Genomic DNA, 57,671 nt, shown 5'->3' with positions numbered 1-57,671 from the left:
GCAGACTGGGCTCACTTTGGAAATCCGGACTATTTTAAGTATTGTAATTTACTGCGTTTCGAATTTGGCACTACTCGCAAAATGAAGTTTACTGATTTAGAATGGTCTTACGAAAATCAGAAATTCTTTCAAGATTCACATCAGTTTTATACGGATTATGCCAAGGAAAATTGGCAACCCATAAAAGAAAAAAACGCTGAACAACTTCAAAAAAACATCACTGTACTCGAACAAAAAAAGCAGGATAAAAAAAGCACTAAATCACTTTTAAACAAAAAGAAATTAGACAAAATTGACGTTCCAGAACGCGGAATTGATACGATGTTTCGTGTAACGTTAAACAATCATACGAAATTGAGTCAAATTGCAGACAGTAAAGCGAATATTCTTCTTTCAGTAAATGCGATTATTATTTCAATCGCACTTTCAACCTTGATTCCAAAATTAGATTCTGCGAGAAATGCACATCTTGTTATTCCTACATTTATCATGCTTTTCTTCAGCGTGATCAGCATCATATTTGCAATTCTTTCTACACGACCTAAAGTCAGCACGGGATCTTTTACTAGAAAAGATATTGACGAACGAAAGGTAAATCTATTGTTTTTTGGGAACTTCTACAAAATGCCTTTAGAAGAATATACTTGGGCGATGAAAGAATTAATGAAAGATAAAGACTATTTGTACGAATCGATGATCAAAGATTTGTATTATTTGGGACTGGTTTTAAACAGAAAGTATAAATTACTTCGAATAACTTATACCATATTCATGATTGGTATTTTAATTTCAGTAGCGGCGTTTGTGATCGCTTTCAAAAATCTTTAAATCCCATTTTTTTCAAATTTTTCAAATGCGTCGATTAATTCTTGATAATTAAAATTGGTTGTGTTTTTTTTGTAATTCACAGGAACTCGAAAACCTTTTAAACCCGCAACTCCTTGAAGATTTTCTACTTCAAAACTTTCAACGTTAGCATCTAAGTAGTTTTGCTTTTGTAAAAACCGAATGTACTTTGTGTATTCTGAAGCTTCGTGTTTTTGCGAATAAACGATTACGATTGTACCTTTTTTCGTAATTCGTTCTGATGTGTCTTTGATATTTGCTTTGTCGATCCGCTTTTTTACAACTTCATATCGTGCATTGTAGGAACCGTCTACATCAAATCTCTTTTCATCCATTCTAAATCGAATGGATATTGGACTATTGAAAACTAGAATTAAAGAAGTGACATCTAAGCTGTATTTTAAATTTCCCCTTAGCAAATTATATTCCGTCTCTAAATGGCACATTACGACAAGTTGCCAAAGTCGCAAGTACTTTAAATACTTTGTTTTGTAGGTAAATTTCGGATTTATCGAAGCGCCAATATATAAGTTATGTTCTACACCGTCCGTTTTAAATCGTTCATAATAATGAGGGAAAAGCGACTGTGCTTTTTCTTGCTCCAAGTCAATAACGGCCGCTAATTTTTTATTAATTACGGATAGTGTGTAGTCGTATTCCTTTCTGGCTTTGTAAATCATGTGCGTTTGCGGATCAATTTTAGAAAAATAATCGGCAACAAGGGCTTCAATTTCAGAATCCGAACTTCTTATCTTTTCGAGAACTGGATGACATTCATTTAAAATAAAATCGTGAATCATACTTTCAGAATCAGCTTGCAACATCTTTGAAAGCAACATTTTAAAACTTTGTAAATTATCCGTCAATGATTCAAAAACAGGAATTGGCTTCCTCTTATTTAGCATTTCAAATAGCGAACTAAGCAGATCAATTTGTGTATTTAAATCTTCTAAAATGATCTGATTTCTAAAGACGGAAGAGTTTTGAATATCGATCTGGCCATAAAGCGGCCATACATTTTCAAATTTAATTTGTTTATAAGGAAGTTCAGATCCCGTTTTGATACCCACATGCAGTGCCGCTTCTTGCCTGAATTTCCAGTACACACTTGGATGAATTGCCGTATATTCCCGCTGAATAATTGCCTCAATTTCCATCTCCACTTCCTCATAAAAGCGCTCCATCGTTTCCTGTAAATAAGGCATCACGATATCCATTTTATGAGCATTCATACTGTTTAATTGTCTTTTTTGGTAAGAAACAATTTCAACAACACCAAGTAATTTATTGTTTGAAATTAACGGAAGCAACAAAAAACTTTTTATTCCAGCTTCAAAGAAATTTTGAAGTAATTTATTATCCGGATTCTTTTTCAAAAACAGTTCTAAATCTGAAACACTCAAATACTTGTACTCTTTAACCACCGAATCAAACAGATGACTGCAAGGAAGTTCCTCCGATACAAAAGTATTAGTTTCAAGAATAAAACTTTTTAAATTTTCATTAAAAGGAGCTTTGATGAAACTTCCACCATCCACATTCACAGCGGTAAATCCGAGTTCTAAATCGGAAACTTTAAAAATGGACCTGAAAATAAGTTCGATTTTTCTTGCAATATCTTCGGCATAATCTATTTTGCCTAACAGATTTGTTTTTAAATTTGAAACTGCATTTTCGATTGTAGCATCGTACAAACTCATAATTCCAAATCCTTTTAAAACCCAACTTCCAGGAGGAAATTTTTCGCGCCATAAGGCATAATTATCGTAATTATCAATCAGCAAATCTATTTCTTCTGGTGTCAGAATTTTAGTATTCGGATTTGGAAATATTTCAACAAAATCGACATTATATAAAATTCTGTAATGCCACAAAACACCGTTCTTGTCGGGAATATCGTAGAAAAGTGGTTTTACGAATTCAATATTTCGCTTGTAATAATTTTTCAAAATTAAACAACAGCTCATCACATACACTTCCTCATCATCAAAATCCCGTACTTTCATATCAAAAACACTTCCTGCATTTTTTAAAATAGTACCAAATCGTGCCGAATAATTAAAAATAATATTATTGAATGGAATTGCCGCAGCTTTAATCTCATTATTCGTCAAAGCCGTTGGAAATAAGTCGGAAAGCAAATACTTTACTAAAACTTCATGCTTGGAAAGCTCTGAAAAGTCCGTTATTCCTTCGGTTAATTCGGGATATTTTCGTACTTCTTCTAAAAGACCTTTCGCATAATTTACTCGATAGTCCACATCTGAAGCAGCTATATTTTCCAAAGTTTCCACCACTTTATGAAAAGAAATTTGAACTTGAAACGGACTGTCGTTATTGCTGGAGTAAATCATTTGTTGGAAAAAGTATTTCTCACAAATATACTAATTACTTCTTCTTTTCTCCCGTTTGTACCGCAAAGTATAGTTGAATCCTCAATCCAATAACACCTTTAATTTATTATATTTACAATCATGAATTCAGAATTAAAAGAAAAATTAGAAAATGGCAAAGCGGCAAAAATTGCTTTAAACGAACTGAAATTGGCCGTTTTGAATGAATCGTTTTCTTTAGCAAAATTGACCAAACTTGCATTTGACCTAAATTATCAAAACCACCATAAAGCAGCACGAATTGTCGAGCTAATTGCCGAAGAAGATGTGTTTCATCTTGTTGATTATATACCGCAATTAATTGAAATTGCTCCAAAATACCAACATGTTTCCGCTGTACGAGGAATGTCTCGCATTTTGCTTTTTATTATTTTATCTCCAAAGATTTCGTTAAATGATTTGCAAGAAAAAGAAATCGTAGAAACAGCGTTAGATTGGTTTATTACCGACGAAAAAGTAGCTACTAAAGTAAACGCGTTAAAGATAATGACTCATTTTTGCGGGAAATTTCCTTGGTTGAAAAGCACTTTAACTGAATTAATAGAGAAAGAATATCCGCGTCAATTGCCTTCGTACCAAATTGCAAGTCGTGCAGCAATGGCGAAATTTAAACGTTAAGAATATGTGGCATCAATTGTCAGTTCATAATTGTCTAACTATCTTTGCGCAAACAACAACACAACAACATGAATTACTTTTCATCTGATTTCAAACTTGGGATTTTAGGCGGAGGCCAATTGGGCAAAATGCTTTTATCCGAAACTCGAAAATTTGACATTCAAACTTACGTTCTTGATCCAAGTCCTGAAGCACCAAGTAGAATGGCTTGCAATCAGTTTTTTCAAGGAAGTTTGATGGATTATGACACCGTTTATAATTTTGGAAAAAAAGTAGATGTGTTGACTTTTGAAATTGAATTGGTCAATTTAGAAGCTTTGGAACAACTCGAAATTGAAGGAATTAAAGTATATCCGTCGCCAAAAACACTTCGAGGAATTCAAAATAAAGGCCGTCAAAAAGCTTTTTACAAAGAAAACAATTTACCCACTTCTGACTTTTCAACTTACGCTTCTTTAAAAGAATTGATGGTTGCTTTTTTAGGTGGGAAATTGCCCATTCCTTTCGTGTGGAAAAGCACTGAATTTGGTTACGACGGAAATGGCGTGAAGATAATTCGCGATGCCTCAGATTTAGAAAATCTTCCAGATGTGGAATGTATTGCTGAAGATATGGTTCCGTTCAAAAATGAATTGGCCGTTATCGTAGTTCGAAATCCATCAGGCGAAATTAAAACCTATCCGGTTGTTGAAATGGAATTTCACCCAGAAGCAAATCAAGTGGAATATGTAATTTGCCCTGCAAGAATCGATGAAAAAGTGGCACTAAAAGCAAGAACTTTGGCTTTGCAAGTTTCGGAAGCCTTCAGTCACGTTGGACTTTTAGCAGTTGAAATGTTTCAAACCGAAAATGACGATATTTTAATTAATGAAGTTGCTCCACGTCCACATAATTCAGGACATTATTCTATTGAAGCAAGTTATACTTCGCAATTTGAAAATCATTTACGTGCCATTTTAGATTTACCTTTAGGAGCCACCGATAGTAAAATCAACGGAATTATGGTGAATCTAGTTGGCGAAGAAGGTTTTTCCGGAGATGTTGTTTATGAAAATATCGAGAAAATATTAGCAATTGACGGTGTTACTCCTCATATTTATGGCAAACGCGAAACAAGACCTTTTAGAAAAATGGGCCACGTTACAATTGTAAATTCAAATATGGAAGAAGCGAGAAAAGTAGCAGAAGAAGTGAAGAAAACGATTCGCGTGATTAGTCAAAAAAAATAACACAGATTGCACGAATTTTCACAGATTAAATTTGTGAAATTTGTTTCGAAAAAATATATTTAAATTATACGATGGATATTTTAGATGCTCTTATCAATTTCTTTAGAGTAACCGACTCATCAAGTCTTTTGAAGGTGAATTTTGAAACTTTACGGGATAAAGAAGAATATTTAGGAGAAAGAATTAAGGCGTTTTTTTCGATAGTACTATTAATCATCTGTTATATTTGTCTAATAGTTACAATGTATTATCTCATCAATTATTTCGTGACAAATTAAAAAATAAAATTATGAAAGTAGCCATAGTAATGGGTTCCATTTCCGACATGCCGGTTATGCAAGACGCCATCGATATATTAAAAGAATTTGGAATCGAAACAGAAGTAGATATTGTTTCGGCTCACAGAACGCCAGAAAAACTATTTGATTTTAGTAAAAATGCACATACTCGAGGAATTTCTGTAATTATTGCCGGAGCGGGTGGCGCTGCACATTTACCAGGAATGGTAGCATCCATGTCGCCTTTGCCAATCATCGGAGTTCCCGTAAAATCGAGTAATTCTATTGACGGTTGGGATTCTGTTTTGTCTATTTTACAAATGCCAGGCGGCGTTCCTGTTGCAACTGTAGCTTTAAATGGTGCGAAAAATGCGGGTATTTTAGCCGCTCAAATTATCGGAAGTTCAAATCCTGTAATTTTAGAAAAAATGATTGCTTATAAGGAAGGCTTGAAACAAGCAGTTTTGAAAGGGTCGGAAAGTTTAGGGAAATAGAATACTTTTCTTCAGGAGCTATTTCCAGCTATACATTTCAATCTTTTATTTTTTAAAGAAAAAAAATAGAAGGATTTACATTGCTATCTATGCTAAACCATCAATAATGGTTAGTCTTGAATCAATTTGAAAATCTTAATTTAAAAACTTTGCGAACTTTGCGTAACACCTTGCGAACTTCGCGGTTAAATTTTAAAACATACATGACACTACTCACAAAACAATTCACCACAAAATACGAAACCGCTCCATTTTCTCAAATTAAAATGGAAGATTTCAAACCTGCATTTGAAGAAAACATCAAAAATGCAAAAGCAGAAATTGACGCAATAATTCACAATACGGAAGCTCCAACAATTGAAAACACGTTAGAAGCATTAGATTTTGCTGGAAATCCTTTGGACAGATTATCATCGATTTTCTTCAACTTGAATTCTGCTGAAACTTCTGAAGAGATGCAGAAAATTGCACAAGAAGTTTCTCCATTATTGACGGAATTCAGCAACGACATTACATTGAATGAAGATTTATTCAAACGAATAAAAGCCATTCACGACCAGAAAGAAAGTTTAAATTTGACCGCTGAACAGCAAACATTACTCGACAAAAAATATAAAGGTTTTGTTCGAAATGGGGCTTTATTAAATGAAGAGCAGAAAGCGAAACTTCGCGAAATCGACACACAATTGGCTAAATTAAAATTGACTTTTGGCGAAAATGTTTTGGCAGAAACGAATAATTACCATTTACATGTTACCAATGAAGCTGACTTGAAAGGTTTGCCGGAAGGCGTAATTGAAGCAGCAAAATCGGAAGCAGAAAGCAAAAAATTAGAAGGTTGGATTTTTACTTTGGATATGCCGAGTTATTTACCTTTCATGACTTATGCTGATAACCGCGAATTGCGAAAAGAACTTGCCATTGCGGCAGGAAAAAAAGCCTTTCAAAACAACGAATTTGACAACCAAGAAAATGTAAAAAACATCGTTCGTTTGCGTCATGAACGTGCTCAATTATTGGGTTATAAAACGCATTCGCATTTTGTTTTGGAAGAACGAATGGCTGAAAATCCGGATAAAGTTATTTCTTTTTTAAATGAATTATTGGAAAAAGCAAAACCTGCAGCAGAAAGAGAATTTGCAGAATTAACTGCTTTCGCAAAAGATTTAGACGGAATTGATTGTTTGGAAAAATGGGACAGCGCTTATTATTCGGAAAAATTGAAACAGAAATTATTCAATTTGGATGATGAAAAACTAAAACCATATTTCAAATTAGAAAACGTTTTAAATGGCGCATTTACAATCGCCAACAAACTTTTTGGCTTGACATTTACGGAAGTTTTCGATGTAGAAAAATACCACAAAGACGTCATGACTTATGAAGTTACAGACGAAAATAGTGAATTGGTTGCGGTTTTTTATGCAGATTTTTTTCCAAGAAAAGGAAAGCGAAACGGCGCTTGGATGACTTCGTACAAATCACAATCGATTAGAAATGGCAAGAACGACCGACCACATATTTCAAATGTGTGCAACTTTACACCGCCAACTTCTAAAAAACCATCCCTCCTAACCTTTAATGAAGTGACCACTTTGTTTCACGAATTTGGACACGGACTACACGGCATGTTGGCAAATACGGTTTATCCAAGTTTATCTGGAACTTCAGTGTATTGGGATTTTGTAGAATTGCCAAGTCAGATTTTCGAGAATTGGTGTTACGAACCGGAAGCTTTAGCATTATTTGCAAAACACTATGAAACGGGCGAAATTATTCCGCAAGAATATGTAGAGAAAATAAAGGAAAGCGCGAGTTTCCAAGAAGGAATGGCAACGATGCGTCAAATTAGTTTTGGACTGTTAGACATGGCTTATCATGGGAAAGTGCAAACTATCGAAAATGTAAAAGCATTCGAAAAAGAAGCTTTTGCGGGAACAAATTTGTTTCCAGATGTTGCCGAAAATGCTATGAGTCCGGCTTTCTCGCACATTTTTCAAGGCGGATATTCTTCTGGATATTACAGTTATAAATGGGCAGAAGTTCTAGATGCAGACGCGTTTGCGTATTTCCAAGACAAGGGAATTTTTGATAAAGAAATAGCGACAAAATTCAAAGATAATATTCTTTCAAAAGGTGGAACGGAACATCCGATGGTTTTGTATAAACGATTTAGAGGTCAAGAACCGAAACCGGAAGCATTGTTGAAAAGGGCTGGATTGATTTAATTTACCAAACCCCGTCAGAGTTTTGAACTCTGACGGGGTTTTTTTAGAGTAAATTCGCTGTAAATCAATTGGTATTCAACAATATTAAACTTTAATCAAAAAATAATTAAACTTTCATTTTATATTGAAACTTTAAAAACTTTTATTTACATTTGTTGTATGGAATTCAAAGAAGCAAAAAATAAATTCATTCAAACTTGGGGCGCGTTAGGTTCACAATGGGGAATCAACAAAACGATGGCGCAAATTCATGCGTTGTTGATGGTTTCTGCTGAACCACTTTCTATGGAAGACGTTATGGATGAATTGTTGATTTCTCGTGGAAATGCTTCTATGAATTTACGCGCTTTAATGGATTGGGGAATTGTTTATAAAGAGTATAAATCTGGCGAAAGAAAAGAGTTTTTCACTGCTGAAAAGGATTTGGACGAACTTGCTGTGAAAATAGCGAAAGAACGAAGCAAGCGTGAAATCAAACCTGCATTGAAAGTTTTGAAAGATGTTTCGTCTATAAATCGGGCAACTTCATTGGAAACCAAACATTTCGTAGAGCAAACTTCAAAATTATACGACTTTGTTTTGAAAGCCGACAATATGATTGATAAAGTAACTGAAATAAAAGACAACTGGATTGGTCGTTTAGTGATGAAAATCATGCGCTAAACGATCCTTTTTTTTTAATAATAACTTTCAATATTTTCTGAAAGTTTAATATAGATAAAATTATGAAAGCATTAAAAATTTTGAACACAATCGCAATTGGAGTGCCTACCTTCTTATTGATTCTAGGTTTAGTCGTAAATGATTCTCAAGGAGATTATATTGCTTATGCTCTTTTTTTAACAATCTTTACAGGACTAATCCAAGTTATTTTAGGACTATACTTACTTTACCATGATAGTAGGAGTGCTAGACTTCAAATTTACATAATGACCGTTTTATTATTTTTTGCAATGTGGTTTTTAAATGTCAAAATTTTCAGCAGTGACATTCTAACCTATATATTATTTCCAATTCCATTATTTTTAGCAATTTACCTATCTCTCATAATATATTCGAATAAAACGGAAAAAAGAAGTTTTATGAATGCAGAATGGAACGATTTACTATTTATAAACTACGAAATCAATCCAAAAGTGCTGGAGAAGTATATTCCAAAAGGAACAGAAATCGATTTATGGAATGACAAATGTTACATAAGCTTGATTGGTTTCATGTTTGAAGATGTAAAAGTTTTAGGAATGAAAATCCCTTTTCATGTCAACTTTGAAGAAGTGAACTTACGGTTTTACGTTAAGCGATTTGAAGATGGAATTTGGAAAAGAGGCGTTGTCTTTGTAAAAGAGATTGTTCCGAAACACGCCATAACTTTTGTTGCAAACACATTATATAATGAGCAATACCAAACTTTGCCTATGCGTCACGAACGAACTTCTGTAAATGATTCTTTACTATTTAAATACGAATGGAAAAAAAATAATATGTGGAATTCGATGTCAGTGAAAACCGAAAACGAATTAATTCCCATTGAAGAACATTCAGAAGCAGAATTCATTTCTGAACATTATTACGGCTATTCTATTTCACCAAGAAAGAAAACAGTTGAATACGAAGTAAAACATCCAAGATGGAACCAACATAAAGTACTGGACTACACACTAAATGTTGATTTTAAAACTACTTACGGCGAAGAGTTTTCGTTTCTACAAACACTGAACCCTGCTTCTTGTTTCGTCGCGAAAGGTTCTAAAATAAGTATTGAACAAAAGAATGTTTTACCTTAAAAAAACACTTAATTCACAAGTTGTAATAATTTTATTTGTTGAGTTTTTACGTTATTTTACACCAACTAGTATAATTGAAAAAATTGGAAACCTCATACATTCGGTCAAAATACTGTAATTTAACACAGCATGACATTGTCTATTTTTGGTTAAACAATTATTAAAAATAGAAATTATGAATCTTAAAAGAATCTTTGGAGCAATTCTTACCGCGTTGGGAATTGGTGGGTTAATTTACACAGCCGTTTTATTTGCAAATACAGGTGGCGGAAATCAAGATATTAGATCTTTGATTATTTACGGAGTTTTAGGTTTTGTTTTCTTCTTCGCTGGAATAAGTTTAGTGAGAACAACTAAAGACGAAGCTTAGATTGTATTAAAACTAAAGTATAGTTTTAATAAATTAAAAATAAATTAATGACAACTATACATTTACGTACAGAAATAAGTGCTCCGATAACGTTGGTTTTTGATTTGGCACGAAGCATTGATACTCATAAAGAATCAACTGCAAGCTCTAACGAAACAGCCATAGATGGGGTAACTTCTGGTTTAATAAATAAAGGAGAAACAGTTACTTGGCGAGGCAAGCATTTCGGGGTTTACTTAACTCATACGAGTATTATTCCCGAAATGATGAGTCCCAATTATTTCGTAGATGAAATGATTAGAGGCCGATTTAAAAGTTTTAAACACACCCATACGTTTCATTCGCAGGATGGAAAAACGATAATGGAGGATAAAATTGAATACCAAACTCCCTTTGGACTGTTCGGAGAAATCTTTGATAAACTTATTCTCCGAAACCATCTTACCACCTTCATTACGGAACGAAACGAATTCATCAAGTCAAAAGCTGAAAACCAATAAGTAGTCCAAGCCAAAATATCGGAATGCTTTCTACCCAAAAAGTGGTATAATACCTGTTCCGATTTTCATTGGCAAAAAATAAAAAAGCGGACGTTACCGCAACAAGAATAACATTTGCAATCAATTGATTGTTGTCAATTTCTATTTTAAAAAATTCTAAAAAATAGAAAGGAATTAGAAGTAAAAATCCCAACCATTTTGTTTTGGCAATGCCAATTTTCTGCGGAACGGTGAACAAAGACGGATCGTCGTATTTTGAATCTATGATTTCAAAAATTAAAATTAAGACGATTACCAATAAAAAGCGTTGGCAAAACTTAATAAAAATGTCTTGGTATTGGTCTATTCCAAAATTCATCATTGGCAATAAAGTGGTCACTCCTGCCCAACAAAAGGCAACAATATAAATTTTAATTCCGGTCCAGTTTCGCATATTTTTCTTTGTTGAAAAAACGGGAACGGTATATAAAAAGGTCAGCCCAAAAAACACAACTGCTGTTATTTGTGTTTTAAATTTCAAATAAAAAAAGAAATACGCTGAAGCGACTAAAGCAAACAAACTCATCATTAAAATTGGCTGTAGCCCTTTTCGAATAGGTAATTTATTTCTAAAATAAACTTCATATTTCACAAAATTATAACCGAACAAAGTGCCAAAGAATGCAAAACCAGCCATGGGCAAATCGAACGATTTCTGAAACATGTGGTTCGTCATTAGTACCAACGCCAAAACCGACATCGAAACGTGAATACTGGCGTGAATATAAAAATCACAAAGTTTTTTAATCTGTTGCATCATCGCAAAAATAAACAAACCAACTACACAATACATAATCCTTTGTGAAAATAGAAAAATTCGTTGTTAAAATCACATTAAATTTTAAGATTAATAGTACTTTTGCACGACGAAAACAACACACTACATTTACATTATGAAAACAGATTCATTTGCTTTAAGACATTTAGGACCAAGAGAAAGCGATTTGCCTAAAATGTTAGAAACCATAGGAGTTGAGACATTAGACCAATTGATATACGAGACGATTCCGACTGACATTCGTTTGAAAAAATCGTTAGAATTGGAGCACATCATGACCGAATATGAATATGCTAATCACATTCGTCAATTAGGTCGCACGAATAAAGTTTTTAAATCATATATTGGATTGGGTTACCATCCAACGATTGTTCCACCGCCAATTCAAAGAAATATTTTTGAAAATCCAGGATGGTACACCGCTTACACGCCTTACCAAGCAGAAATCGCACAAGGTCGTCTAGAAGCGATTTTAAATTTCCAAACTACTGTTATTGAATTGACCGGAATGGAAATTGCAAATGCCTCTTTGTTAGACGAAAGCACAGCTGCTGCTGAAGCAATGGCTTTATTATTTGACGTTCGTACGAGAGATCAAAAGAAAAATAACGTATGTAAATTCTTCGTTTCTGAAGAAATTTTACCTCAAACACTATCCGTTTTGCAAACACGTTCTACGCCAATTGGTGTTGAATTAGTGGTTGGAAATCACCAAGAATTTGACTTTTCAGCAGAATATTTTGGAGCACTTTTACAGTATCCAGGAAAATACGGTCAAGTTTACGATTACGCTGATTTCATCAAAACAGCAAACGAAAAAGAGATTAAAACAGCTGTTGCTGCAGATATTTTATCATTGACAAAATTAACGCCTCCTGGTGATATGGGAGCTGCAGTTGTTGTTGGAACGACACAACGTTTCGGAATTCCGATGGGTTACGGTGGACCACACGCTGCTTATTTTGCAACGAAAGATGAATACAAACGTTCAATGCCGGGAAGAATCATCGGTGTTTCGCAAGACGCAAACGGAAATCGTGCGTTACGTATGGCTTTGCAAACGCGTGAACAACACATCAAACGTGAAAAAGCAACCTCTAACATCTGTACGGCACAAGTTTTATTGTCAGTTATGGCGGGAATGTTTGCCGTATATCACGGACCAAAAGGATTGACTTATATCGCAAATAAAGTACATGCGAAAGCTTCAACACTTGCTGATGCTTTAAATAAATTAGGCGTTTACCAAACAAATACTGCATTTTTCGACACAATCGTTGTAAAAGCAGATGCGCAAAAAGTAAAAGAAATTGCTGAAGCAAAAGAAATTAACTTTTTCTACATTGACAACGAAACGATTTCTATGTCAATGAACGAAACGACTTCTTTTGGCGATTTAAATGACATCATTTCTGTTTTCGCAGAAGCAACTGGAAAAGATGCTTTCGAAGTTACGGAAAATGTGAAAGAGCAAAATTACCCAGAAAGTTTAAACCGAACTTCTTCATTCTTGACGCATGATGTATTTAATAAATATCATTCTGAAACAAGCTTGATGCGTTACATTAAGAAATTAGAGCGTAAAGATTTATCGTTAAATCACTCGATGATTGCTTTAGGTTCTTGTACTATGAAACTGAATGCTGCAGCAGAAATGTTGCCTTTGAGTATGCCTTATTGGAACGGTATTCACCCATTTGCTCCATTAGACCAAGTGCAAGGTTACACAAAAATGTTAAAAAAATTAGAGCACCAACTGAATGTAATCACTGGTTTCGCAGGAACTACATTGCAACCAAATTCAGGAGCTCAAGGTGAATATGCAGGATTGATGACGATTCGGGCATACCACCAATCAAGAAATGATGATAAAAGAACAGTTTGTTTGATTCCAGCTTCAGCTCACGGAACAAATCCAGCTTCGGCAGCGATGGCAGGAATGCAAATTATCGTTACTAAAACTATGGAAAATGGAAACATTGACGTAGAAGATGTTCGTGAAAAAGCGTTAAAATACAAAGACACTCTTTCTTGTTTAATGGTAACTTATCCATCAACTCACGGAGTTTTTGAAAGTGCGATTAGAGAAATTACTCAAATCATCCATGACAACGGAGGTTTGGTATATATGGATGGTGCAAATATGAATGCTCAAGTTGGCTTGACGAATCCTGCTACAATTGGAGCAGACGTTTGTCACTTGAACTTACACAAAACATTCGCTATTCCTCACGGAGGTGGTGGGCCAGGTGTTGGACCAATTTGTGTAAACGAAAAATTGGTTCCGTTCTTGCCAAGTAATCCGCTCGTAAAAGTGGGTGGTGACCAAGCAATTACAGCTATTTCTGGAGCGCCTTATGGTTCTGCTTTAGTATGTTTGATTTCTTACGGTTACATTTGCATGTTAGGTTCTGAAGGAGTTACGAATGCTACTAAATATGCAATTTTGAATGCGAATTATATGAAAGCGCGTTTAGAGGAACATTACCCAATTTTGTATGTGGGCGAAAAAGGTCGTGCAGCACACGAAATGATTTTAGACTGCCGTTCATTCAAAGAAAAAGGAATTGAAGTAACCGATATCGCAAAACGATTGATGGATTACGGATTTCACGCACCAACGGTTTCTTTCCCAGTGGCTGGAACGTTGATGATTGAACCAACAGAATCTGAAGATGTGGCTGAATTGGACCGTTTTATTGATGCAATGATTTCAATTCGAAGAGAGATTGAAGCTTCTTCAAAAGACGATGAAAATAACATTTTGAAAAATGCTCCTCATACTTTAGCAATGTTAACTGCTGATACATGGACTTTTCCTTACTCAAGAGAAACGGCTGCTTATCCATTAGATTATATTGCTGACAATAAATTCTGGCCAAGTGTTCGTCGTGTTGATGAAACGTACGGTGACAGAAACTTAATTTGTTCTTGTGCGCCAATTGAGGCTTACATGTAATCAAAATTAAGATTTACGATTTAAGAATGATGATAGAAAAAGAGGTTTTAAGTTTCGATTTAAAGCCTCTTTTTTATTTAAAATAGTTTTGAAATGAATGATATAGAAAACAATGAAGATCTTTACAAGTTAGTTGACGAATTTTACATCAAGTTACTGAATGATCCTTCTATTGCTTATATTTTCACGGAAGTGATTAAAATTAAATTAGAAGAGCATTTACCTATTTTAGTAACATTTTGGTCGCAAGCACTTTTTAACAAGGGTGGTTATCATAAAAATGTGACGCAACTTCATCTTGACATTAACGAAAAAGAATATTTGTCGCCTGAATTGTTTAAAATTTGGTTACATCATTTTAACGAATCAGTTGATGAAAATTTCATAGGCTTAAATGCTGAAAAGATAAAAACGCAAGCGTTAAGTATTGCAACTGTGATGCAAATTAAAATCCATAACGAACGTAAAGACAAGAATTAAAACACTCTTAGAGTAATTTTTGTGAAATTGCCGATCTTATATGCATGCATAGTATTTTTTCATTGTCAATACAGTTAAAAATAGTACCTTTATATTTTATAAAATAGTCCAATGAATATAAAAATAACGGGGTCAGGAAGTTACATCCCAAGTCAAGTTGTATCGAATGCAGATTTTGCAAATCACGTCTTTTTAAACGAAGATGGGACACTTTTCCCTCATCCAAATGACGTCATTGCGAAGAAATTTTTCGAAATTACGGGAATTGAGCAAAGACGCTACGTAACTAATGATTTAACTACTTCGGACATTGCAACTATTGCAGCGGAACGAGCAATTGCTACGGCAGAAATTGACGCAGAAACATTAGACTATATCATTGTCGCACATAACTTTGGCGATGTAAAAAAAGGCTCAATTCAAGGAGACACGATACCTAGTTTAGCTTCAAGAGTAAAACATAATTTGCGTATTAAAAACCCAAAATGTGTCGCTTACGACATGCTTTTTGGTTGTCCAGGTTGGGTGGAATCATTGATTCAAGCACAGGCATTTATTAAAGCTGGAATGGCTAAAAAATGTTTAGTAATTGGTGCGGAAGCATTGTCAAGAGTTATGGATCCTCATGATCGCGATTCGATGATTTATTCAGACGGAGCTGGCGCGACCGTTATTGAAGCTACAGAAGATTCAGGTGGAATTTTGGCACATGAGTCAGCTTCTTACACTTACGACGAATCCAATTATTTATACTTTGGAAATTCTTTTAATAAAGAACACAACCCCGACGTGCGGTACTTAAAAATGCACGGTCGAAAAATATATGAATTTGCGCTACGGGAAGTTCCAAATGCTATGGCAACTTGCTTAAATAATAGCGGATTCAATATTGATCAAGTATCCAAGATATTAATTCATCAAGCAAATGAAAAGATGGACGAAGCGATTATTCAACGTTTTTATAAACTTTATAAAAAGCCAGTTCCTACTGATATTATGCCAATGAGTATTCACACGCTCGGAAATTCGAGTGTGGCTACGATTCCTACTTTATACGATTTATTGATTAAAGGCGAATTCGAAAATCATTCATTGAATAAAGGAGATATTGTTCTTTTTGCGTCTGTTGGCGCTGGAATGAATATTAATGCAATGGTGTATCAAATTTAAAAATAAGTACTGCTTTTATATTTAAATAGTAAATTTGCAAACTGTTTCAACTTGAAACTTAAAACTTGAAACATTTTAAAATGTACGAAAAAACTTTTCCGAACAAGCGCTTCACAATTACGTTAGACTTCTTAAAGAAACATATTAATACGTCTGAAAAAATTTTTGACTTAGGTGTTCCAAATCCTTTTTCGAAAATCATGACCGAAAACGGATATGCGGTTACAAATACAAAAGGAGAAGATTTAGACAACGACCAAACGGCTTTAAAAACGGAAGATTATGAAGTTTTCACCGGCTTTGAAATTTTTGAACATTTACTAAATCCTTACACGGTTTTACAAAATGTAAAATGTGATAAAGTTTTGATTTCTATTCCTATGCGACTTTGGTTTCAGTCGGCTTACAAGAGTAAAACGGATAAATGGGACCGACATTACCACGAATTTGAAGATTGGCAATTGGATTGGCTTTTAGAAAAAACGGGATTTAAAATTATCGATTCTGTAAAATTTACGCATCCTGTTAAGAAAATTGGCTTCCGCCCTATTTTGAGGTATTTTACTCCGAGGTATTATTTGGTTTACGCAGTAAGAACTACCAAATAACAAAACCCAAATCCCAAAACTGACCCACATAATTGAGGAAAATCATCGAATTTTGCCGTTGTTGGAATTTGGAATTTAAAAAATTGGAATTTAAAAATGAACTACTACATCATCATTCCTGCTTATAACGAAGAACAATTTATTGCATTAACACTTCAATCGTTGGTGGATCAAACTGTTTTGCCTAAAAAAGTGGTGGTTGTAAATGATAGTTCGACGGATTCTACTGCTGAAATTGTTTCGACTTTCGCCAAAGAATATCCGTTTATTTCACTGGTCAATAAAACTTCTGACGCGATTCATTTACCGGGAAGCAAAGTGATTCAAGCGTTTCAAAAAGGATTAGAATCTGTTGATGATTACTATGATTTTATTGTAAAAGCAGATGCAGATTTGATTTTTCCTTTGAATTATTTTGAAACTTTAATCTCGCATTTCAAATCCGATGAACGAATTGGAATGGTTGGCGGTTTTTGTTACATCCAAAAAAATGGCGACTGGATTTTAGAAAACTTAACGGATAAAGACCATATTCGGGGTGCTTTAAAAGCGTACCGAAAAGAAACTTTTAAAGAAATTGGTGGTTTAAAACCTGCTATGGGTTGGGATACGGTGGACGAATTGCTATGTAAATTCTACGACTGGAAAATTAAAACAGATGAATCGTTACACGTCAAACACCTGAAACCTACGGGAGCGAATTACAGCAAAACAGCTCGATACAAACAAGGTGAAGCTTTTTATTCGTTGGGTTATGGTTTTTGGATTACTTCGATCGCTTCAGCGAAATTAGCTTTTCGCAAAAAGAAACCGCTTCTATTTATAGATTATTTGAATGGTTTTTGGAAAGCGAAATCTTCAAAAAAACCACTTCTAGTTACTGAAGAGCAAGCAAACTTCATTCGGAATTACCGTTGGAAAAAGATAAAAGAGAAGTTGTTATAAAAAATATTTTCTTTTAAAAAATTATATAAACTGCGGCAGACGCTACTTTGCGTTAGGGATAGTAACGAGAAATCCTTTTGTGAAATGAAATGGAACAAAAGATTATCTCACTTTGCTTTTATTTTTTTGGTGTTCGATGAATTTCATTTGAAGTGAATAGCCCGACCCGCAGGGTAACGCCCAAAAAATAACTGAAATTTCATAAGGCATAAGTCGGAAGTTCTTTATAAATTAGCCTTTATTTAAAAATATGATGTTAGTTCGCTATTTATCGCAAATTGGGAGGTATTTCCTGATGTGGAAAGAAATTTTTAGAAAACCAACCAAGTGGAAGGTGATGAAAGGCTTGTTGATTAAAGAAATTGACGATTTAATTATCGGTTCTTTAGGAATTGTAGCCTTTATTTCGTTTTTCGTAGGAGGTGTGGTTGCGATTCAAACCGCACTAAACTTAAACAATCCTCTGATTCCCAAGACCTTAATAGGATTTGCCACACGTCAATCGGTACTTTTAGAATTTGCACCCACTTTTATTTCCATCGTAATGGCGGGAAAAATGGGTTCGTTTATTACGTCAAGTATCGGAACAATGCGTGTAACCGAACAAATTGACGCGTTAGAAGTGATGGGTGTAAATGCGGTAAATTACTTGGTTTTTCCAAAATTGATGGCACTTCTTCTCTATCCGTTTGTTATTGGAATTGCAATGTTTTTAGGAATGCTAGGCGGCTGGATGGCTGGGGTTTATGGTGGCTTTACAAGTAGCGATAATTTTATTGCTGGTTTACAGAGTGACTTTCAACCATTTCATATTGCGTATGCTTTTATCAAAACCTTTTTATTCGCTTTACTTTTAGCCACTATTCCTTCCTTTCACGGATTTTATATGAAAGGTGGCGCTTTAGAAGTTGGAAAAGCAAGTACAGTCGCATTTGTTTGGACGTCGGTTACCATCATTTTAGTGAATTATATCATCACTCAATTACTTTTAACCTAATGATAGAAATTAAAAATTTAGAGAAATCGTTCGGCGAAAATAAAGTTTTGAAAGGAATTTCATCTGTTTTTGAAACGGGAAAAACGAATTTGATTATTGGCCAAAGTGGTTCTGGAAAAACAGTTTTACTTAAAACCTTGCTGGGGATTCACGAGCCATCTGCTGGAACTATTGTGTTTGACGGACGTGATTATTCAAATCTAACGCGCGATGAAAGAAGAGCTTTACGAACAGAAATCGGAATGGTTTTTCAAGGAAGTGCCCTTTTTGATTCGATGACTGTGGCCGAGAATGTTGCTTTTCCATTGAAAATGTTTACAAAAAACAGCCGTTCTGAAATACACGATCGCGTTGATTTTGTTTTAAAAAGAGTGAATCTAATTGATGCTCATCATAAGTTGCCTTCTGAAATTTCAGGTGGAATGCAAAAGCGTGTTGCCATTGCAAGAGCCATTGTTAACCGACCGAAATACTTATTTTGTGACGAACCAAATTCAGGTTTAGATCCAAATACTTCTACATTAATCGATAATTTAATTAAAGAAATTACCGAAGAATACGACATTACAACTGTAATCAATACCCATGACATGAATTCGGTTATGGAGATTGGTGAAAATATTTTGTTTTTGAAAAATGGCGTTAAAGCGTGGCAAGGTAATAAAGATGAAATGTTCGTTACCGAAAACGAAGCCGTTGTTGACTTTGTTTATTCTTCAAATTTATTTAAGAAAGTACGTGAAGCGTATTTAAAAGATTTAAAATAAATCCTTAATTTACATTTTTCACTTTTTCAATCAGTGATTTAATTTCCTGTTCTTTTGATTTTGGATAAATTAAAAGCACGTCTTCATGGTCAACAATAATATAGTCATTCAAACCTTCCACCACAATTGTTTTTTTACCGTCACTTCTGATGATATTATTTGATGCGTTTTCTAAAATTACTTTTGAATTTACTATTGCGTTTTCCTTTGCATCTTTAGGTAATTTCTCATGAAGCGAACCCCATGTTCCTAAATCGTTCCAATCAAATCGCGCAGGCAATACAAATACATTATCAGCATCTTCCATAACTGCATAATCAATGGAAATATTTTCAGCTAAAGCATAATTTTTAGATATAAAATCATTTTCAGCCTCCGTGTTGTACGTTGGAATTCCTTCTGAAAACAATGCTAATAATTGTGGTTGAAAACGTTCAAAGGCCTTTAAAACCGATTGAATACTCCATATAAAAATTCCACCATTCCAAAGAAAGTTACCACTTTGCAGAAACTTTTTAGCTGTTTCATAATCGGGTTTTTCTCTAAATTGCTTTACTTTCTTTATTTGATTCGAATCTTCTTTATCAAATTCGATGTATCCAAAACCTGTATTTGGAAAAGTAGGCTGAATGCCTAAAGTCATCAATGCATTTTCCTTTTCACAAAAGTCAAAAGCAGTTTGTAAGTCTTCTCCAAAAGACTTTTCGTCTTCAATCCAATGGTCACTTGGCGCGACAACTACAACGGCGTTCGGATTTAATTTTTGGATTTTTAATGTAGCATATAGAATACAAGGAGCGGTATTTCGCATGGCAGGCTCTAACAATATTTGATCTGGCTGTACCATTGGCAACTGCTCCAAAACCAAGTCGTTGTAACTTTCATTCGTTAAAATTAAAATATTTTCTGCAGGAATAAGCTTAGCTAATCTCGAAAAAGTTTTTTGAATTAGTGTTTCGCCACAACCCAACATGTCGTGAAATTGTTTTGGAAATTCAGCCGTACTTACGGGCCAAAATCTTGATCCAACTCCACCAGCCATAACTATTGCGTAATAATTATTGTTCATTCTAAAGATTTAAAATTAAACTTCTTTGCAGTAAGAAGTAGTTCGCACCACCAACAAATATAAGGATTCTAAAATTTACTTTTGCTTAATTCAGGATGTTTTCAACAACTCTACTTCGGCATTTGGATTGAATAAAAAAACGCGTCCAGAATTGACCTCTGTGCATTCGTATCGTTTGACACGAACGTTTCCTTTTTTAAAAATCTTTCCGTTGTGAATTCTGAAAATACTTCCCACAGGAATATCAAAAACAAAATATTTGTCGTTTGGTTTGTCAAAATATTTCAAAGCCAATGCCAATCGAGCATCGGTGTCGCTACTTGCTGTTGGGTTTTTGAAATGTCGTGCCAAAAGCGGCAACAACTGATTTGGAAATATCTCCGGTCTGATAAAAGGAATCATTAACCGTTGAAAACTATACTTCCATTCATGACCATGTGGTTTTATATTACGACCGAATTTTTCAAAAGCAACCAAATGTGCGATTTCATGCACCAACGTAATTAGAAACTTGTACTGATTTAAGTTGGAATTAACCGTGATCTCATGTTTCCCCGAAAGTGCACGACGGTAATCGCCATGACGAGTTACGCGTTCATTTACAATTTTTAAATGTACTTGATTTGCAACAATCAATTCAAAAACTGGTTTAACGGCGTGTTCAGGAATGTATTTTGATAAAGTTTCATTCATTGTTAACTCTCGAAAATCTATTTTAATTTCAGCAGAATAGTAGCGTTCTCAATTGTCCAATATGATCTGACAATTAAAGTTTATTTCGGTTTTAAGGCGTTGAACTGGAAACCTGCAACACTTTTCCATTAAAAAATTTATTTCCTGTCAAAGAAAAATCTTTAATATAATCTGCCATTTCTGAAGCCGATAATGGTGCTTGATAACCTGGAAAAGCCTCAGCCAACATCTCGGTTTGAACAGAACCCAACGCTAAAACATTAAACGAAATCCCTTGTTCCTTATACTCTTCCGAAAGTAATTCAGCCAAAGTAATCACAGCTCCTTTACTTGAACTATAAGCAGAAAGTCCCGCGAATTTCATACTTCCTTGAATTCCACCCATTGAACTAATGGTCACGACATGGCTTCCTTTTTTCAAATAAGGCAATGCAATTTTCGTCAGTGAAACAATCCCAAAAACATTCACTTCATATATTTTTCTGAAATCTTCCACCGTTGTTTCTGCAAAAGGTTTATTGATAATCGCTCCTGCATTATTTATAATTACATCTACTTGCTTCCAATTTGAACTTAAAAAATTAGAAATGTTTTTCAATTCATCCTCTTTAGATAAATCAATGGATAAACAAGTTACGTTTTCATGTTTCGCTAAATCGGTCGAAATTTTGCGAGAAATCGCTAACACATTATGTCCTTCATTCGCAAATTTCAATGCCAATTCATTTCCAATTCCTCTACTCGTTCCCGTAATAATAATATTTTTCATATTTATATTTTTAAGAAGTGTATGTCTTCTATTTTAAAATAATTTCTTTCGTTTCGGCATTTGCCATCTTTTCCACAACAGGCAAAACATCTTGAATAAATCGTGTCATATGTGGAATATCCATAACTTCAAATTCATCTTTTACATGATGGTAATAATCAAAATTTTTGAAATCAAATGTACAAACGGTCTGACTTGGCACATTAAATTTTTCAAAAAACGGATAGTTATCGGAACGCTTGAATAATTGGTATTGAAACTCCATTGGCAAATATCCGACTAATTTCTTTCCCGAATATTCATTGATTTTCGCAGCCATATTTGACTTGCTGAAACCAGTAATGTAAGCCGTATAATCCGCTTCCATTGGAACGCCAATCATTTCAAAATTCAACATCGTATATAAGTTGAAATTTGATTTTTTTAATTTATCTGCCAGATGAAAAGAACCCAATAAGCCGGTTTCCTCAGCCGTGAAAAACGCAATTAGAATACTTCGTTTATTTGTTTTATGTGTACCAAAATACTTTGCCAATTCAGCAACAGCAGTAACTCCTGAAGCATCATCATTCGCACCATTATTGATAAAATCACCATCAACACCATCTTGAGAAATTCCAATATGATCGTAATGGGCTCCTAAAATGACGAATTCCTTTTTCAAAACGGGATCGCTTCCTTCAATTACACCAACAACATTAAAAGTAGTTCCTTTAAAGTTTGCCAACGTATCGCGATAGGTTTTAAAATAAGGCTTTACTTTATACTTCGTCAAGAGTTCAACTAAGTAATCAGCAGATTTATTGATTCCAGCACTACCAGCTTCGCGACCTTGCATATCATCTGCCGAAAGCGTTTTCAAAGTGGCACTCACACTCGACTCTTGTACCTTGTACGAAGATATTGCATTCGATTCTTTGGACACATCCAAAACAGAAGTGCTTTTACAACCTACTAAAATGAAAACCACTAAAAAATAAAAATACCTCATCTTGATAAAATTTGAATGCTAAAATAAACAAAAAATCCCGTCTCGTAGTATAAACGAGACGGGATTTATATAGTAAAAATCAGTTACATACTTATGCAAGCATCGTTACCGGATTTTCCATGTATTGTTTTAACGTCTGTAAGAACTGAGCTCCCGTAGCACCGTCAACCGTTCTGTGGTCACAAGCTAAAGTAAGCATCATTGTATTTCCTACAACTATTTGTCCGTTCTTCACAACCGGTTTTTCAACAATCGCTCCAACAGATAAAATCGCTGAATTCGGTTGATTGATAATTGATGTAAATTCAACGATTCCAAACATTCCTAAGTTAGAAACCGTAAACGTACTTCCTTCCATTTCGGCAGGTTGTAATTTTTTATTTTTAGCTCTTCCCGCTAAATCTTTTACGCTTCCTCCAATTTGAGTCAACGACATCAAATCAGTAAATTTAAGAACAGGAACTACCAATCCGTCTTCCACAGCTACTGCAACCCCAATGTTTACGTGGTGGTTGATGATCGTTGCTTCATCTTTCCATTGTGAGTTAACTTTTGGATGTTTTTTCAACGCCATTGCCGAAGCTTTAATCACTAAATCGTTAAACGACACTTTCGTATCCGGGATTGAGTTGATTATACTTCTAGATTCCATTGCAGCATCCATTGTTACTTCAATTTTCAAGTAATAATGAGGAGCCGTGAATTTAGATTCTGACAAACGTTTTGCGATGATTTTACGCATTTGCGAATTTTTCACTTCTTCTACCACAACTTCTCCTGCAGGAACAACCATTTTTGGCGCTAGTGCTTGAGATGGAGTTGGTGCCGAAGCTGAAGCTGATACAGATTCTGTCTTCGCTTCTTGTTTGGCAGGAGAAAATTGTTCCACATCGCTTTTCACGATACGTCCATTTTCACCAGAACCTTTTACATCGTTCAAATTAATTCCTTTTTCTTCAGCAATTTTCTTAGCTAAAGGCGAAGCAAAAATTCGTCCTGATGCGTTATTATTTTCAGAAACAGTTTCAGTTGATGCTGTTTTCTCTTCTTTTGTTTCAGTAGACTTCTCTTCTTTCGAATCCGCTTCTTTACTTTCAGTTGCTTTTGAATCTTTGTTGCCAAAGTTTCCAGAAATTCCAGAAACATCCGTTCCTTCAGGTCCAATAATTGCTAAAAGACTATCAACAGGAGCTGTTTCGCCTTCTTGAATACCAATGAACAATAAAGTTCCGGCATTGAAAGATTCGAATTCCATTGTTGCTTTATCCGTTTCAATTTCAGCTAAAATATCGCCTTCGCTAATTTTATCGCCTACTTTTTTCAACCACGTCGCTACTGTTCCATCGGTCATCGTGTCGCTCAAACGAGGCATTGTTACTACAACAACTCCTTTTGGCAATTCAGCTGATTTCGATTCTGTTGAATTCTTTTCTACTGCGTTATCTTCTGATTTTGGAGCTTCTTCTTTATCCGAAGATTCCTTTTTATCATCCGACTTCTCTTCTGCAGTTGAATTTCCTTTTAACAATTCAGAAATATCTTCTCCTTCTTTACCAATAATTGCTAATAATGAATCAATTGGTGCCGATTCTCCTTCTTGAATACCAATATGCAATAAAGTTCCAGAATTGAATGATTCAAATTCCATGGTTGCTTTATCAGTTTCGATTTCGGCTAAAATATCGCCTTCGCTTATTTTGTCGCCCACTTTTTTAAGCCAAGTAGCAACAGTTCCTTCTGTCATCGTATCGCTTAAGCGAGGCATTGTTATTACTATTGCCATATTGATTATAATTTATGAGGGATGAATGGGTAATCTTTTTGATCGTAAACCACATCATATAATTGTTGTGCGTCTGGAAAATCAGATTCTTCTGCAAAAGTGGCACATTCTTCCACTAACTCTTTCACACGTTCATCAATTGCTTCAATTTCTGGTTCAGTAGCATAATTATTTTCTTTGATTACGTCTAAAACTTGTGTAATAGGGTCAATTTTTTTGTACTCTTCCACCTCATCTTTAGTTCTGTATAGTTGAGCATCAGACATCGAGTGACCTCTGTAACGGTATGTTTTCATTTCTAAAAACGTTGGTCCGTCACCTCTTCTTGCTCGATCCATTGCTTCAGTCATAGCTTCAGCAACTTTAACTGGATTCATTCCGTCTACTGGTCCACAAGGCATTTCATATCCTAAACCAAGTTTCCAAATGTCCGTGTGGTTTGCAGTACGTTCAACCGAAGTTCCCATTGCATAACCGTTATTTTCTACGATAAAAACTACAGGTAATTTCCACAACATTGCCATATTAAAAGCTTCGTGCAAAGAACCTTGACGTGCTGCTCCATCACCAAAATAAGTCAATGTTACACCCCCAGTTTCAAAATATTTATCAGCAAAAGCGATTCCAGCACCTACAGGAATTTGAGCTCCTACGATTCCGTGACCACCATAAAATCCTTTTTCTTTAGAAAAAATGTGCATTGAACCACCCATTCCTTTAGAAGTTCCCGTCTTTTTTCCCATTAATTCAGCCATAACTGCTCTTGGGTCCACACCCATTCCAATCGGTTGAACGTGGTTACGGTATGCGGTAATCATCTTGTCTTTAGACAAATCCATTGCATGCAATGCACCTGCCAAAATTGCTTCTTGACCATTATACAAGTGAAGAAATCCTCTAACTTTTTGCTGGATGTAAAGTGCAGCTAATTTATCCTCAAACTTTCTCCAAAATAGCATGTCTTCATACCATTTTAAATAAACTTCTTTTGTAATTTCTTTCATTGAATTTTACTTTTGCTTATTAATGCTGTGATTATTTTGAACTACTTCGTTATAGTTTCCGCACACTTATTCAGTTCCGAAGTATTAGTTCGCAAAAATAAGACATTCCAAGTAAGAAGTAAAATTTAAAGTAGTCTTTTTAGCTTTTTTTACAAGAACTTCTTATCAAACATGAACGGCAATAAGTTTCTCAACGAATCCGATTGATAAACAGGTCCACTTTCACCCATAAAAAAGATTTCAATTGGTGTTTCTTGGCGGATTTCATATTCTGCGATAGATTGTCGGCATGCACCACACGGCGGAATAGGCTCAAGAACTGGTTTTTCATCTGCAGTGGCCGAAATTGCCATTTGAGAAATTTTGGCATCCGGATACAAACTTCCTGCTTGAAAAATCGCTACTCGTTCTGCACAAAGTCCTGAAGGATACGCTGCATTTTCTTGATTTGAACCTAAAACCACTTTGCCATTATCTAACAAAATGGCACAACCTACTCGAAATTTAGAATAAGGAGCATACGCATTTTTACGAATACTAATTGCTTGTTCCATCAAAGACTGCACTTCTTGCGACAAATCATTTTTACTTTCAAAAACTGAAAATGTCGTATTTATTATAATTTTTTTCATGACCATTTTTTAATTAAATCCTTGACTTTATTGGAAAAAAAATCCAAATTTCTGAAGTGAAATTTGGATTATAATACATCTATTTGCTTTTATTAATATTCATCATATTTATCTCCGAAAGCAAATGATAACGAAAATCGCAATGTGTTTTCTAGTGGACTTCTGACTTTAGAAGCAGAGAACAAATAAGAAACATCAATTTTTACGACATTATATTTGAAGCCAGCACCTAGTGAGAAAAACTTCCTTGCACCTTTTTCAGCATTTTCGTGAAAGTAACCCGCACGAAGTGCAAATGAGTCTTGGTAAATATATTCTGAACCAATTGAGTATGTAATTTCTTTCAACTCTTCACTAAATCCGTCTGGAGCATCGCCGAACGATTTGAAAATTCCAGGAACCCATCCAATTCTTCTGTAATCATCATTGGTTTGAGCGCGTTCCTCATTCGTAATGACTCCATCTCCGTCAATATCTGGATTCTGAGGTGTTGGAACTAATAATTTAGTAGCTTCTAAGTTGATAGAAACTTTATTGTATTCGTCTAGAATGAAATCAAATCCAGTACCGAGTCGTAAATTAGCAGGAATGAAATTACTACCTAATTCGTCATCGTTATAACTGATTTTTGGACCTACGTTTTGGATATTAAAACCCGCTCTCCATCGACCATTAAAACTGTCGTAAGCAATTTCTTCTGATTGGTAGAAACCTGCTAAATCAACTGCAAAAGTACTCGCTGGTTTTGCATCTCCAACATCACTTGCAATTCGCAAAGAAGAGCGAATGTAACGACCTCCAACAGACATTGAAAATCGTTCATTTAACTTCAATGCATAGGAACCATCAATGGCAAATTCATTTGGACTAACCACATTTGGCACTTCGTTAGGGTCATCTGTTTGACGCAATTCAATATCTCCTAAACCGAAAAATCGTAAACTTCCCGCGAATGCACTTCGCTCACTAATCCGGTTAAAATAAGTTGCCTGACCTAAGGAAATATCGTTTACTAAACCTGTTAGGTAAGGTGTATAACTAATAGAAAAACCTTGTTTATCTAAAGAGAACGCATATTTTGCGGGATTGTATTGTTGAGAAAAAGCATCTGTAGAAGTAGCCACACCTTGATCTGCCATACCTGCTGAACGTGCATCAGCGGCAACCATTAAAAAAGGAACTCCGGTTGTGATCACACGACTTTCTTCTTGAGCCCATGAATGTTGTATCAAAAACACACCCATTAGTAGTACTAAACTTTTTTTCATTCTTTGATTTTAAAAAAAATAATTAAACAAATATAATATTTTATTAAAGTATAACAAGTTTCTCGAACTTTTCTGTCTTTTTATTTGTCAACGTTGATTTGACAGTCAATTTATAGACATAAACTCCCTTTCCAATTTTGTCTCCAAAATCATCTCTTCCATCCCATGTTATTTCTCTTGACAAGAATCCTTCTGTATTCACAATTTGGTTTTTAGTCCAAACTACTTTTCCCGTAACAGTCATTACTTGTACTTGCACTTCTAAAGGTTCAAATGGTCGGTTGTGAGTGAACCAAAATTGCGTATAACTTACAAATGGATTGGGATAATTCAACACATTTTTTAAAGTCAACGATTCATCGCCAACAACCACAAACTGAATCTCAGCTGAAATTGGATTATTATAAACATCCCAAGCTTTGAATGTCAAAGTATGCAACCCTTTTTCAAGATTTCTAAAAGGAAATTTCAAACGTCCTTTTTTGTAATTATCAAGTTCTGTTTCGTAATAATCCGTCACTAAATACGGATTACTTTCGTCGCCATCTAAAATTGCAATCATATCGTGCCCGATACCGCTTGCCGTATTCATTCCGTTTTCATCTTCCAATAACGCAAGTAATATGGGCGACTCATTGGTTATGCCGCCTGAAACAAATGATTCGTCATTCATATATAGTTTTATAGTTGGCGGCGTGGTATCCGCTGCTGCATTTTCATTAATTCCACCCACTTTGATATCGGTATTCACCCCAGTTTGATCTAAACGTTGACCCGTTTTCTTAGCATAAAAGCTCATTCTTCCATTCCCTAATGGCACTCGAATATCGCGAGGAACTACAAAGTTGAATTCAAAATTTCCGCCGGTTACATTTGCATTTCCTCTGAAAATCGTTTCTCCTAACGCAATAAAAGGCATTGTTGGACCTGTAGTAAACGGGTTGTCGTTTATCATTGCATCCGTATTGTCGTTTCGCAACGTGCTTCTTAAACTGTTTTTATCAAAAATAGTTACCGAAAGCGCTCCGTTGTAATTATTCAAAGGAGTGTTATTCTCATCCACCACTTGACCGGCCACTTTCATCACTCCTAAAGATTTAAAATCGTCAAATGTTCCCGAAATCGGCATATCATTCACTTGAGTCAAAATAACTTTTGGTTTTGGAATCGCTAAAAATAAAGCCGGATCTCCAATGTAAACTACGACATTACTGTTCATTTGGTTTTTGGCCAACCTTAAAGCTTCCGCGATTGAAACATACGAATTTGTGCCGTATCCAAATAAATATTTAGCCAAAACAGGATTAAAAACCTGAGCTTCTCCTTGTCCAATGGCACGAACCGTAGTTATCATGGAAATTGCGCCACCTTTTGGATTCAAATAAGTAATTTCTCCACCCGTTTGCTTGTACGGATTGTCAAAACGTGAGAAATCGCAGGTTATTGTTATGAAAAGTGGATACTTATATTGGTTGGCCAAATTCTGACCGTCTTCTTTTTCCCAAATTCGTTCATCTGCTAAACCATCTTCACCTCCGTGTCCCAAATAATTGAACACCAAAGCGCCTTTTTCAAATGCTTCAAAAATATCAGTACGGGCTTTTGGATACCGATCTCCACCACCCGAAACTTCCTGAACATAAGAATCGAGAAGGATTTTATTGATGTTGAAAAATGGTTTCTGGGTACCGATTTCGTCTCCTAATTTATTTTGAAAATACTGCAACTGTTGGTCTCCTTGCTTTTCAGAACTTGGATCATCACCGATAAAGATTAGGTTATTTCGCCAACTTCCGTAGGATTTTATGTCGTGGTAATCGATGACTTTGTTGACCATTTCATCTGCTTCTTTCGCATTAGCAACAATCATTCGGCCCACTGCGATATCGAGTCCACTTCCGTTTGAATTGACACCTTCATTTAAATCCATCAGCCCAAAGAAATCATCGGAACAAAATGAGGCTGGTCCTGCACTTCTGCTTTCTAATGCTTGAAATATTGGCACCACATTCGTATTATTTGGAATTCTATTTTTGAAATCAAAGGAAGCAGCACCAAAAAGATTTAAATATTTAACTCTATTTGCTGAAGTGGAAGCGTTGTTGTATACGTACTTTACAAAATTTCGGATGGCACCAATATCTTGTTTACCAGAACAAAATTCCGCATAAATATCTTCCGTAAAAACGACTTTCACATTCATGCCAGAATTTGTACGGTGAAAATTAGCTAGTTTTTCAGCAGCACTGTTTAGGAATTTTGGCGTGATGATTAAATAATCGATATCTTGAAATTGTCCTTGTGCATTTTTGAAAATCATCCCCTTTAAATTCTGATTTGCCACCTTTGCATTTGAATCTTTCTTTGGAGTGTAATAATCTTGTGAGTCGACTGCAATGTATTTTCGAACTTCACCTAAAGATGCTTTGAACGCAAAATTATTTTGGCTGTCGTTTACTCTTTTAGTTACATTATATAAATCTGTAATGTCCCAAACTTGCGCAATAGAAATTGCATTGGTAAATTGATATTCACCAAAACCAATTTGATTGGCTGCTGCATCGTATTGAAAACGGTATTGCTTGCCAAAGCCACTCAAATTGCATTTTGCTTTAACACTGATATAGTCCAAATAAGCTTTTGCACTTGGAACTCCATTGTTATTATAGGTCATTTGAACGGATAAATCCGTAGTTGCCGCAGCGGATAAAATTTGAGAATCAAGCACAAAACCTGCTTCCGAACCAGCAATAGAACTAAAGTTTAATGTTCCCGAAGCAGCTCCGTTAATTTTAATACCAAAAGAGGACGCATTTAAAGAAGCTCCTGCGGCAACGACTTTAATTTCAAATGGGGAACTCGTATTTATGTTTGGAAAATTAAAATCAAAAGTTCGTTCGTTATTGAAATTAAAATCTTCTCCAAACCATCTTCTTCCCAATCGTACAATGTTTATTAAATCCTTTTCGTAAAAACTATAGGCGTCGTAAGCCGTAATCGGAGTTGCACTAGAATTAATCTCCGGCATTTGACCCATTCTTTTCCCAAAAGCACCTTGAACTGTTACGTAATAATAGGATTTAGTGTCGTATAAATTTAAATGCGTTAAATTTTCTTCGCTCCAATTGTCAAAGCCTTCTGCGTAAAATAAAATGTAATCGTTACTGTCAAAACTTCCATCTTCCTCACCAATTACTTGAATGGCATTTTCTTCCAAATCCGAAGGATAGTCCACGGCATTACTCAGCGGAACCATTCGTCCGCCATTGCCATATATCTTAATACTTCGTGGGTTGACATTATTCAGGTTAACACCCAGTTGCTGCAAAAAGGATCTTGAAATTTTATAAACACCGGACTTTTCGACGTAGAACCGGTACCAATCGCCATTTGCCAATACCGAATTTGACAACTGATTGAAATCTCTAGCTGTCGAAGCACTATTTGACGAACCTCTTTCAATACTGTAATCAAAAGACTTCACTCTTTGATAGCCCGAACTGGTTTTAATTATAGGAGGGAAACTAATTTGAGCAAATTTAGCATCTCTTGCGTTCACACTTCTGACTTTCGCCGAAATTAAACGGGGAAGATTTAAAGAAGATAAATCGCCAATTTGAGAAATATTCTCATAAACCACATTTGAAAGTCGTAATGAGTTTTCATTTACATCAAAAGAAGTCGGAATTGTGAGTCGGAATTCTAAAGATTTATCTACTTCGTTAAAAAAGTAATTTTCAAAATTAAATTGCGGAATGGAATATTGAATTTCTCCTATACTGTAGGATGTATTTTCCTTCCAATCCACTACAAATGAGCCCTTGATTTGAGCATTTGTAAAAAAGGAAACGAATAAGAATAAAAAAGCTATTTTTTTCATTGAAATTAAAAACGCTACAAGTAGAACATTATTACAAATGCGTAAAATTAATTCATTTAGATTGGCCAGATCAATAATATTTCAATTAATTTTACGTTCTAATTCTGAATAGAAAACAATTATAGAGTTTTTTGTTATTATTTATAAAAAGTTGTTGCAATTTCAAGCTTAATTGTTATATTGCGCCACGAAATTTATTACCTACTTAAAGTATGAAAGTAAACAAAATTATGACGGTTAAGCTGCTATTATCATTAGCAGTAGTTGTTGGTTTTGCTAGTTGTAGCAAGAATTCCAGCTCAAAAAATGCCTCATCTGCTACAGGTTGGAAAATCAACGACAAAAAAGGTGGTTTTCAATACAACACGAATTACAAGAAGCAACAAGCAGCTCCTGGACTCGTTTTAGTAGAAGGTGGAACATTTACGATGGGTAAAGTGCAAGATGATGTAATGCATGATTGGAACAACACCCCTTCGCAACAACACGTTCAGTCCTTTTACATGGATGAAACGGAAGTTACGAATGCGATGTATGCCGAATATCTTTTTTGGACAAAAACAGTTTTCCCTCCAACGGACGAAAACTACAAAAATATCTATGATGGTGTTTTACCAGACACACTTGTTTGGAGAAACCGTTTGGGATACGCAGAAACCTATACAAATAACTACTTGAGACATCCTGCTTATGCTTACTACCCAGTAGTTGGTGTGAATTGGATTCAAGCAAGTGAATTTGCAAAATGGAGAACGGATCGTGTAAACGAAGCGACTTTAGAGAAAGAAGGGTATTTGAAAAAAGATGCAAAAATTAATGACGTGACGGCAGAAGCTAACTTCAGCACTGAAACGTATATTAATGTTCCTTCTAAAGCGTTTGGTGGAAACGAAGAAATTGTCCTTAAAGGGAAAAACGGAAAAGCAAAAGCAGGAAAAGCAGACAAAGACGGGAATGCTAAAGAAGCAACTAACGTTTATGCAACGAGAAGTTCTGGTTTGATCAATCCGGAATACAGACTTCCAACTGAAGCAGAATGGGAATATGCAGCTGCTTCTGATGTAGGAAATAGAGAATACAACTTATACAAAGGACAAAAGAAATATCCTTGGAAAGGTTCTTATACTAGAAGTGGTAAAAGAAAAGTTAAAGGTGACCAATTGGCCAACTTCAAACAAGGAAAAGGAGATTACGGTGGAATTGCAGGATGGTCTGATGACGGTGCTGATATTACAAACGTAGTAAAATCTTATCCTCCAAATGATTTTGGATTGTACGATATGGCTGGAAACGTTTCCGAATGGGTTGCCGATGTTTACCGTCCAATGGTTGACGATGAAGCAAATGATTTCAACTACTACAGAGGTAACGTTTATACTAAAAATAAGATTGGTGAAGACGGAACTGTAGAATTAGTTACAGCTGACAATATCGCTTATGATACTTTGGCAAACGGAAAAATTGTTGCTAGAAATTTCCCAGGTCAAATTGCACAAGTGCCAATTGACGAAAAAGAAACGTACTTAAGACAAAATTTCTCTCAAAGTGATAACCGTGATTACAGAGATGGAGACAAACAATCTACACGATATTTTGACTTTGGTTCTGAGGAAGACGTAGTTGATCCAGCAAAAAATGTTAAGAGAATGTACGACTCTCCTATACACAACGTTTCTGTGGACAGTTTAGACAACATGGTTAGAAAGTACGATACTTCTAGTAAGAGAACTACTTTAATCAACAACAATGTTAGAGTTTACAAAGGTGGTTCTTGGAGAGACAGAGCATACTGGTTAGATCCAGCTCAAAGAAGATATTTCCCACAAGATATGGCAACTGACTACATTGGTTTCCGTTGCGCAATGTCAAGCGTTGGACCAAAATCGACTAAGAAAAAAGCAAGAAACTAACTTTAGTTTTTTAAAATAAATTTCATAAAAGCCCTTTAATTAGGGCTTTTATAGTTTTTACACGAAAGTAAATGGAACTACAACAACTACACAAATTATTTTTAAGTTGCGACTCCTTCACAACTGATACTCGAAAAATTCAAAAGAATGCCCTGTTTTTTGCATTGCAAGGCGATCGGTTTGACGCGAATACTTTTGCTGAAGAAGCACTTCATAAAGGTGCTTCCTTTGTTATTATTGACAATCCAGAATATTTTATCGACGATAGAACCATTCTTGTAACGGATACTTTAAAGACGTTACAAGACTTGGCCAAATTTCACCGCAATTACTTAAAATTACCGGTTATAGCGTTGACAGGAAGCAATGGTAAAACGACTACCAAGGAATTAATAAATGCTGTTTTAGGCGAAAAGTATAATGTGAAAGCTACAATTGGAAATTTAAACAATCACATTGGGGTTCCGTTAACATTGCTTTCCTTTGACCAATCAACAGAAATTGGGATTGTAGAAATGGGTGCCAATCACCAAAAGGAAATCGAATTCTTATGCGAAATTGCACAACCTGACTACGGGTATATAACGAATTTTGGCAAAGCGCATTTAGAAGGATTTGGAGGATTTGAAGGCGTGATCAAAGGAAAAAGTGAAATGTATCATTTCCTGAAAAGTCATTCAAAAAAAGTATTTATTAATTTAGACGACTCCATACAAGTTGAAAAATGTGTATCAATTGCCAACTATACCTTTTCAAACAAAGATCAAAATGCCGCTGTTTTTATAAGTAACATTGAAGCAAATCCTTTTGTTTCTGTAACTTACAAACAAGCCGAAATTGAGTCCCATTTAGTGGGAATTTATAACGCTACGAACATTATTGCAGCAATTGCAATTGGTCACTATTTTAAAGTTAGTGATGCGTTGATCAAAAAAGCAATTGAGAACTACAACCCTACAAATAATCGTTCTCAATTAAGTGAAAAAGATTCTAATCACTTAATTTTAGACGCATACAATGCCAATCCAAGTAGCATGAAAGTTGCTTTAGAAAACTTCATTCAACTTAACGAACCTAACAAAATTGCATTTCTAGGAGACATGTTCGAACTTGGTGCTGAAAGTTTTGCAGAGCACAAAGCAATTATTGAATCTTTGAAAAAAGAAACTACGATTTCGTTTTATTTTATTGGTTTAGAATTTTACAAATGTAAAGTGATCCGTGAAAATTTTAATTTTTTTGCCACATTTGAGGACTTGAAGGAAGTATTATCTGCTACCAAATTTGAACATAAATATATCCTCATCAAAGGTTCCCGCGGAATGGCTTTAGAACGAATTGTTGCTTTGTTGTAAAATTATAATGAAGCGGCACGTTCAAGTCGGTCGTTGATGCTTTTTCCAATTCCTTTATTAGGAACGTAAACAGCTATAATTAAATCTAATTTCATCGCATCTAATTCAATCAAAGTTGCAAATAAATTTTGAGCCGCTTCCTTCAAGGATTCCTTTTCAGACAAAATCCTAAAAGAAATGTTCGGCAAAAGTTCCGAAGGAGCTGAAAACAACATGATACCAATTTTTTTATTGGCGTGGTTTCGCAATTCTTTTTTATAATTTGAAGTTAGGATAAATTTAGTTTTTGGAGCATAATGGCGCTTTAACATTCCTGGTACTTTTGGAGTTGAATTATCGCTTTTTGGCAACAGTAACTTTCCTGTAATTTTCTCAATTTCAGCTGTACTGCAACTTCCTTGACGGTACAAAACAGCATTGTTATTTTCAAACCCTAAGATTGTAGATTCAATTCCTTCGCTACAAAAACCACCGTCTAAAATCATCTTTAATTTACCATCGAAATACTTCTTAACATGTTCTGGTTTCGTAGGACTGACGGACATAAAAGGATTTGCACTTGGTGCTGCAAGTGGAAAATCCAATTCAGAAAGCAATTGCAAGGTTGCAGGATGATTGGGCATTCTGACGGCTACTGTTTTGTTTTGCGCTGTAACTAAATTTGGAATTAGTTCCGTTTTTTCTAATAATAATGTCAATGGTCCGGGCCAAAAAGCTTTTGCTAACTCAATGGCAAGTGGCGGAATATTTTTTGCGATTCGGTCTAATTCTACGATCGAACCAATATGCACAATTAGTGGGTTAAATGACGGACGCTTTTTTAATTTGAATATCTTTTCAACAGCAGTTTCACTAAATGCATTTGCCGCTAAACCGTACACTGTTTCGGTGGGAATCGCTACTAAATCATCCGCTTTTAATATTAAAATCGCTTGTTCTATATTGGTATTGATTTCTGTCATCTAATTATGGATTACAATTGTCACAGTACATAGGCTCTTCCGTTTTGACGTTTCGTGGAAAATAATTCTTTTCAGAATAATCACATTTGCAACATGTTTTCAACAAATACAAGACTGATTTTGTAGGTAAATTACATGCTGAACAAGGCAAGCCTTTTACTGACTGTGTTACTGAAAAACCAGGTAAAGAACATTTTGGGCAAAGTGAATTCACCTTCTCAACTAGATTTTTTGTGGCATTTTGAATGACTTTCATTCGCATCGGATTATTCATCGCTCTCATGTCCGTTTCAACATTTACGCTTCCAAATTCTGCGAGAATTAACTCAAAAATCCGAATTGCTTCCAATTCATTTATAATGTCTTTGTGTATTTCGGACGCGTTAAACTCTTTACTTTTTAAAATAATTCCGTGAGATGGAAATTTTATTTGCGATAGAAATTCCAGAAAAGTAGTTTTGTCTTTTATTGCTTTCGCCGCAAAATTAGTTTCCATTGACAGTTTCCTGCCAACGATTTCAATATCATTTTTTAAATCGATTAAAACCACTAATTCATCATCAGCCGAAGCAAAAAATGCAGCGGGATGTGGTCCAAATGAACCTTCACTCGCCACCGCTAAATCACAGTTATAACGCGCCATCGCTGCTAAACATTTATTCCGAACCGTATTTAAAGCATCTTCTTTTCTACTAATTTCACCTGAAAACATACCAAAAGAATCCGTGTCAAAATCGCGAGTTACTGTGCATTTTACGTTTAACCCTTTTTCTAGCAGCGGCTTCAAAACCAACTCTTTTCCATGTTTGGTTACAATTAACAACCTTCTTCCACTGAAATAATTCATTTTGTAATTTGAATTTCTGAATATAATTGAATGACATCTGTGTCGGGAATACCTTCTAAATAAGCCAAAAATTCCACTTTTGTTTTCTTTAAACTTTCTTTACGCAATAAAGAACGTTCGTCTTTGGACCCCGTTCTGATTTCACTTCCAAAACTTTTTTTACCGTGAAATTGAATTTTAAAATCTAATAAATTTTCAATTACTTCCCTCGCTTCTTTTATAGAAAACTCGCCATCGATGAGTGTGAATTTTGATTCCATTATTACAATTTTTTATGAGTTTATAAAAAACAGGCTTCACAAAAATGTATAAGCCTGCTTTTTTTTGGAATCTATTTATTGACCTTGACCTAATGAATAACCGTCTTTACCGTTAAACTGATATAGGTTTTCCGTCTTTATTACATCAATATTATGTGACAAAGCATTTGCCATCAGCTCTAGAATCACTTGACTTGTAAATGGAGTGCCGTTTGTAGACTTGAAGCGACATCTCCAATGATCCGTACAAAAAGTCTCCTGAAAACCTTCCGGCCAAACTTTGATACCCCGATTTGTAATCATGGTCAATTCAAACCCGTTTATTTCAATCTTTTTCAATCGTTCCGCTAGATCATCGGCAATCAATCCTTTGTCGTCTACAAATAAATCAACTCCAACAAGTGTTTTAATCATTGGTGCTGCTCTTTTGTATTTTGGCAGATTAATAATGGTATTTTTCTCGTAGTTGACCGCTTTTAATTTCTCTGGAAGACGTCCTAAATTTGAAATCACAGCCTCTGCAAATTCAGCGGTTCCCACATTTTTCATACTTTTTCCCTCAATAAACAAGTCTTTTGTATGAATACCGCTTTCAATGGTTTTCAACCAAGCGTTGTGAATTTTCTCAGCTACGTCGATTTGTCCAATATGATTCAACATCATTACCGCTCCTTCTAAAAGTCCCGATGGATTTGCAGAATCTCTACTCATTCTTGGTGCCGAACCGTGAATTGCTTCAAACATGGCACATTCTTCACCAATATTTGCTGAACCTGCCAATCCAACAGAGCCCGCAATTTGTGCCGCCACATCCGATAAAATATCACCATATAAATTCGGCATTACAATTACATCAAAAATTTCTGGTGTGTCGGCTAATTTCGCTGCACCAATATCTACAATCCAATGTTCGTTTTCAAGTTCTGGATATTCTGCCGCAATTTCATCAAAAACTTTGTGAAACAATCCGTCGGTTTGCTTCATAATGTTGTCTTTTGTAAAACAAGTTACCTTTTTACGACCGTATTGTTTTGCATATTCAAAAGCATAGCGAACAATTTTCTCACATCCTGGTCTGCTGATTAATTTTAAACATTGGGTAACTTCATCCGTTTGTTGGTGTTCGATTCCAGCGTATAAATCCTCTTCATTTTCTCGTATGATGACAATGTCCATTACAGGATGCTTTGTCGTTACAAAAGGATGTAAACTCATACAAGGCCGAATATTTGCATACAACCCTAAAAATTTACGCGTCGTTACATTTAGACTTTTGTAACCACCACCTTGCGGAGTAGTAATAGGTGCTTTCAAAAATATTTTATTTCTTCTAATGATGTCCCACGATTCTTTAGAAATTCCTGCCGTATTTCCTGAAAGATATACTTGTTCTCCGACTTGGATTTCCTCCGTTTCAATTTGAGCTCCTGCTGCTTTTAAGATTTTTAAAGTGGCATCCATTATTTCTGGACCGATTCCGTCACCTTTTGCAATTGTGATTTTTCTCATTAGGATAAATATTAAATTAGTTCCGCAAATGTAAAACCTCATATTCATAAATTTTTATTTATATTTGAAATGACATCTATAAAAAAATTTTATGAATTATACTTTAAACCAATTAGAGATATTTCTGCGGATCGCACAAACAGGAAGTGTGACAAAAGCGTCTCAAGTATTAAATTTAACGCAACCAGCGGTTTCTATTCAATTGAAAAATTTTCAATCTCAATTTGACATACCGTTAACGGAAGCCATTGGCCGAAAAATTTACATTACTGATTTTGGCAAAGAAATCGCTCTTGCAGCCGAAAATATTCTAAATCAAGTGCATGAAATCAATTACAAAACGGCAGCGTTCAAAGACCAACTGACAGGTCGGTTAAAAATTTCTGTGGTTTCAACGGCAAAATATGTGATGCCCTATTTCTTGACCGATTTTTTAAAATTACATCCTAATGTTGAACTCGTTCTAGATGTAACCAATAAACGCACAGTTATAGAAAACCTCGAGCGTAATGAAGTCGATTTCTCCCTTGTTTCAATTCTTCCAAAGCAATTGGAAGTGGAACAAATGGACTTATTGTCCAATAAATTATATCTCGTTAACGGTGAAATTACCGCAGATTTAGCCAAAAAAAACACAACTGAACTCTTCGAGGATTTGACCTTACTATTCAGAGAAGAAGGTTCTGGAACCCGACAAACCATGGAGGACTATATTTTTCGGAATGAAATAAAAGTTGCAAAAAAACTGCAATTAACAACCAATGAAGCCGTGAAGCAAGCCATTATTGCTGGAATGGGAAGTTCTATTTTACCTCTAATAGGATTGAAAAACGAATTAATCAATAACGATTTGCACATCATTCCCATTAAAAATCTACCAATAAAGACGATGTGGAGCTTGATTTGGTTAAAAAACAAAAAACATTCTCCCGTTGCAAGTGCTTATTTAGCATATTTAGCTCAAAATAAAGATCGAATTATTGCAGAAAAGTTTGATTGGTATGATAATTATTGAAAGATACCTATTGGTAAACTTTGCGTTCAAGTAATACATATAAAATTAGTTCAAATTCAAATATCTTTTAGAGTAATTTGACAATTTGTAATTAGTAGTTCATGTTTTCTAAAAAGAAGTAAATCCATTTTTAGCTTATAATACAACAACTAAAAATCATTAACATTTGACTATTCTATAATTTTTAAATTTGAATTCTATTTGGTAACATAAGTTTACTTAGCATAAAAACTATGTTTTAAAAAAGTTTTAGTAGCACTATTTACAAGCATTTCCGCAGCATTTTATTTAAATTTGCACTCTAATCTATTCGACAAGACAATGCAAGATAAAAATATTTTGCATTAAGCAAAGAGGAGTTGGAAATAATGGAAAATCAAAAAAAAAGTTGGACAATTTGTCAAGAATGCCAAGGAGAAGGTAAAAAAAGACAACGCATTACCAAAAAGGCGAAGCTTCGTTATCAAAATGCTTTCGACAACTACCAAAAATTTAATAGCGATGGGACCGCTCCTAAAGCGCCAAAAAGTCACCTAAACCCTTGCAGCAATTGTGCAGGAACAGGAATAATTACCTCCGATTTACCTCCAACACCTGACACAGTGAACTTTCCGCATGTTGCCATAATTGGTGGTGGAATAGGCGGAATAGCACTTGCAGTTGCTTGTCTAAACCGCGGAATCCCATTTACAATTTACGAGCGAGACAAAAGTTTTGACGATCGCTCGCAAGGTTACGGACTCACTTTACAACAAGCCAGCAAAGCAATTGAAGGATTAGGCATCGTTTCTTTAAAAGATGGTGTCGTTTCAACACGACATTTAGTGCATACTACTGATGGAAAAGTAATTGGAGAATGGGGCGTGAGAAAATGGTTAAGTTCAGCAATTCAAAATACTACAAAACGCACTAATATTCACATCGCAAGACAGTATCTCCGTTTAGCACTATTGGAACAGCTTGACAAACCAAATGCGATAAAATGGAACCATCAATTAATAGACCTCAAGGAAAATGCAATAGGAGGAGTTGAATTAGGTTTTCAGGTCAATGGAATGGTAAAAACCAGTACTGCCGACCTAGTTGTTGGAGCCGATGGCATTCGTAGTTCCGTTCGGAAGTTACTACTTGGAGAAAACGTGACTCCTTTGCGTTATTTAAATTGTATCGTTATACTTGGAATCTGTCCGTTAAAAGCCGTTGAAGGAGTAAACAGTGAATTATTTGACTCTGCAACTGTATTTCAAACAGCAAACGGTAACGAGAGAATTTATATGATGCCCTACACTTCCGATGCAATAATGTGGCAATTAAGCTTTCCAATGTCAGAAGATGATGCTAAAAAACTGAGCAGTCATGGAACTGAGGCATTGAAAAAAGAAGCAATGAATAGAACACAGTGGCATTCTCCAATCCCTGAAATAATAGCAGCAACATCAACAGCAAAAATTTCTGGTTACCCCGTTTATGATCGTGAAATACTTAGCACAGAATTACTGGAAAAAGTCGGAAAAGCAACCTTAATTGGAGATGCAGCCCATCCTATGAGTCCGTTCAAAGGGCAAGGTGCAAATCAAGCACTATTAGATGCGTTATCTTTAGCTAGAAGAATTTACAAATCATGCTACAATCCCAAATCACAATGGCGAAAAGTTGGCATTAGAGAAAGTTTCCTGAATGAATTTGAGTCAGAAATGATAAATCGTGCGAATGTTAAAGTAAAAGATTCTGCTGAAGCCGCAGCATTTCTTCATTCCGACATTGTTTTACATGAGGGAGACGGCCCAAGAGGAAGATATAGCACGAAATAAGAATAGCTTGAGCCATTCCTAATTTCAAAATTAGCGTCTTACGAATACGCACTCAAATCTAGATCAAGTATAGCTCCTACTCTACTAAATTCCTCATTAATCTTTGCATTCAAGATGAATTGTTCATTTGTTATTGGATGGTTAAAAATCAATTGATGTGCATGAAGCATCATTCCTTTGAGATCAAAATTATCTAACCATAATTTATTTTGTTTATTACAACCATGAGGACGACTTCCTAAAATAGGATGAAAAATATGTTTGAAATGTTTTCGCAATTGATGCATCCTTCCGGTTTCAGGAATTGCTTCTACCAAACAATAGCGTGAGGTGGGTTTATTGTTAAATTCTAAAGTGATTTCGGTATTTTGCAGCCGACGAAAGGAGGTTACTGCATTTTGTGTAATGTCATCGTCATTGGTTAAATCATAATCAATCGTTAGTTCTTCAGGTGACCAACCACGTAAAATTGCTAAATATTTTTTTTCGACTTCGCGTGTGGCAAAACGATCATTCATAATCTTCAAAACTTCTTTATCCAAAGCAAATAACAAGATACCTGATGTTTTGCGGTCTAACCGATGAATGGGGTAAACATGTTGTCCTCCTATTTGATTTCTCAATTCTTGAACAGCATACACTTTAGCGTCTCGCGCATAAAATGATTTGTGAACCAATAATCCACTTGGTTTATTAATAGCAATAATGTATTCGTCTTGATAAAGAATTTCTAACATTTGGCAAAAGTAAAAGAGATTTGGAGTAAAATCACCTTTTTTGACTTATTTAATTCTGCATTTTTTACAAGAGTTACAGAGGAACTTTTCGAAACAAAAAAAACTCCAACAATTCTGTTGGAGTTTCTTGGTGGGCGATGAGGGGTTCGAACCCCCGACCCCCTCGGTGTAAACGAGGTGCTCTGAACCAGCTGAGCTAATCGCCCTTTCGGGTTGCAATGTCTTGCGTTATTGCGTGTGCAAATATAGCACGTTTTTACATATCTCCAAACAAAATTTAAAAAAAATTTAAAGTATTTCTGCAACAACAAAAGTGCTTCCACCCACATAGATGACATCATCCGGAGTAGCATCTTGCAGTGCTTTTTCGTAAGCATTTACCACTGAATTATATACCTCGCCAATTAGTCCAAAATCTTTTGCTTTTTGTTGTAAAATTGCTGGATCTAATCCTCTGAAATTATCAGGTTTTGAGAAATAATAAATAGCGTTTTTTGGAAATAGCGGAAGGATTTCGTTCAAATCTTTGTCATTAACTACGCCAAGAACAATATGCAATTTTGAAAATGCTTCTTTTTGCAGTTGGTTTAGCGTTATTTTCAATCCGTCTTTATTGTGAGCGGTATCGCAAATTACTTTTGGATACTCTTGCAAAATTTGCCAACGACCTTGTAAATGTGTTTTTGCAATTACATTCATAAATCCATTTTTGCAATTCTCTTGAGAAATTTTAAAATCGCTTACTTCTTGTAGGATTTTTATAATTTGCAAAACTGTCTTTTTATTGTGTATTTGATAGTCGCCAATTAAAGCGCTTTGATACGTTTCGTGAATTAAATCAGAAGCAAAGTAGACTGGAGTGTTCTCCTGTTTCGCTTTCGCAATGAAAACAGGTTTAGTTTCCGAAGTGTATTCTCCAATAACAATTGGAATATTGTGTTTAATAATTCCCGCTTTTTCTCCAGCAATTAATTCTAGAGTGTTGCCTAAAAACTGTGTGTGGTCTAATCCGATATTTGTGATTACAGAAACTAAAGGTGTAATGATATTCGTAGAATCTAATCGTCCACCTAATCCAACTTCAATAATTGCAATATCTACTTTTTCTTTTGCGAAATAATCGAAAGCTAAGCCAACAGTCATTTCGAAGAAACTCAATTGGTTTTGCTCAAAAAATATTTTGTACTTATTAATGAAATCGCAAACAAATTGTTCGGCAATATCTGCTCCATTTATTTTGATTCGTTCTCTAAAGTCTTTTAGATGTGGCGAAGTATACAATCCCACTTTATAACCTGCTTCTTGCAAAACCGAAGCTAAAAGATGGGAAGTCGAACCTTTTCCATTGGTTCCTGCTACGTGAATAAATTTGAGGTTTTTTTCTGGATTGCCAAGATAATTGGCTAAAAGAATAGTATTGGTTAAATCCTTTTTATAAGCCGAAGCACCTTGTGTTTGGTACATCGGCAATTGATTGAACATCCAATCAAGGGTTTCAGCGTAATTCATGCGTTTGAATTATTCTCCTAATTTGAAATTAACTACGATAAAACCAACTTGCGTTTCTGGTGCATTTGGGTCGGATTGCCATTTGTAACTCTTGGCTGTTTTAATTGCCGGGTTAACTAGGCAAGGATTTGTATTTGTAGTTCCTTTTGTATAACGAGCGTCAATTACATTTCCGCTTCGGTTTACGGTGATTTGAACTACAACTGTTCCCGATTCGTTACAATCTTGCACTTCTTTTCCACTGTTGCTTAACTTACGACCGTTTAATCCGTAGCCTCTTCCGCCGCCCGTTCCGCCGCCAGAACCATAATAAGCACTTGCGTAAGGATCGCCGTTTGGACTTCCTTTATCGCCGGCTGTTTTATCGTCTCCTTGTCCTCCTTGTGCTTTACCATCGGATTTCGGTCCATTGATTAAACTTGAAAGTGCATCCGACGTGCTTTTTGAAGGTTGTGGTTTTTCGGCAGGTTTAGGTTTAACTTCTTCCTTTGTGGCTTCCTTAGTTGTTTTTTGTGGTTTTTTAGTTTCCTTAATTACAACAGCTTCTTCATTATCTTGTGTGATAATTTCCTCTTTTGCAGCAGCAGCTTGTTGACTTGCCGTAGGCGTTGGTGCCGACTGAATTGCTTCGGTAGGTTGCTTGTCGCCCATTCCTGTTTCAGTGGTTCCGAAGTTAATCGCAATTCCATTCTCTGGTGGCGGATCAAGATAAGTTAATCCTAAAAAAAGACACAAAATGAATAGCAACACAAACAATGCTGTTGTGATGGCGAATGATTTTTTTTCTTCTTCTGTTTCTAAATATTTCATGGTAGAAGTTGTATGTTGTACGTTCTAGGTTGTAAGTTAAAAATATTCTGACTTGAAATCCTTAAATCCCTAGCCCAGATCGTAAAGGAAAGCCCGGAATCTTGAAAGCTAATTTATTCCTGCTTAAAAAGAGCGACCAGAGGAAGCTCCTTTTTATGCTTGGAAAAATAGCTTTTATGATGAGGACTTGAAATGCAGCGCTGGAAATAGCTTCAAAAATAAATTTAAAAAACTACTTAGGCCTTACGGCTAAAACTACTTTTATTTGATTTCTGTTGGCAATATCAAGAACGTAAACGGCTTTTTCTATTGGCACTCCTTCTTCGGCTCTCAAAACAACTGATTTAGAACGGTCGTCACCCATTATGGATAACAATCTTGACTCTATTTCTGCTTCAGGAACTTGGTCTTTGTCGATATACATTTCAAGTTCTTTGTTGATGCTGACTTGAATGTTTTTGTTGCTATCTGTTTTTCCCTTTGCTTTTGGCAGAACCAAATCGAGTGCATTGGTGGTTACCATCGTGGAGGTAATCATGAAAAAGATGAGTAGCAAAAACACGATATCGGTCATTGACGACATGTTGAATTCGGGCGTGACTTTATTTCTTCCTCTAAAATTCATATTATGCTGGGTCGTTTAAAAGGTCTAGAAACTCAACGGCATTTCCTTCCATTTGGTGCACCACTTTATCGGTTTTTACCACAAGGTGATTGTATCCGATGTAGGCGATAATTCCTACAACTAGTCCAACTACAGTTGTTGTCATTGCAGTATAAATTCCTTCTGACAAGGCACCAACTTCAATCTGACCTCCAGCACTTGCCATTTTGTGGAATGCTAAAATCATACCGATTACTGTTCCTAAGAATCCCGTCATTGGTCCCGCTCCTGAAATAGTAGCAAGCATGCTGACGTTTTTCTCTAGTTTATAAATTTCTAATTTACCAGCGTTTTCAATAGCGGTATTGATATCATCCAGTGGTTTTCCGATGCGGGAAATTCCTTTTTCAATCAATCGTGCTACGGGAGATTGTGAATGTGCACAAAGCATTTTTGCACTATCAATCTTTCCATGACGGATGTTTTCTCGAATTTGCGCCATAAAATTCACATCAATTACGGATGCTTTTTTGATTGCCATCAAGCGTTCAAAATAGAGATATAAAGCGAAGAACAACATAATAAAAAGAGAAAGCATGATGATTTGGCCACCAATACCACCACTTAAAAGCAGTTCCATTATCGATAATGTTTTTTCAACAGGTACGGCATCAGCCATTCCACTTTGTGCAACAGATAAAGAATCCGTTTGTACCATTAAACTCATACGTAATTTGTGTTTTTAATTTAACGCTAAAGTATTGTAAAAATTGCAAATTCCGCTTTTAAAAATCTATTTAAATGCAAGTTGCAAAATTGCCTACGGTTTAAACCGTAGGTTATGTTTAGAAAGTTCACAGTTTACACAGATTTCACTAATTTTCACAGATTTTAAATTGGTGCAATCTGTGTGGAAATTATTTCTTCCAATAAAAATTAAACCAATTGTTTCAAAGCAATTCTACATATAGCCTACGGTTTAAACCGTAGGCTATGTTTTGATGCTTTAAAGTTTACACAGATTCCACTAATTTTCACAGATTGTTTTTAAAATTAGTGTTAATCCGTGAAATCTGTGTGAAAATCTTTTTTTCAATGAAAATTATACCAACTGCTTCAAAGCAATTTCAAATGCAGAAGCGCTGATATTTGTTTTTGAAGAACTAATTTCGTGTGCTTTTTCAAGTGCTTTTCTGATGGTTTCTGAAGCATCTACGAAAATCGCTTCGTCGTTTAACTTCACTCTTTTTTCCATGAAGTAAGCAAAAACTCTTGCCATTCCGCAGTTAGAAATAAAGTCAGGAATCAAGCTGATTTTAGCATCAACGTGTTCCATAATTGGTCCGAAGAAAATTGCTTTGTCCGCGAAAGGAACATTTGCACCACAAGAAATCACTTCTAATCCTGCAGAAATCATGCTATCCACTTGACCTTGTGTTACCAAACGTGAAGCAGCACATGGAGCGAAAATTTCAGCACCCATTGTCCAAATCTTCTCGTTGATTTCTTCAAAAGCAACCATGTTTTGTGCTACTAATTTATTACCATCTTTATTCAGGTAGAACGCTTTGATTTCGTCGAAAGTAAATCCGTTTTCGTTCATAACTCCTCCGTCACGGTCGATGATTCCCACAACTTTAGCTCCCATTTGTGCCAAATAATACGCTGCTGCTGAACCTACGTTTCCAAAACCTTGTACAATGGCTTTCTTACCTTCAACTGAACCTCCGTAAATATCGTAATAATGACGAACAGCTTGTGCCACACCGTAACCAGTAATCATATCGGCTACTGTATATTTTCTTGTAACATCAGGAGAGAAACTTTTGTTTTCGATTTCCTTGATTACACCTTGACGTAACTGACCAATTCGGTTGATTTTATCTGCTTCCGTTGGTTTGAAATGTCCGTTGAAAACACCTTCTTGTGGATGCCAAATACCACAATCTTCGGTCATTGGAATTACTTCGTGAATTTCATCTACGTTTAAATCACCACCTGTCCCGTAATAACTTTTTAATAAAGGAGAAACGGCTTTGAACCAACGCTCTAAAACCCCTTTTTTTCTTGCATCATTTGGGTCGAAATTAATTCCTGATTTTGCACCACCAATTGCTGGTCCGGCAACAGAGAATTTCACTTCCATCGTTTTGGCTAAAGAAAGTACTTCGTTCATGTCCAATCCTTTTCTCATTCTCGTTCCTCCACCTGCTGCACCACCTCTTAATGAGTTGATTACCGCCCAACCTTCTGCTTCGGTTTCTGAATCTTTCCAGTTGAAAACTATTTCTGGCTCTTTATTTTCGAATTTTTGTAGTAAGTCTTTCATTGTGTTGTAAAATGTTTATGAAGTGCAAATATAAAGAATTATTTGAGTTAGGGGATTGAAAGATGGAAAGATAGAGGGATTGAAAGACGAAAAGATAGAGAGATCGAAGGATATAAAGATTGAAGGGTTTTACGAGGGGTGCATTTTGCTTAACATATTAGAAACTTCGCACTGCTCAGAAAATTCTCCATAAGATTGATGAAGTATTACCTACCCTATAAATTATTTTAAACCAAAAAAACCGTAGAAATTTCTACGGTTTTCTATGAATATTAGACTTTACCTTTAATTAAAATGCTGCTCTACAAATGAGATAAGATTTTCATCACTCATTTTATTTGAAGTGCTTTCAGTCGCTACAGCATTTTTATACTGTGCCGTTTCAGCTAGAAATTTCATGAATTGTTCTTGTATCTGTCCCGTTCCTGTAATATGAATTTCGTCAACATTAGGCATTGTGCTTGCTATCTCTTTGAAAAACTTATGTGTTAGAGTAATTTCTTGGTTGTTAGCTGCATTTTCATTAGAGTTATTATCGGGTCCTGCATTTTTAACATGTCCTATGACAATGAACTCGCCGTTATCCTCCTCTTTTTTTCCGACTATTGTCGCGTTGTGTGAATCCATCCAAACTCCAAACTGCTTTTTGTTACTGTGTGACATATATTTTTTTATTAAAGATATGTATTTACTAAAATATAAGTCTTGTTTTTTGTAAAGATTGTGAATATTTCAAAAAAATGCTCCGTTTAGTATTGAGCTGAATTATTATTGTCACATGAAAAGGGATTTTTGCAAGTGCTCGTCAAAGAGTCACGCTCGTACCCGATTACGAAGCTAATGTTGTTTTTTTTACTAATTTGGTTTCACGAGCGGGACGCTGGCGCTAGCAGAGGGTATTTTATCTAAAATTTTTATTCCGTTCTTTTTAATTTGATCGAGTTTTCATCATTAAATTCAGTGGGTCTTTCAGAGTCAAAAGTCAACGCGAAAATCATCGTGTTTTCATCTTCAAATTCTGCAATACAAAGTATTTTTTTCTGCTCGTTAAATTCAAGTTTAGTAATTGTCATGTCAATTTCTATAGGTTTTTTTTCTAAATTAAATTCGTAGGTCATCTTTCCTTTTTTTCCATTCATAACGAATTCTTTTCCGCCAATGATTTGACCTTGGATTTCGAAACTTGCATATCCTTCTTTGTCAAAAGTAATAAACCCTATTTCTCCTTTGTCCTCTCCGGTCCATTTTCCAATTAAGTCAATAGCGGTTATGTTAACAGCATTGCTGTCTGAATTAAAGGACAGAAGAGGAAGTACTATTAATAAAATAAATATTCTTTTCATTTTCTTGCGTTTAAATTGTTTGTGATGCCTCTATGTTTTAGATGTAGGTGTTTTTACAATCCTTTAAATTATAATTATTTTTGTGAGTACGGATTGCAAATTCACACTATCGGGACACATTATTTTCATAATCATTGAATCCAATTTCTTCTAAATCAATTTCAAAGGCAATGGATTGGCTTTTAATTGTCTCTAAAATTTGTTCGTAACCACATTTTAATCCTAATTCAAAATCATTATTTTTTTCAGTTTTCATTTCTTGAATATTTTCGTGAATCAAGTAAATTAAATCTCTCAAATAATGTCTATATTTTTCATGTTCCATTTTCAATAGTATTTGGTAGACTCTCCCAGATGATGACGCCTTAAGTTTTGGCGTTTTTGAGGTTACGATTTTTTTAATTCTTTAAATTGTAATTATTTTCGAGCGCAGTGATTACAAATCCGCAGTATCGATCAACTTAAGAAACAAAGCAAGCTTTTATGAATAATTATCCATAAACTTCTCCACTCGAATGATCCTTCTCAGCACCCGTTACACTACTCAACACATTGATTTCGTCACGTAATTTCAAAACGCCTAGAAGAGCAAAGATCAATGCTTCTTTGTATTCTAAAATCTTTTTCTCAGGAATAATGATGTGCATATCTGGTAAATACCTTTGAATTTCTTCAATCAAAAAGTCATTATAAGCGCCACCTCCTGTTATTAGTAACTTGGTTTTTTTCTTTGAAAGTGCGTTTGCAATCTGAAAGGCTACGTGAATGGTGAATGTATGCATTTTATCTTGTCTTGAAATTGCATGTTTTTCAATTAAGGGTAAAACGGTTTCTTTGACAAACTCAAATCCCAACGATTTTGGATAGGGTTTTGAATAAAAAGACAACGCATTCAGTTCATCCAGAAGTGGCTGGTGGAGTTTTCCTGATTTTGCAATTGAACCTTTATCGTCGTAATCCAAACGCAATTGATTGGCATAAAAATTCAAAACGGTATTGACGGGAGAAATATCAAAGGCAATTCGCTTATTGTTTTCATCGAAAGAAACATTTGAAAAGCCGCCGAGGTTCAGGCAATAATCATAATCTGCAAAAAGAATTTGGTCGCCAATCGGAACTAACGGAGCGCCTTGACCACCAAGTTGCACATCTTGTACACGAAAATCACAAACTACTTTCTGATGAATGATATTTGCAATTTCGGGTAGATTGCCGATTTGCAAGGTAAAACCATTTTGGGGTTGATGCAAAATCGTGTGACCGTGCGAACAAACGGCGTCTAGGTTTTCAATTTTATATTCATCAATAAATTTATTGATTATTTCAGCTAAACGATTGGTGTACGCTTTATTCAACTCAATCAACTCGGATTCCGAAAATTGAACGGCGTTTTTAAGTTTGTTGAACCATTGTGTATCATAGGCAACTGTTTCTGCCTCAAGAATTTTGAAGTCCCAAATGCCGTCGTGTAGCGTAAAATGAATGTGTGCCAAGTCAACTCCGTCTAAAGAAGTACCTGACATCACACCGATCACGTTGTAGAATTGCTTTAACATAGGCTAAAATTATGCAATTCCATTGAAAGTCTGACAATAAAAATTTATCTTTGCGGACTATTTTTTAACAGAATCGAACATTTATTTTCAATACTATGGATTTCAATCTAACAGAAGAACATTTAATGATTCAACAAGCTGCAAGAGATTTCGCACAAGCGGAACTACTTCCTGGAGTTATTGAACGCGACGAACATGCTAAATTTCCTGCCGAACAAATTAAGATGATGGCAGAATTAGGATTTATGGGAATGATGGTAGACCCCAAGTACGGCGGATCTGGATTAGACAGCGTTGCTTATGTTTTGGCAATGACCGAAATCTCGAAAGTTGACGCTTCTGCAGCAGTAGTAATGTCAGTGAACAACTCATTAGTTTGTGCTGGAATTGAAAAATATTGCAACGAAGAGCAAAAGCAAAAATACCTGATTCCACTTGCAAAAGGGGAAGTAATTGGTGCATTTTGTTTGTCAGAACCCGAAGCGGGATCGGATGCGACTTCGCAAAAAACAACTGCAATTGACATGGGCGACCATTACCTGATGAATGGAACAAAAAACTGGATTACCAATGGTAATACGGCTTCCACTTACATCGTAATTGCACAAACCGATATTGAAAAAGGACACAAAGGCATCAACGCTTTCATCGTAGAACGCGGTTGGGCTGGTTTTGAAGTAGGTGTAAAAGAGAAAAAGATGGGAATTCGCGGAAGCGACACCCACTCTTTAATGTTTACCGATGTGAAAATCCCAAAAGAAAATAGAATTGGTGCAGATGGATTTGGTTTCAACTTCGCAATGGCAGTTTTAAACGGCGGACGAATTGGAATTGCTTCTCAAGCATTAGGAATTGCAACAGGTGCTTATGAATTGGCTTTGAAATATTCGCAAGAGCGTAAAGCTTTTGGCAAAGAAATTTTCAAACACCAAGCAATTGCATTTAAATTAGCCGACATGGCAACTCAGATTATGGCTGCAAAAATGCTGTGTTTGAAAGCAGCTTCTGAAAAAGACGAAGGTAAAGATATTTCTCAATCCGGTGCGATGGCAAAATTATTTGCTTCTCAAACGGCGATGGATACTACAATTGAAGCAGTTCAAATTCACGGTGGAAACGGTTACGTTTCTGAATACCACGTGGAGCGAATGATGCGTGATGCAAAAATCACTCAGATTTATGAAGGGACTTCGGAGATTCAACGCATTGTTATTTCAAGAACATTGGTAAACTAATACCAATACCGTTATTATAAAATAAAGCCCGAAATTGTGTTTCGGGCTTTCTTGCGTTTATAACTGATCTTTTAGCGTTTCAGACTGAAATGTCCGCGGTAAATTTTACCGTCTTCCCGTGTGACTACAAACCAATAATCGGTGGAAGGCAAAGGGTTCCCGTTGTACATTCCATTCCATCCGGCATCACCTCCTTTGAGACGGATGATGAATTTTCCAAAACGATCAAAGATATCTACATTTAAGTTGGGTTCGTAAACTGAAAACTGAACGTGCCAAGTATCATTAAACCCGTCGCTGTTTGGGGTAAAATATTTGGGATAATTAAGTAGGAAGAATTCTTCTTTGACCGTCCCACAACCATTAACATCTTTTACATAAACGGTATAAATTCCAGGACTTAAGTCTGTAAATGAATTTGAAGTTTGATAATTTTCATCGTCTAACGAATAGACATAATCACCTGATCCTTGAACTACAATTACCATTGAATTATTGTTTGACGACCAATCTGAAGTATCTATCGTTTGGATTGTAGCCCGACTCGAACCTTCTACCACAAAATCTTTTGACGCATCACAACTGAAATCTTGATAGGTGTTTTTAACTGTAACCGTGTACGTTCCTGGTTGGTTTACAGTAATTGATTGTGTCGTTTCACCCGTTGACCACTCATAATCTAAAAACCCAGCATCAGCAGTCAAGGTTTTTGTAAATCCTTTGCAAAGAAACAAAGTGTCAACTGGCGTTAAAATAGGTGTTATTCCGGCAAAAATAGTAAACGACGTTGTTGCATAACACAATTTAAACACCTTGTGCTCCACTCGAACAAATATCGTTTGAGGATTAGAAACATTCGTATAACCGTCAGGTAATGGGTTGGTATCTGAATCAGCATCGGCTTGCGTCAGATAATAATTTACGTTATAATTATTTGGGTTTTGATTCCCAAGCACTTGAGGCGTTTGGTTTACCAAGGGAAAAATGCCAAACTGAACGCCATCGTTTCTGCAAACCAACATACTCTGAGGCGGATTGGCCCGAGCCAAAGGAAGTAGATTACCAATCTCAACACTAATATTTTTGATGTTTCCGCAAGCATCCGTTACTCTAAAATTATAAACGCCTTCTGGTAAATTGGTAAACAAATTATTTTCGCCATTGTCCAGCGTGAATGGTGCAGTAATTTGAAAATTAAACGGCGCGACTCCCACTACATCCATTACAAGATCATTAGGACCTGTTCCGTTGTTGCAGTTCAAATTATAAACACCGGAAATAATTAGTTCAGGTGCGACTTTAAATTCAACATAAAGATCCGAACATTTTGCATTTGCATTTCCGTTATTGAAAGATTCAAAGACTTTAATAATACGGAAATCTCCAATTATAAAAATATTGAATGCTGTTCCTGGATTCGTTAATTCTCTTGCAGTTGTACTATTGGGAATTGTACCTTCGGTAAATGCAGCTCCTGTAATTGGATGGCCCCAAGAATTCGTTGCAGGAAAAAACTTTTGCAACCAAAATGTTTTTCCTGTAATTGACGTATCGGTATCGTTCATGGTTATGTCAAAGGCACCACACTTTCTGTTGATTGAAAAGCCATTTGAAGAACTTGTATATCCTGAAATTTCTGCCGTTGTTGCTAAATCAAAACCGCAAGTATCTTTCGCTGTAAAGCTATAATTCCCAGCTGGCAAATTACTCATGTAGAAAACACCATTGGCATCGATGTTGAAACTTGCATCGTAAGGAAGCGCTTGGGTAAATGTGGGAGGTGCCGCAGTGATTGTAACCATTGTTAGAGGACCATTACTTGTAGCGAGTTTCACAGCGCCAGAAATCGGACTGCAATCGGGGCGTGTTACGGCAGTTAAATTACCAAATACAAAAGCCGGGACTTTTATTTCAACGGTATAAGTATCTCCACAACTATCGGTAATAAAATACTCGTAATCGCCTACTGGCAAATTGGGGTGGTTATAAACACCCGTACTATTTACAAATGCAATTACATTTGCTGGTATAGGCTGCGGATAATTCGCTGGCGCTTGCGTCATTGTAATCGCTACAATTTCTCGATCACCGGGAATTTTAATTGTCACTTTACCAAAGTCTGAATCGCAACCATTGTTGGATGCATTGACACTTGGTTTAATCGGTTTTTCAGTAAGGGAAAAGTCTAAATTTGCTGTTCGTCCGCATCCATCCTGCACGGAAACTTCATAGTTACCAAAAGGAACTGTGTTGTTAATGGATCCGAATACTACTTCAGTTTGATTATAAGGTCCAGGATATATCGTATTAAAAAGGAGCGGATTAAATTCCGCAGGCTCTGTAAAGTTTAGTGTAAAAGGAGGAAAATAATTTGTAACCGTAATAGCAAAAAATAAGGCACCACATTCTGCCGTTTTTTGCACAAAGTTTAGCTTTGGATTCGGGTTAACTTGAAATTCTTGCGTAAAAACGTTGTTGCAATTATCCGTCACTTCAATTTGCACAGAGAACAATTGACCTCCGAATAAGTTGATATTCTGCGATAGCTCCAAAACATCCGTAGGACCTGAGCTTATGGTTTGCGTTGCGATTTGAGCAACTGTATTATTTGGAGCAAGAACAGTATATTTTACCTGTAATGGATATAAAATGGAACCGCTCGTATTGGACGTTATTTTATTTATAATTTCTACTGAAGTACAAGAAGTATAGATTTTGGGCAATTGTGGCGCACCAATATTCAGGTCATTATTTGCGAGTACGAACGTATACGCTTTTGACAATGCATCGTCACATTCATCAAAAACTCGGATGATATACGTTCCCGAGGAAAGCCCTGAAAACTCGTTACTTGTCTGTAACGATCGGGTTTCCGGTCCCGAGATTATTTCAAAAAAAGTAGGATTTCCCGAAATAATATTGACCGTTAATGTGGCTGTTGTATCGCAATTTGTTGCTGTTGAATCGTCCATTTCAAAATCTAACGTTTCAATTAGGTCTTCCACAACGACATCTATTTGTTTTGAATTGGAATCCCCATTATTGCTTTGTATTGCTACTACTCTATACGAACCTGCTGTTAATCCAGAGAACGAATTTCCTGCAGTTTCCGCCATAGGATTTGTGAATTCGGGAGCTAGGAAAAGTTGGTAGGTAAGTTCTGCATTTGGCTCCGTATTAGCAACAATCATTTCAATTGAGCCGTTGTTAGTGCATGTTTCCGCAACCACCGTTACAGTGAAATTAAAATCAGATAATTGACTATACGCTGTTGACGCGGTCAAGAATAGAAACAAACAAAACAGTCTTCCAATGATCATTCTAAATTCGAATTTAATTTGATTCTTAGATGAATCATTTTTATTATTACTAAGGTAATTATTTTTTTTGAAATTTATCAAAACTACTTCTTATTGTTTTTCTCCTGAATCCAACGGGACATGTACTCTGTACTTTTCATAGAATGATGGTTTAAAAGCGCACCGAGAAAATTAGATTTTCGGTGTAGCGAAAGATTTTCTCTTAAGTATTCTATTTTTAGATTAAAATCTGGTTCAAAATCTCTTAATTGAAAACGTTTTTTCAAAATCGCGTATCCGTTTTCTTGTGCATTCATCCATAACATCTCATTTTCGTATAGTTGGACAGCTTTTGAGGCAATTTCATTAAAATCATCTGAAATAAATCCATTCCAATCCAGGGACCCATTAATCGATTCAGCTCCAATAGAAGTAGTTACTGACGGCGTGCCAAACTGCATGGCTTCGATCAACTTTCCTTTAATTCCTGCTCCAAATCGCAGTGGTGCGATTAAAATTCGTGCTTTTGAAATGGCTATTTGTGCATTTTCTGCTCTTCCTAAAACGAGAAACCCTTCTTTTTTATTCTGTAAATCAAACACTTTTTGTGATGGATAAGCACCGTAAATTCTTATAATTGCTTTGGGAAGGTGTTTTCGGATTTCAGGCCAGATGGTCTTTTTTAAATGTAAAACGGCATCCCAATTGGGCTCATGCCAAAAGTTACCGATGAACATAAAATCTTCTCGTTGAGAAAAATTAGTGTTTAAATAGTTAAGATTTAATTCGGTTTCGGTAAACAGGATGGGTAAGTAATGCAAAATAGTAGCGTCAATTTTGAAATATGTAGTGAGTAGCTCTATTTCAAATTCCGCAATAATTAAGGTGAGATCGCAACGTAAAATACTGGCTATTTCGCGTATTGTGATTTCTTGATCAAATAAGTTTTCTATTACAAAGGGAATGTTGTTTTTCAAATTGGATTGTCTTGTGTAGCGAAGACAGTGTAAATCCTCACTATCTAACACTTTAATCGCATCGGGACAATTTTTTGAGACGCGCCAACCGAATTGCTCTTCTGTGACGAAACGGTCAAATAAAACCAATGTCGGACTGCAATTTTGTAGAAAATCATCAAAACTGTCGGCGTTTAATTCTATCTTTTGTTTTTCAACGTTGATTGTATTCAGGTCAAAGTTGATTTCGTTCTCTAAAGCGGTTGAAGCAAAGATGACTTTGTAACTCCAACTTTTAAAAATAGAAATTAGTTGCATCATTCGTCTTCCGGCTGCAGAAGAATTGGGTTCAGGCCATACCAGTCCTATAATTAAAATCGTTCGAGTATTTGGTTCCATTGTTGCGATTAAAATAAGTTCTATTTACTTACCGATATTTTTACAAGTTGATTTGGTCTTCAATTTCATGAAGTACGCCCAAAAACAATGATTCATGTTCATTCGCGGCATCTAGCAGTTGTATTTGCAGAATTAATTCTCTTAATTCAACTTGAATATATTGATCGGTTTTTCCATAATTCCAAATGGGATACACACACGTTTTAAATAATTCTTCAAATGTAGGAAACGGAATAAATAGTCGATCGATTTTATTTTCATCTTGGAGAACTTGAGGAAAATGATGAAATAGCATAAAGGAAAATAAATCGAACAACGACTGTAAGGCAAGTACCGCAGTACCTGGGTCGTTAATACCGGGACTTAAAGCCTTGATTGCAATTTCTGCTAATTGTTTAAAGCCATAAATCACATTTTGATCAATGGGCTGTCCTTTAAAAAAATCAATTTCAGAAATAATCTTAATAATTAGTTTTTTGTCGATGGTATTTGTGCCGTACACTTTTAATATTACAATTTCTTTTAAAACAAAAGTACCTTTCGCGTGTTTAAAGTCAAAAAATAAATCATGTTTTTGGGCAAGTCGAATTAAGTTTTCTTCATTAAAATGTTGGAAATATGCTGAACGTCTCATCGTAATTTCAATAAATGGAAGACTATACCAATCAACAGTAGCTGTTTTATTTTTAGTAAAAGTCTTCTCCATTACAAGCATTGTTTGTGTTTGAACCCGATCAATTACTGTTTCATATTTTACTGTTTGCGTTACGTAATCTAAAAAGTAGATGAACAGAAAAATAGCTACTACAGTAAGTACGATAAGAAGGTAAATACTTAAAGCTGGTACAGAGGTTCCACTTGACAGATCCCGAATAGTACTTAATAAAAATAGTGAATATACTATTGTTCCAATATAGAAGCCTAATACCGTTTGCTGAAATCGATTGCCTATCATACTGCTCAAGACTCGATTACTCATTTGTGAAGCTGCCTGATTTAAAACAATCATCACCATTGAAAAGCTGAAAACGGTGAGTGCTAAAATAGCTCCAGCTATTGTTGATATTATAGATCGTGCCGTATCTGCATCTTTAAGGGTTAGCCAGCTCATTTTAGCTTTTAATTCTATGCCTTGTTCAGAAAAATCAATTTCTAACATTATCCAGGACAGCACCAAAAAACCAATAGCAATAATAGCGGGATAAAAAGCGATACTTTTAGTGACTTTATTGTAATAAATTCGAAATTTTTTCTTTAAATCTATTTGCATCGTTGTATGTATAGTACTAATTTATTGTAAAGATAAGAATCAAGTTTAAAAATAAGAGTATAATATACAAACTAGACTTCGTTTACAGTAAATATATGTTATTCAACAAATTTCTTATTATTTTCCTTTATATGTAGATTTTTCAAAAATATTTTAATTTACAAAATAGTATATACAAAAAAAGCCTCATCTTACGATGAGGCTTTGATTAAGATCCTAATTTTGATCAGGATAAAGAAAGGCGACGACATACTCTCCCACAAATTGCAGTACCATCTGCGCAGGCGGGCTTAACTTCTCTGTTCGGGATGGGAAGAGGTGAGCCCCGCCGCAATAACCACCTTAAGTCGTTTTGCAATGGGTATCTTGATTTATCAAGACAA

49 protein-coding genes, 1 tRNA gene and 1 rRNA gene (1 of these 51 running past the window's edge) are annotated in these 57,671 nt (G+C 35.4%); 21 read left to right on the top strand and 30 right to left on the bottom strand.

The features are described from left to right. A protein-coding gene (locus YWA_RS0109565) for a Pycsar system effector family protein (RefSeq protein WP_022828296.1) crosses the window boundary here: on the top strand, positions 1–828 show its 3' portion. It extends 363 nt beyond the left edge of the window; only the last 828 of its 1,191 coding nucleotides appear in the window; the start codon falls outside the window, past its left edge; it ends in the stop codon at positions 826–828. On the opposite strand, the gene YWA_RS0109560 is transcribed toward YWA_RS0109565, so the two are convergent. Then, complete coding sequence (locus YWA_RS0109560; RefSeq protein WP_022828295.1) at positions 825–3,200, bottom strand: GAF domain-containing protein; 2,376 nt, start codon at positions 3,198–3,200, stop codon at positions 825–827. The genes YWA_RS0109565 and YWA_RS0109560 overlap by 4 nt on opposite strands. 120 nt (positions 3,201–3,320) lie before the next feature. On the opposite strand from YWA_RS0109560, the gene YWA_RS0109555 reads away from it, so the two are divergent. The 8 genes from YWA_RS0109555 to YWA_RS0109520 all read left to right on the top strand — a co-directional run bounded on the left by YWA_RS0109555 (position 3,321) and on the right by YWA_RS0109520 (position 10,740). Further along, the gene (locus YWA_RS0109555; RefSeq protein ID WP_022828294.1) at positions 3,321–3,857 is read left to right on the top strand and encodes a hypothetical protein; all 537 of its coding nucleotides are present in this window, start codon (positions 3,321–3,323) and stop codon (positions 3,855–3,857) included. Positions 3,858–3,925: 68 nt separating this feature from the next. After that, positions 3,926–5,086 carry a 5-(carboxyamino)imidazole ribonucleotide synthase gene (locus YWA_RS0109550; protein WP_022828293.1) on the top strand — a complete coding sequence of 387 codons (1,161 nt, stop codon included), beginning with the start codon at positions 3,926–3,928 and terminating at the stop codon, positions 5,084–5,086. 286 nt (positions 5,087–5,372) lie between these two features. Continuing rightward, positions 5,373–5,858, top strand: coding sequence for a 5-(carboxyamino)imidazole ribonucleotide mutase (gene purE / locus YWA_RS0109545; RefSeq protein WP_026718715.1), 486 nt, complete (start codon positions 5,373–5,375; stop codon positions 5,856–5,858). A 203-nt stretch (positions 5,859–6,061) separates the two neighbouring features. Next, a complete protein-coding gene (locus YWA_RS0109540; RefSeq protein WP_026718714.1) occupies positions 6,062–8,086 on the top strand; it encodes a M3 family metallopeptidase in 2,025 nt (674 codons plus the stop codon). Between the two features lie 159 nt (positions 8,087–8,245). After that, entirely contained in the window at positions 8,246–8,749 is a 504-nt protein-coding gene (locus YWA_RS0109535; RefSeq protein ID WP_022828290.1) for a GbsR/MarR family transcriptional regulator, read from the top strand. 62 nt (positions 8,750–8,811) lie between these two features. Continuing rightward, entirely contained in the window at positions 8,812–9,870 is a 1,059-nt protein-coding gene (locus YWA_RS0109530) for a YqjF family protein (protein ID WP_022828289.1), read from the top strand. Positions 9,871–10,045: 175 nt separating this feature from the next. Then, positions 10,046–10,240, top strand: coding sequence for a hypothetical protein (locus tag YWA_RS0109525; RefSeq protein ID WP_022828288.1), 195 nt, complete (start codon positions 10,046–10,048; stop codon positions 10,238–10,240). Positions 10,241–10,287: 47 nt separating this feature from the next. Then, positions 10,288–10,740, top strand: a complete 453-nt coding sequence (locus YWA_RS0109520; RefSeq protein WP_022828287.1) for an SRPBCC family protein — start codon at positions 10,288–10,290, stop codon at positions 10,738–10,740. On the opposite strand, the gene YWA_RS0109515 is transcribed toward YWA_RS0109520, so the two are convergent. Further along, positions 10,715–11,572: a hypothetical protein gene (locus YWA_RS0109515; protein WP_022828286.1), complete on the bottom strand. Its 858-nt coding sequence runs from the start codon at positions 11,570–11,572 to the stop codon at positions 10,715–10,717. The genes YWA_RS0109520 and YWA_RS0109515 overlap by 26 nt on opposite strands. A 100-nt stretch (positions 11,573–11,672) precedes the next feature. Here YWA_RS0109515 and gcvP point away from each other — a divergent pair, with 100 nt between their 5' ends. The 7 genes from gcvP (at position 11,673) to YWA_RS0109480 (ending at position 19,483) form a co-directional block, all read left to right on the top strand. Next, a complete protein-coding gene (gene gcvP, locus YWA_RS0109510) occupies positions 11,673–14,516 on the top strand; it encodes an aminomethyl-transferring glycine dehydrogenase (RefSeq protein WP_022828285.1) in 2,844 nt (947 codons plus the stop codon). A 93-nt stretch (positions 14,517–14,609) separates the two neighbouring features. Further along, positions 14,610–14,996, top strand: a complete 387-nt coding sequence (locus tag YWA_RS0109505; protein WP_022828284.1) for a group III truncated hemoglobin — start codon at positions 14,610–14,612, stop codon at positions 14,994–14,996. Between the two features lie 111 nt (positions 14,997–15,107). Beyond that, positions 15,108–16,166, top strand: a complete 1,059-nt coding sequence (locus tag YWA_RS0109500) for a 3-oxoacyl-ACP synthase III family protein (protein WP_022828283.1) — start codon at positions 15,108–15,110, stop codon at positions 16,164–16,166. An 80-nt stretch (positions 16,167–16,246) separates the two neighbouring features. Then, positions 16,247–16,774, top strand: coding sequence for a methyltransferase (locus YWA_RS0109495; RefSeq protein WP_026718711.1), 528 nt, complete (start codon positions 16,247–16,249; stop codon positions 16,772–16,774). Positions 16,775–16,870: 96 nt separating this feature from the next. Then, the gene (locus YWA_RS0109490) at positions 16,871–17,719 is read left to right on the top strand and encodes a glycosyltransferase (RefSeq protein WP_022828281.1); all 849 of its coding nucleotides are present in this window, start codon (positions 16,871–16,873) and stop codon (positions 17,717–17,719) included. 250 nt (positions 17,720–17,969) lie between these two features. After that, positions 17,970–18,716, top strand: coding sequence for an MlaE family ABC transporter permease (locus YWA_RS0109485; protein ID WP_040472168.1), 747 nt, complete (start codon positions 17,970–17,972; stop codon positions 18,714–18,716). Then, positions 18,716–19,483 carry an ABC transporter ATP-binding protein gene (locus tag YWA_RS0109480; RefSeq protein WP_022828279.1) on the top strand — a complete coding sequence of 256 codons (768 nt, stop codon included), beginning with the start codon at positions 18,716–18,718 and terminating at the stop codon, positions 19,481–19,483. Before YWA_RS0109485 ends, YWA_RS0109480 begins: the two co-directional genes overlap by 1 nt. 4 nt (positions 19,484–19,487) lie before the next feature. Here YWA_RS0109480 and YWA_RS0109475 read toward each other — a convergent pair whose 3' ends face one another. The 9 genes from YWA_RS0109475 to porU all read right to left on the bottom strand — a co-directional run bounded on the left by YWA_RS0109475 (position 19,488) and on the right by porU (position 31,572). Continuing rightward, the gene (locus YWA_RS0109475) at positions 19,488–20,552 is read right to left on the bottom strand and encodes a mannose-1-phosphate guanylyltransferase (RefSeq protein ID WP_022828278.1); all 1,065 of its coding nucleotides are present in this window, start codon (positions 20,550–20,552) and stop codon (positions 19,488–19,490) included. Positions 20,553–20,642: 90 nt separating this feature from the next. Then, positions 20,643–21,245, bottom strand: coding sequence for a SprT-like domain-containing protein (locus YWA_RS0109470; RefSeq protein ID WP_022828277.1), 603 nt, complete (start codon positions 21,243–21,245; stop codon positions 20,643–20,645). Between the two features lie 91 nt (positions 21,246–21,336). Beyond that, positions 21,337–22,014: an SDR family NAD(P)-dependent oxidoreductase gene (locus YWA_RS0109465; RefSeq protein WP_022828276.1), complete on the bottom strand. Its 678-nt coding sequence runs from the start codon at positions 22,012–22,014 to the stop codon at positions 21,337–21,339. Positions 22,015–22,042: 28 nt separating this feature from the next. Continuing rightward, complete coding sequence (locus tag YWA_RS0109460; protein ID WP_022828275.1) at positions 22,043–23,005, bottom strand: M28 family peptidase; 963 nt, start codon at positions 23,003–23,005, stop codon at positions 22,043–22,045. Between the two features lie 91 nt (positions 23,006–23,096). Then, positions 23,097–24,788, bottom strand: a complete 1,692-nt coding sequence (locus tag YWA_RS0109455; protein ID WP_022828274.1) for a pyruvate dehydrogenase complex dihydrolipoamide acetyltransferase — start codon at positions 24,786–24,788, stop codon at positions 23,097–23,099. A 5-nt stretch (positions 24,789–24,793) separates the two neighbouring features. Next, positions 24,794–25,792, bottom strand: coding sequence for a pyruvate dehydrogenase (acetyl-transferring) E1 component subunit alpha (pdhA, locus tag YWA_RS0109450; RefSeq protein ID WP_022828273.1), 999 nt, complete (start codon positions 25,790–25,792; stop codon positions 24,794–24,796). A 149-nt stretch (positions 25,793–25,941) separates the two neighbouring features. Further along, a complete protein-coding gene (cdd, locus tag YWA_RS0109445; protein WP_026718709.1) occupies positions 25,942–26,424 on the bottom strand; it encodes a cytidine deaminase in 483 nt (160 codons plus the stop codon). A 92-nt stretch (positions 26,425–26,516) separates the two neighbouring features. Beyond that, positions 26,517–27,692, bottom strand: a complete 1,176-nt coding sequence (gene porV, locus YWA_RS0109440) for a type IX secretion system outer membrane channel protein PorV (protein ID WP_022828271.1) — start codon at positions 27,690–27,692, stop codon at positions 26,517–26,519. A 43-nt stretch (positions 27,693–27,735) separates the two neighbouring features. Then, entirely contained in the window at positions 27,736–31,572 is a 3,837-nt protein-coding gene (gene porU, locus YWA_RS0109435; protein WP_022828270.1) for a type IX secretion system sortase PorU, read from the bottom strand. Positions 31,573–31,784: 212 nt separating this feature from the next. Here porU and gldJ point away from each other — a divergent pair, with 212 nt between their 5' ends. Next, positions 31,785–33,482 (top strand): gliding motility lipoprotein GldJ, encoded by a 1,698-nt coding sequence (gldJ, locus tag YWA_RS0109430; RefSeq protein WP_022828269.1) that lies wholly within the window; start codon positions 31,785–31,787, stop codon positions 33,480–33,482. Positions 33,483–33,553: 71 nt separating this feature from the next. Further along, positions 33,554–34,837, top strand: a complete 1,284-nt coding sequence (locus tag YWA_RS0109425) for a UDP-N-acetylmuramoyl-tripeptide--D-alanyl-D-alanine ligase (protein WP_022828268.1) — start codon at positions 33,554–33,556, stop codon at positions 34,835–34,837. Positions 34,838–34,839: 2 nt separating this feature from the next. Here YWA_RS0109425 and YWA_RS0109420 read toward each other — a convergent pair whose 3' ends face one another. The 4 genes from YWA_RS0109420 to YWA_RS0109405 form a co-directional block, all read right to left on the bottom strand. Further along, entirely contained in the window at positions 34,840–35,799 is a 960-nt protein-coding gene (locus YWA_RS0109420) for an L-threonylcarbamoyladenylate synthase (protein WP_022828267.1), read from the bottom strand. Between the two features lie 4 nt (positions 35,800–35,803). After that, a complete protein-coding gene (locus YWA_RS0109415) occupies positions 35,804–36,646 on the bottom strand; it encodes a DUF6671 family protein (protein WP_022828266.1) in 843 nt (280 codons plus the stop codon). Next, positions 36,643–36,906 carry a hypothetical protein gene (locus YWA_RS0109410; RefSeq protein ID WP_022828265.1) on the bottom strand — a complete coding sequence of 88 codons (264 nt, stop codon included), beginning with the start codon at positions 36,904–36,906 and terminating at the stop codon, positions 36,643–36,645. The genes YWA_RS0109415 and YWA_RS0109410 overlap by 4 nt, the downstream gene beginning before the upstream one ends. Before the next feature lie 75 nt (positions 36,907–36,981). After that, positions 36,982–38,415, bottom strand: a complete 1,434-nt coding sequence (locus YWA_RS0109405; RefSeq protein ID WP_022828264.1) for an NADP-dependent isocitrate dehydrogenase — start codon at positions 38,413–38,415, stop codon at positions 36,982–36,984. A 91-nt stretch (positions 38,416–38,506) separates the two neighbouring features. Between YWA_RS0109405 and YWA_RS0109400 the strand changes: the two genes are divergently transcribed. Together YWA_RS0109400 and YWA_RS0109395 are read left to right on the top strand one after the other, a co-directional pair. Further along, on the top strand, positions 38,507–39,430 hold the full coding sequence (locus tag YWA_RS0109400; protein ID WP_022828263.1) for a LysR family transcriptional regulator: 924 nt from the start codon (positions 38,507–38,509) through the stop codon (positions 39,428–39,430). Between the two features lie 368 nt (positions 39,431–39,798). Beyond that, positions 39,799–41,241: an FAD-dependent oxidoreductase gene (locus tag YWA_RS0109395; RefSeq protein ID WP_022828262.1), complete on the top strand. Its 1,443-nt coding sequence runs from the start codon at positions 39,799–39,801 to the stop codon at positions 41,239–41,241. 38 nt (positions 41,242–41,279) lie between these two features. Here YWA_RS0109395 and YWA_RS0109390 read toward each other — a convergent pair whose 3' ends face one another. The 11 genes from YWA_RS0109390 to YWA_RS0109330 form a co-directional block, all read right to left on the bottom strand. Continuing rightward, positions 41,280–41,978 carry a pseudouridine synthase gene (locus YWA_RS0109390; RefSeq protein ID WP_022828261.1) on the bottom strand — a complete coding sequence of 233 codons (699 nt, stop codon included), beginning with the start codon at positions 41,976–41,978 and terminating at the stop codon, positions 41,280–41,282. A 128-nt stretch (positions 41,979–42,106) separates the two neighbouring features. Further along, positions 42,107–42,184, bottom strand: a tRNA-Val gene (locus tag YWA_RS0109380). 82 nt (positions 42,185–42,266) lie between these two features. Continuing rightward, positions 42,267–43,487 (bottom strand): bifunctional folylpolyglutamate synthase/dihydrofolate synthase, encoded by a 1,221-nt coding sequence (locus YWA_RS0109375; protein ID WP_022828260.1) that lies wholly within the window; start codon positions 43,485–43,487, stop codon positions 42,267–42,269. Positions 43,488–43,496: 9 nt separating this feature from the next. Beyond that, positions 43,497–44,297, bottom strand: coding sequence for an energy transducer TonB family protein (locus YWA_RS0109370; protein ID WP_022828259.1), 801 nt, complete (start codon positions 44,295–44,297; stop codon positions 43,497–43,499). 232 nt (positions 44,298–44,529) lie between these two features. Then, a complete protein-coding gene (locus YWA_RS0109365) occupies positions 44,530–44,922 on the bottom strand; it encodes an ExbD/TolR family protein (protein WP_022828258.1) in 393 nt (130 codons plus the stop codon). Position 44,923: 1 nt separating this feature from the next. Further along, complete coding sequence (locus YWA_RS0109360) at positions 44,924–45,628, bottom strand: MotA/TolQ/ExbB proton channel family protein (protein ID WP_022828257.1); 705 nt, start codon at positions 45,626–45,628, stop codon at positions 44,924–44,926. A gap of 375 nt (positions 45,629–46,003) precedes the next feature. Beyond that, a complete protein-coding gene (locus YWA_RS0109350; protein ID WP_022828255.1) occupies positions 46,004–47,230 on the bottom strand; it encodes a Glu/Leu/Phe/Val dehydrogenase dimerization domain-containing protein in 1,227 nt (408 codons plus the stop codon). 285 nt (positions 47,231–47,515) lie between these two features. Further along, entirely contained in the window at positions 47,516–47,893 is a 378-nt protein-coding gene (locus YWA_RS0109345; protein ID WP_022828254.1) for a hypothetical protein, read from the bottom strand. 251 nt (positions 47,894–48,144) lie between these two features. After that, positions 48,145–48,573 carry a hypothetical protein gene (locus YWA_RS0109340; RefSeq protein ID WP_022828253.1) on the bottom strand — a complete coding sequence of 143 codons (429 nt, stop codon included), beginning with the start codon at positions 48,571–48,573 and terminating at the stop codon, positions 48,145–48,147. 106 nt (positions 48,574–48,679) lie between these two features. Then, positions 48,680–48,898, bottom strand: a complete 219-nt coding sequence (locus YWA_RS0109335) for a hypothetical protein (protein ID WP_022828252.1) — start codon at positions 48,896–48,898, stop codon at positions 48,680–48,682. 166 nt (positions 48,899–49,064) lie between these two features. Then, positions 49,065–50,129 (bottom strand): anhydro-N-acetylmuramic acid kinase, encoded by a 1,065-nt coding sequence (locus YWA_RS0109330; RefSeq protein WP_022828251.1) that lies wholly within the window; start codon positions 50,127–50,129, stop codon positions 49,065–49,067. A gap of 95 nt (positions 50,130–50,224) precedes the next feature. Between YWA_RS0109330 and YWA_RS0109325 the strand changes: the two genes are divergently transcribed. Beyond that, the gene (locus YWA_RS0109325) at positions 50,225–51,364 is read left to right on the top strand and encodes an acyl-CoA dehydrogenase family protein (protein WP_022828250.1); all 1,140 of its coding nucleotides are present in this window, start codon (positions 50,225–50,227) and stop codon (positions 51,362–51,364) included. A gap of 71 nt (positions 51,365–51,435) precedes the next feature. Here the strand turns inward: YWA_RS0109325 and YWA_RS15360 are convergent, their stop codons facing one another. The 4 genes from YWA_RS15360 to rrf all read right to left on the bottom strand — a co-directional run bounded on the left by YWA_RS15360 (position 51,436) and on the right by rrf (position 57,633). Next, positions 51,436–54,684 carry a T9SS type B sorting domain-containing protein gene (locus YWA_RS15360; protein ID WP_022828249.1) on the bottom strand — a complete coding sequence of 1,083 codons (3,249 nt, stop codon included), beginning with the start codon at positions 54,682–54,684 and terminating at the stop codon, positions 51,436–51,438. An 83-nt stretch (positions 54,685–54,767) separates the two neighbouring features. Then, the gene (locus YWA_RS0109315) at positions 54,768–56,018 is read right to left on the bottom strand and encodes a glycosyltransferase (protein ID WP_022828248.1); all 1,251 of its coding nucleotides are present in this window, start codon (positions 56,016–56,018) and stop codon (positions 54,768–54,770) included. A gap of 40 nt (positions 56,019–56,058) precedes the next feature. Then, a complete protein-coding gene (locus YWA_RS14885; protein WP_022828247.1) occupies positions 56,059–57,288 on the bottom strand; it encodes a DUF2254 domain-containing protein in 1,230 nt (409 codons plus the stop codon). Positions 57,289–57,524: 236 nt separating this feature from the next. Beyond that, positions 57,525–57,633: ribosomal RNA gene (gene rrf / locus YWA_RS0109305) — 5S ribosomal RNA — on the bottom strand. Between the last annotated feature and the right edge of the window lie 38 nt (positions 57,634–57,671).

The sequence above is a fragment of the Flavobacterium antarcticum DSM 19726 genome (genome assembly GCF_000419685.1).
GTDB lineage: Bacteria > Bacteroidota > Bacteroidia > Flavobacteriales > Flavobacteriaceae > Flavobacterium > Flavobacterium antarcticum.
The sequence above is the reverse complement of the archived record's forward strand: the minus strand, read 5'-3'. Positions and strand labels throughout refer to the sequence as shown.

Bases quoted from the DNA above. Each gene is read 5' to 3' on its own strand.
- YWA_RS0109560 (WP_022828295.1), bottom strand. From the start codon at position 3,200: ATGATTTACTCCAGCAATAACGACAGTCCGTTTCAAGTTCAAATTTCT.
- YWA_RS0109555 (WP_022828294.1), top strand. From the start codon at position 3,321: ATGAATTCAGAATTAAAAGAAAAATTAGAAAATGGCAAAGCGGCAAAA.
- YWA_RS0109550 (WP_022828293.1), top strand. From the start codon at position 3,926: ATGAATTACTTTTCATCTGATTTCAAACTTGGGATTTTAGGCGGAGGC.
- YWA_RS0109540 (WP_026718714.1), top strand. From the start codon at position 6,062: ATGACACTACTCACAAAACAATTCACCACAAAATACGAAACCGCTCCA.
- YWA_RS0109535 (WP_022828290.1), top strand. From the start codon at position 8,246: ATGGAATTCAAAGAAGCAAAAAATAAATTCATTCAAACTTGGGGCGCG.
- YWA_RS0109530 (WP_022828289.1), top strand. From the start codon at position 8,812: ATGAAAGCATTAAAAATTTTGAACACAATCGCAATTGGAGTGCCTACC.
- YWA_RS0109525 (WP_022828288.1), top strand. From the start codon at position 10,046: ATGAATCTTAAAAGAATCTTTGGAGCAATTCTTACCGCGTTGGGAATT.
- YWA_RS0109520 (WP_022828287.1), top strand. From the start codon at position 10,288: ATGACAACTATACATTTACGTACAGAAATAAGTGCTCCGATAACGTTG.
- YWA_RS0109515 (WP_022828286.1), bottom strand. From the start codon at position 11,572: ATGTATTGTGTAGTTGGTTTGTTTATTTTTGCGATGATGCAACAGATT.
- gcvP (WP_022828285.1), top strand. From the start codon at position 11,673: ATGAAAACAGATTCATTTGCTTTAAGACATTTAGGACCAAGAGAAAGC.
- YWA_RS0109505 (WP_022828284.1), top strand. From the start codon at position 14,610: ATGAATGATATAGAAAACAATGAAGATCTTTACAAGTTAGTTGACGAA.
- YWA_RS0109500 (WP_022828283.1), top strand. From the start codon at position 15,108: ATGAATATAAAAATAACGGGGTCAGGAAGTTACATCCCAAGTCAAGTT.
- YWA_RS0109495 (WP_026718711.1), top strand. From the start codon at position 16,247: ATGTACGAAAAAACTTTTCCGAACAAGCGCTTCACAATTACGTTAGAC.
- YWA_RS0109490 (WP_022828281.1), top strand. From the start codon at position 16,871: ATGAACTACTACATCATCATTCCTGCTTATAACGAAGAACAATTTATT.
- YWA_RS0109485 (WP_040472168.1), top strand. From the start codon at position 17,970: ATGATGTTAGTTCGCTATTTATCGCAAATTGGGAGGTATTTCCTGATG.
- YWA_RS0109480 (WP_022828279.1), top strand. From the start codon at position 18,716: ATGATAGAAATTAAAAATTTAGAGAAATCGTTCGGCGAAAATAAAGTT.
- YWA_RS0109475 (WP_022828278.1), bottom strand. From the start codon at position 20,552: ATGAACAATAATTATTACGCAATAGTTATGGCTGGTGGAGTTGGATCA.
- YWA_RS0109470 (WP_022828277.1), bottom strand. From the start codon at position 21,245: ATGAATGAAACTTTATCAAAATACATTCCTGAACACGCCGTTAAACCA.
- YWA_RS0109465 (WP_022828276.1), bottom strand. From the start codon at position 22,014: ATGAAAAATATTATTATTACGGGAACGAGTAGAGGAATTGGAAATGAA.
- YWA_RS0109460 (WP_022828275.1), bottom strand. From the start codon at position 23,005: ATGAGGTATTTTTATTTTTTAGTGGTTTTCATTTTAGTAGGTTGTAAA.
- YWA_RS0109455 (WP_022828274.1), bottom strand. From the start codon at position 24,788: ATGGCAATAGTAATAACAATGCCTCGCTTAAGCGATACGATGACAGAA.
- pdhA (WP_022828273.1), bottom strand. From the start codon at position 25,792: ATGAAAGAAATTACAAAAGAAGTTTATTTAAAATGGTATGAAGACATG.
- cdd (WP_026718709.1), bottom strand. From the start codon at position 26,424: ATGAAAAAAATTATAATAAATACGACATTTTCAGTTTTTGAAAGTAAA.
- porV (WP_022828271.1), bottom strand. From the start codon at position 27,692: ATGAAAAAAAGTTTAGTACTACTAATGGGTGTGTTTTTGATACAACAT.
- porU (WP_022828270.1), bottom strand. From the start codon at position 31,572: ATGAAAAAAATAGCTTTTTTATTCTTATTCGTTTCCTTTTTTACAAAT.
- gldJ (WP_022828269.1), top strand. From the start codon at position 31,785: ATGAAAGTAAACAAAATTATGACGGTTAAGCTGCTATTATCATTAGCA.
- YWA_RS0109425 (WP_022828268.1), top strand. From the start codon at position 33,554: ATGGAACTACAACAACTACACAAATTATTTTTAAGTTGCGACTCCTTC.
- YWA_RS0109420 (WP_022828267.1), bottom strand. From the start codon at position 35,799: ATGACAGAAATCAATACCAATATAGAACAAGCGATTTTAATATTAAAA.
- YWA_RS0109415 (WP_022828266.1), bottom strand. From the start codon at position 36,646: ATGAATTATTTCAGTGGAAGAAGGTTGTTAATTGTAACCAAACATGGA.
- YWA_RS0109410 (WP_022828265.1), bottom strand. From the start codon at position 36,906: ATGGAATCAAAATTCACACTCATCGATGGCGAGTTTTCTATAAAAGAA.
- YWA_RS0109405 (WP_022828264.1), bottom strand. From the start codon at position 38,415: ATGAGAAAAATCACAATTGCAAAAGGTGACGGAATCGGTCCAGAAATA.
- YWA_RS0109400 (WP_022828263.1), top strand. From the start codon at position 38,507: ATGAATTATACTTTAAACCAATTAGAGATATTTCTGCGGATCGCACAA.
- YWA_RS0109395 (WP_022828262.1), top strand. From the start codon at position 39,799: ATGGAAAATCAAAAAAAAAGTTGGACAATTTGTCAAGAATGCCAAGGA.
- YWA_RS0109390 (WP_022828261.1), bottom strand. From the start codon at position 41,978: ATGTTAGAAATTCTTTATCAAGACGAATACATTATTGCTATTAATAAA.
- YWA_RS0109375 (WP_022828260.1), bottom strand. From the start codon at position 43,487: ATGAATTACGCTGAAACCCTTGATTGGATGTTCAATCAATTGCCGATG.
- YWA_RS0109370 (WP_022828259.1), bottom strand. From the start codon at position 44,297: ATGAAATATTTAGAAACAGAAGAAGAAAAAAAATCATTCGCCATCACA.
- YWA_RS0109365 (WP_022828258.1), bottom strand. From the start codon at position 44,922: ATGAATTTTAGAGGAAGAAATAAAGTCACGCCCGAATTCAACATGTCG.
- YWA_RS0109360 (WP_022828257.1), bottom strand. From the start codon at position 45,628: ATGAGTTTAATGGTACAAACGGATTCTTTATCTGTTGCACAAAGTGGA.
- YWA_RS0109350 (WP_022828255.1), bottom strand. From the start codon at position 47,230: ATGAAAGACTTACTACAAAAATTCGAAAATAAAGAGCCAGAAATAGTT.
- YWA_RS0109345 (WP_022828254.1), bottom strand. From the start codon at position 47,893: ATGTCACACAGTAACAAAAAGCAGTTTGGAGTTTGGATGGATTCACAC.
- YWA_RS0109340 (WP_022828253.1), bottom strand. From the start codon at position 48,573: ATGAAAAGAATATTTATTTTATTAATAGTACTTCCTCTTCTGTCCTTT.
- YWA_RS0109335 (WP_022828252.1), bottom strand. From the start codon at position 48,898: ATGGAACATGAAAAATATAGACATTATTTGAGAGATTTAATTTACTTG.
- YWA_RS0109330 (WP_022828251.1), bottom strand. From the start codon at position 50,129: ATGTTAAAGCAATTCTACAACGTGATCGGTGTGATGTCAGGTACTTCT.
- YWA_RS0109325 (WP_022828250.1), top strand. From the start codon at position 50,225: ATGGATTTCAATCTAACAGAAGAACATTTAATGATTCAACAAGCTGCA.
- YWA_RS15360 (WP_022828249.1), bottom strand. From the start codon at position 54,684: ATGATCATTGGAAGACTGTTTTGTTTGTTTCTATTCTTGACCGCGTCA.
- YWA_RS0109315 (WP_022828248.1), bottom strand. From the start codon at position 56,018: ATGGAACCAAATACTCGAACGATTTTAATTATAGGACTGGTATGGCCT.
- YWA_RS14885 (WP_022828247.1), bottom strand. From the start codon at position 57,288: ATGCAAATAGATTTAAAGAAAAAATTTCGAATTTATTACAATAAAGTC.